At 31.5% G+C, this 57,671-nt stretch carries 47 protein-coding genes, 1 pseudogene and 1 riboswitch (1 of these 49 running past the window's edge); of the genes and pseudogenes, 30 read left to right on the top strand and 18 right to left on the bottom strand.

Annotation, left to right across the window (positions count from 1 at the left end; all coding sequences use genetic code 11):
- The first annotated feature begins 329 nt into the window (after window positions 1-329).
- Genes ACFQ5N_RS00005 through ACFQ5N_RS00015 form a run of 3 tightly spaced genes read left to right on the top strand, consistent with a single transcriptional unit; the run spans window position 330 to window position 4,584 of the window.
- Window positions 330-1,703, top strand: a complete 1,374-nt coding sequence (locus tag ACFQ5N_RS00005; protein WP_386806685.1) for a gliding motility-associated C-terminal domain-containing protein — start codon at window positions 330-332, stop codon at window positions 1,701-1,703.
- A gap of 15 nt (window positions 1,704-1,718) precedes the next feature.
- Window positions 1,719-2,642: a PorP/SprF family type IX secretion system membrane protein gene (locus ACFQ5N_RS00010; protein WP_386806687.1), complete on the top strand. Its 924-nt coding sequence runs from the start codon at window positions 1,719-1,721 to the stop codon at window positions 2,640-2,642.
- 19 nt (window positions 2,643-2,661) lie between these two features.
- Entirely contained in the window at window positions 2,662-4,584 is a 1,923-nt protein-coding gene (locus tag ACFQ5N_RS00015; protein ID WP_386806689.1) for an OmpA family protein, read from the top strand.
- 345 nt (window positions 4,585-4,929) lie between these two features.
- Here ACFQ5N_RS00015 and ACFQ5N_RS00020 read toward each other — a convergent pair whose 3' ends face one another.
- From ACFQ5N_RS00020 to ACFQ5N_RS00040, 5 genes and pseudogenes are all read right to left on the bottom strand, one after another.
- Window positions 4,930-5,085 carry a hypothetical protein gene (locus ACFQ5N_RS00020; protein ID WP_386806691.1) on the bottom strand — a complete coding sequence of 52 codons (156 nt, stop codon included), beginning with the start codon at window positions 5,083-5,085 and terminating at the stop codon, window positions 4,930-4,932.
- Between the two features lie 39 nt (window positions 5,086-5,124).
- Window positions 5,125-5,631, bottom strand: coding sequence for a CAP domain-containing protein (locus tag ACFQ5N_RS00025; protein ID WP_386806693.1), 507 nt, complete (start codon window positions 5,629-5,631; stop codon window positions 5,125-5,127).
- 590 nt (window positions 5,632-6,221) lie between these two features.
- Complete coding sequence (locus ACFQ5N_RS00030) at window positions 6,222-6,374, bottom strand: hypothetical protein (protein ID WP_386806694.1); 153 nt, start codon at window positions 6,372-6,374, stop codon at window positions 6,222-6,224.
- A gap of 36 nt (window positions 6,375-6,410) precedes the next feature.
- Complete coding sequence (locus ACFQ5N_RS00035) at window positions 6,411-6,920, bottom strand: CAP domain-containing protein (protein WP_386806696.1); 510 nt, start codon at window positions 6,918-6,920, stop codon at window positions 6,411-6,413.
- A gap of 335 nt (window positions 6,921-7,255) precedes the next feature.
- A pseudogene (locus ACFQ5N_RS00040) lies at window positions 7,256-9,285 on the bottom strand (M3 family metallopeptidase).
- Between the two features lie 162 nt (window positions 9,286-9,447).
- Here ACFQ5N_RS00040 and ACFQ5N_RS00045 point away from each other — a divergent pair.
- Window positions 9,448-9,582 carry a hypothetical protein gene (locus ACFQ5N_RS00045; RefSeq protein ID WP_386806698.1) on the top strand — a complete coding sequence of 45 codons (135 nt, stop codon included), beginning with the start codon at window positions 9,448-9,450 and terminating at the stop codon, window positions 9,580-9,582.
- On the opposite strand, the gene purE is transcribed toward ACFQ5N_RS00045, so the two are convergent.
- From purE to ACFQ5N_RS00060, 3 genes are read right to left on the bottom strand one after another with little or no spacing between them, the layout of a single operon-like run.
- Window positions 9,577-10,068, bottom strand: a complete 492-nt coding sequence (purE, locus tag ACFQ5N_RS00050; protein WP_386806700.1) for a 5-(carboxyamino)imidazole ribonucleotide mutase — start codon at window positions 10,066-10,068, stop codon at window positions 9,577-9,579. The genes ACFQ5N_RS00045 and purE overlap by 6 nt on opposite strands.
- 7 nt (window positions 10,069-10,075) lie before the next feature.
- Window positions 10,076-11,221: a 5-(carboxyamino)imidazole ribonucleotide synthase gene (locus ACFQ5N_RS00055; RefSeq protein ID WP_386806702.1), complete on the bottom strand. Its 1,146-nt coding sequence runs from the start codon at window positions 11,219-11,221 to the stop codon at window positions 10,076-10,078.
- 50 nt (window positions 11,222-11,271) lie between these two features.
- A complete protein-coding gene (locus ACFQ5N_RS00060) occupies window positions 11,272-11,697 on the bottom strand; it encodes a hypothetical protein (protein WP_386806703.1) in 426 nt (141 codons plus the stop codon).
- Window positions 11,698-11,817: 120 nt separating this feature from the next.
- Here ACFQ5N_RS00060 and greA point away from each other — a divergent pair, with 120 nt between their 5' ends.
- Window positions 11,818-12,294: a transcription elongation factor GreA gene (gene greA, locus ACFQ5N_RS00065; protein ID WP_386806705.1), complete on the top strand. Its 477-nt coding sequence runs from the start codon at window positions 11,818-11,820 to the stop codon at window positions 12,292-12,294.
- A 79-nt stretch (window positions 12,295-12,373) separates the two neighbouring features.
- A complete protein-coding gene (locus ACFQ5N_RS00070) occupies window positions 12,374-12,763 on the top strand; it encodes an HIT family protein (protein WP_386806707.1) in 390 nt (129 codons plus the stop codon).
- A gap of 2 nt (window positions 12,764-12,765) precedes the next feature.
- On the opposite strand, the gene ACFQ5N_RS00075 is transcribed toward ACFQ5N_RS00070, so the two are convergent.
- The gene (locus tag ACFQ5N_RS00075) at window positions 12,766-13,914 is read right to left on the bottom strand and encodes a sensor histidine kinase (protein WP_386806709.1); all 1,149 of its coding nucleotides are present in this window, start codon (window positions 13,912-13,914) and stop codon (window positions 12,766-12,768) included.
- A 230-nt stretch (window positions 13,915-14,144) separates the two neighbouring features.
- Between ACFQ5N_RS00075 and ACFQ5N_RS00080 the strand changes: the two genes are divergently transcribed.
- The 4 genes from ACFQ5N_RS00080 to ACFQ5N_RS00095 all read left to right on the top strand — a co-directional run bounded on the left by ACFQ5N_RS00080 (window position 14,145) and on the right by ACFQ5N_RS00095 (window position 15,856).
- On the top strand, window positions 14,145-14,516 hold the full coding sequence (locus ACFQ5N_RS00080) for a DUF3127 domain-containing protein (RefSeq protein WP_386806710.1): 372 nt from the start codon (window positions 14,145-14,147) through the stop codon (window positions 14,514-14,516).
- 87 nt (window positions 14,517-14,603) lie between these two features.
- Window positions 14,604-15,242, top strand: a complete 639-nt coding sequence (gene aat, locus ACFQ5N_RS00085; RefSeq protein WP_386806711.1) for a leucyl/phenylalanyl-tRNA--protein transferase — start codon at window positions 14,604-14,606, stop codon at window positions 15,240-15,242.
- Window positions 15,243-15,286: 44 nt separating this feature from the next.
- Window positions 15,287-15,613: a nucleotide pyrophosphohydrolase gene (locus ACFQ5N_RS00090; protein ID WP_386806713.1), complete on the top strand. Its 327-nt coding sequence runs from the start codon at window positions 15,287-15,289 to the stop codon at window positions 15,611-15,613.
- Window positions 15,614-15,856 (top strand): hypothetical protein, encoded by a 243-nt coding sequence (locus ACFQ5N_RS00095; RefSeq protein WP_386806715.1) that lies wholly within the window; start codon window positions 15,614-15,616, stop codon window positions 15,854-15,856.
- Window positions 15,857-15,913: 57 nt separating this feature from the next.
- Here ACFQ5N_RS00095 and ACFQ5N_RS00100 read toward each other — a convergent pair whose 3' ends face one another.
- Window positions 15,914-19,021 carry a VPS10 domain-containing protein gene (locus tag ACFQ5N_RS00100; protein WP_386806717.1) on the bottom strand — a complete coding sequence of 1,036 codons (3,108 nt, stop codon included), beginning with the start codon at window positions 19,019-19,021 and terminating at the stop codon, window positions 15,914-15,916.
- Between the two features lie 96 nt (window positions 19,022-19,117).
- Here ACFQ5N_RS00100 and ACFQ5N_RS00105 point away from each other — a divergent pair, with 96 nt between their 5' ends.
- From ACFQ5N_RS00105 to ACFQ5N_RS00120, 4 genes are all read left to right on the top strand, one after another.
- Complete coding sequence (locus ACFQ5N_RS00105; protein WP_386806719.1) at window positions 19,118-20,332, top strand: 3-phosphoshikimate 1-carboxyvinyltransferase; 1,215 nt, start codon at window positions 19,118-19,120, stop codon at window positions 20,330-20,332.
- A gap of 88 nt (window positions 20,333-20,420) precedes the next feature.
- Window positions 20,421-21,470 carry a tRNA preQ1(34) S-adenosylmethionine ribosyltransferase-isomerase QueA gene (gene queA, locus ACFQ5N_RS00110; protein ID WP_386806721.1) on the top strand — a complete coding sequence of 350 codons (1,050 nt, stop codon included), beginning with the start codon at window positions 20,421-20,423 and terminating at the stop codon, window positions 21,468-21,470.
- A gap of 66 nt (window positions 21,471-21,536) precedes the next feature.
- Window positions 21,537-22,574: a 23S rRNA (adenine(2503)-C(2))-methyltransferase RlmN gene (gene rlmN, locus ACFQ5N_RS00115; RefSeq protein ID WP_386806724.1), complete on the top strand. Its 1,038-nt coding sequence runs from the start codon at window positions 21,537-21,539 to the stop codon at window positions 22,572-22,574.
- Window positions 22,575-22,611: 37 nt separating this feature from the next.
- Window positions 22,612-23,589, top strand: a complete 978-nt coding sequence (locus ACFQ5N_RS00120; RefSeq protein ID WP_386806726.1) for a polyprenyl synthetase family protein — start codon at window positions 22,612-22,614, stop codon at window positions 23,587-23,589.
- On the opposite strand, the gene ACFQ5N_RS00125 is transcribed toward ACFQ5N_RS00120, so the two are convergent.
- Entirely contained in the window at window positions 23,586-25,115 is a 1,530-nt protein-coding gene (locus ACFQ5N_RS00125; RefSeq protein ID WP_386806728.1) for a GH3 auxin-responsive promoter family protein, read from the bottom strand. The two genes, ACFQ5N_RS00120 and ACFQ5N_RS00125, sit on opposite strands and share 4 nt — an antisense overlap.
- Window positions 25,116-25,160: 45 nt before the next feature.
- On the opposite strand from ACFQ5N_RS00125, the gene ACFQ5N_RS00130 reads away from it, so the two are divergent.
- Complete coding sequence (locus ACFQ5N_RS00130; RefSeq protein WP_386806730.1) at window positions 25,161-25,958, top strand: DUF2797 domain-containing protein; 798 nt, start codon at window positions 25,161-25,163, stop codon at window positions 25,956-25,958.
- A gap of 32 nt (window positions 25,959-25,990) precedes the next feature.
- Here the strand turns inward: ACFQ5N_RS00130 and ACFQ5N_RS00135 are convergent, their stop codons facing one another.
- A complete protein-coding gene (locus ACFQ5N_RS00135; RefSeq protein ID WP_386806732.1) occupies window positions 25,991-26,680 on the bottom strand; it encodes a queuosine precursor transporter in 690 nt (229 codons plus the stop codon).
- Between the two features lie 76 nt (window positions 26,681-26,756).
- Here ACFQ5N_RS00135 and fabD point away from each other — a divergent pair, with 76 nt between their 5' ends.
- From fabD to ACFQ5N_RS00210, 15 genes are all read left to right on the top strand, one after another.
- Window positions 26,757-27,644: an ACP S-malonyltransferase gene (fabD, locus tag ACFQ5N_RS00140; protein WP_386806733.1), complete on the top strand. Its 888-nt coding sequence runs from the start codon at window positions 26,757-26,759 to the stop codon at window positions 27,642-27,644.
- Window positions 27,645-27,761: 117 nt separating this feature from the next.
- On the top strand, window positions 27,762-28,190 hold the full coding sequence (locus tag ACFQ5N_RS00145) for a DM13 domain-containing protein (protein ID WP_386806734.1): 429 nt from the start codon (window positions 27,762-27,764) through the stop codon (window positions 28,188-28,190).
- A gap of 397 nt (window positions 28,191-28,587) precedes the next feature.
- Window positions 28,588-29,868: an O-acetylhomoserine aminocarboxypropyltransferase/cysteine synthase family protein gene (locus tag ACFQ5N_RS00150; protein ID WP_386806735.1), complete on the top strand. Its 1,281-nt coding sequence runs from the start codon at window positions 28,588-28,590 to the stop codon at window positions 29,866-29,868.
- 81 nt (window positions 29,869-29,949) lie between these two features.
- A riboswitch (SAM riboswitch) is annotated at window positions 29,950-30,052 on the top strand.
- A gap of 93 nt (window positions 30,053-30,145) precedes the next feature.
- Complete coding sequence (thrA, locus tag ACFQ5N_RS00155; protein ID WP_386806736.1) at window positions 30,146-33,538, top strand: bifunctional aspartate kinase/homoserine dehydrogenase I; 3,393 nt, start codon at window positions 30,146-30,148, stop codon at window positions 33,536-33,538.
- A 71-nt stretch (window positions 33,539-33,609) separates the two neighbouring features.
- Window positions 33,610-34,779 (top strand): trans-sulfuration enzyme family protein, encoded by a 1,170-nt coding sequence (locus tag ACFQ5N_RS00160; RefSeq protein WP_386806737.1) that lies wholly within the window; start codon window positions 33,610-33,612, stop codon window positions 34,777-34,779.
- A 127-nt stretch (window positions 34,780-34,906) separates the two neighbouring features.
- Window positions 34,907-35,173 carry a DUF2061 domain-containing protein gene (locus tag ACFQ5N_RS00165; protein WP_386806739.1) on the top strand — a complete coding sequence of 89 codons (267 nt, stop codon included), beginning with the start codon at window positions 34,907-34,909 and terminating at the stop codon, window positions 35,171-35,173.
- Window positions 35,173-35,790, top strand: coding sequence for a phosphoadenosine phosphosulfate reductase domain-containing protein (locus tag ACFQ5N_RS00170; RefSeq protein WP_386806740.1), 618 nt, complete (start codon window positions 35,173-35,175; stop codon window positions 35,788-35,790). The genes ACFQ5N_RS00165 and ACFQ5N_RS00170 overlap by 1 nt, the downstream gene beginning before the upstream one ends.
- A 10-nt stretch (window positions 35,791-35,800) precedes the next feature.
- The gene (gene cysD / locus ACFQ5N_RS00175; RefSeq protein WP_386806742.1) at window positions 35,801-36,700 is read left to right on the top strand and encodes a sulfate adenylyltransferase subunit CysD; all 900 of its coding nucleotides are present in this window, start codon (window positions 35,801-35,803) and stop codon (window positions 36,698-36,700) included.
- 118 nt (window positions 36,701-36,818) lie between these two features.
- Window positions 36,819-38,066 carry a sulfate adenylyltransferase subunit 1 gene (locus ACFQ5N_RS00180; RefSeq protein ID WP_386806744.1) on the top strand — a complete coding sequence of 416 codons (1,248 nt, stop codon included), beginning with the start codon at window positions 36,819-36,821 and terminating at the stop codon, window positions 38,064-38,066.
- A 98-nt stretch (window positions 38,067-38,164) separates the two neighbouring features.
- On the top strand, window positions 38,165-40,255 hold the full coding sequence (locus ACFQ5N_RS00185; protein ID WP_386806745.1) for a HEPN domain-containing protein: 2,091 nt from the start codon (window positions 38,165-38,167) through the stop codon (window positions 40,253-40,255).
- Entirely contained in the window at window positions 40,245-41,021 is a 777-nt protein-coding gene (gene cobA / locus ACFQ5N_RS00190) for a uroporphyrinogen-III C-methyltransferase (protein WP_386806746.1), read from the top strand. Before ACFQ5N_RS00185 ends, cobA begins: the two co-directional genes overlap by 11 nt.
- Before the next feature lie 45 nt (window positions 41,022-41,066).
- The gene (locus ACFQ5N_RS00195; protein WP_386806747.1) at window positions 41,067-41,648 is read left to right on the top strand and encodes a precorrin-2 dehydrogenase/sirohydrochlorin ferrochelatase family protein; all 582 of its coding nucleotides are present in this window, start codon (window positions 41,067-41,069) and stop codon (window positions 41,646-41,648) included.
- 249 nt (window positions 41,649-41,897) lie between these two features.
- Window positions 41,898-45,233, top strand: a complete 3,336-nt coding sequence (locus tag ACFQ5N_RS00200) for a transglutaminase family protein (protein WP_386806748.1) — start codon at window positions 41,898-41,900, stop codon at window positions 45,231-45,233.
- A gap of 8 nt (window positions 45,234-45,241) precedes the next feature.
- Complete coding sequence (locus ACFQ5N_RS00205) at window positions 45,242-47,797, top strand: circularly permuted type 2 ATP-grasp protein (RefSeq protein ID WP_386806749.1); 2,556 nt, start codon at window positions 45,242-45,244, stop codon at window positions 47,795-47,797.
- Window positions 47,797-48,711 carry a transglutaminase family protein gene (locus ACFQ5N_RS00210; protein ID WP_386806750.1) on the top strand — a complete coding sequence of 305 codons (915 nt, stop codon included), beginning with the start codon at window positions 47,797-47,799 and terminating at the stop codon, window positions 48,709-48,711. Before ACFQ5N_RS00205 ends, ACFQ5N_RS00210 begins: the two co-directional genes overlap by 1 nt.
- A 2-nt stretch (window positions 48,712-48,713) precedes the next feature.
- On the opposite strand, the gene ACFQ5N_RS00215 is transcribed toward ACFQ5N_RS00210, so the two are convergent.
- From ACFQ5N_RS00215 to ACFQ5N_RS00240, 6 genes are all read right to left on the bottom strand, one after another.
- Window positions 48,714-49,709: an alpha-E domain-containing protein gene (locus ACFQ5N_RS00215; protein ID WP_386806752.1), complete on the bottom strand. Its 996-nt coding sequence runs from the start codon at window positions 49,707-49,709 to the stop codon at window positions 48,714-48,716.
- A gap of 6 nt (window positions 49,710-49,715) precedes the next feature.
- On the bottom strand, window positions 49,716-51,182 hold the full coding sequence (locus ACFQ5N_RS00220; RefSeq protein WP_386806753.1) for a circularly permuted type 2 ATP-grasp protein: 1,467 nt from the start codon (window positions 51,180-51,182) through the stop codon (window positions 49,716-49,718).
- A 218-nt stretch (window positions 51,183-51,400) separates the two neighbouring features.
- Window positions 51,401-52,831 carry a rubredoxin gene (locus ACFQ5N_RS00225; protein WP_386806755.1) on the bottom strand — a complete coding sequence of 477 codons (1,431 nt, stop codon included), beginning with the start codon at window positions 52,829-52,831 and terminating at the stop codon, window positions 51,401-51,403.
- Window positions 52,832-56,350: a molybdopterin-dependent oxidoreductase gene (locus ACFQ5N_RS00230; protein ID WP_386806757.1), complete on the bottom strand. Its 3,519-nt coding sequence runs from the start codon at window positions 56,348-56,350 to the stop codon at window positions 52,832-52,834.
- A 121-nt stretch (window positions 56,351-56,471) separates the two neighbouring features.
- Window positions 56,472-57,158 carry a response regulator gene (locus ACFQ5N_RS00235; protein WP_386806759.1) on the bottom strand — a complete coding sequence of 229 codons (687 nt, stop codon included), beginning with the start codon at window positions 57,156-57,158 and terminating at the stop codon, window positions 56,472-56,474.
- 156 nt (window positions 57,159-57,314) lie between these two features.
- A protein-coding gene (locus tag ACFQ5N_RS00240; protein ID WP_386806760.1) for an alginate export family protein crosses the window boundary here: on the bottom strand, window positions 57,315-57,671 show its end. It continues 909 nt past the right edge of the window; the window shows 357 of its 1,266 coding nt (coding positions 910-1,266); its start codon lies off the right edge, out of view; the stop codon is at window positions 57,315-57,317.

Genomic DNA, 57,671 nt, shown 5'->3' on the forward strand with positions numbered 1-57,671 from the left:
GCAACAGAAGTTACTAGAACCATCACTGTTGCAGATACGACAGCACCTGTGATTACTTTAACCGGAGCAGCAACAATGACTTTAGAGTCATGTGATACTTACACAGAATTAGGCGCAACGGTTTCAGATTGTGAGACAGGCTTAACAGTGACTATTGGCGGTGATACGGTTGATACGACAACACCAGNTTAACAGTACCAGTTGATGTTACTGTAGAGTGCGGAGAAGATTATAGTTCGGCCGCAACTGGAATTGCAATAGGTATTGATACTTGTGGTGATACTGTGGTTACGGAGGTAGATAATTCAGTGTCAGGTTGTGGAAGTACAATGACTATTACAAGAACTTGGACAGCAACAGATGCTTTCGGAAATAGTGTTTCTGAAGATCAAATAATTACAGTAGTAGATACTATTGCACCTGAATTAAGTGCAATGCCAATTGATATTAGCGTAAGTTGCGTGTCAGAGGTTCCAGGAAGTCAAAATATAATGGCAACTGATTCTTGTGATATTGATGTAACTGTGGTATTTGAGCAGAGTGAATTACCTACTTGTAGCGGAGAAGTTATTAATACTTGGACTGCAACTGATTATTGTGGTAATACAACAAGCTATACCCAAAAGGTAACTATTGATAATGATATAGATCCTGTGTTTTCTGGAGATTTACCAGTTGACTTAACAGTTGAGTGTAATGAAATCCCAGATGCTGCTGAATTAAGGGCTATTGATGCTTGCGGTAATTATTTAGAAGTTGATTATGTAGAAGAAATTATTGGGGAAGAAGATGGTTGTGCTAATAATTATAGAATAAAGAGGGTTTGGTCAACAAAAGACTGTTCCGAAAATATAATGTCATACACGCAAATTATTACAGTTGTTGATACAACAGCTCCCGTAATTGTAGATGCTCCAGAAAGTACTATTACTGTATCATGTTCTGAAATTCCTGAACCAGGAGTTATTACTGCAACTGATAATTGTAGTTCAGAGGTACAAATTAATTTTGAGGAATCAATTACTGGTGTAGAACTTACTGGTTATTACCAAATAATTAGACTTTGGACAATTACTGATGAGTGTAATAATACGAGTATGTATACTCAAACAATTAATGTTGAACCTTTAAATTATAGTGGAGAAGAAGAAACTAATGTTTGTGTTGAAGATGGTATTATTGATTTAGATAGTTTAATCTCAGGAGTGCCTGCAGATGATGATGGAACTTGGTCAGATGATGATAATTCAGGAGCATTAAGTGGTTCAGAATTTGATCCTTCATTTGCAGCTATAGGTTCATACCATTTCACATATACATCAGGATATGATACTTGTGTGACAACATATACCGTATTAATTAATGTAAATGATGATTGTGTGGTAAGACCTTGTGAATCTCCACAAAATATAACAATTTCAAAAATTGTTACAGCGAACAACGATGGTATTAATGATACCTTAGAAATCTCTGATGTGTTTGAGTGTGGTTTTGTTCCAGAAATAAAAATATTTAACCGTTGGGGTAAACAAGTATATGAATCTAATAACTATCAAAATAATTGGGGTGGTTATCATGACAATTCAGGGCCAACAGTGGGAACAGGAAATAAATTACCAACAGGAACATATTACTATATTGTAAATGTAAGAGGGAGTGGTTTCCAACCAATAACAGGTCATATATATTTAGGAACTAACTAATATTAAATTTAAACTATGAAGCGTATAATTATAATCTTAGTAATGTTGATTTTAGGTTATCATAATTCTGAAGCACAACAATTACCACAGTTTACTCAATATATGTATAACACTATTGCTGTTAACCCTGCATATGCGGGAAGTAGAGAAGTGTTAAGTATTGTTGCTTTGGGAAGAAATCAATGGGTTGGTTTTGATGGAGGGCCACAAACACAAACACTATCAATTCATTCTCCTTTAAGAAATGATAGAGTAGGATTAGGTTTGTCCTTAATAAATGATAAGGCTGGTTATGAGAATTTCACATATGTTTATGGAGATTTTTCATATACAATTCCAATTGGAAATGATTTAAAAATGAGCTTTGGTATTGATGCCGGAGCAACATATTATAAATTAGCAGATGAATTATACAACGGTGTTGAAGGGAGTCAAGACCCTTATTTTGATGAAAGATTGGATAGATGGAATCCTAATTTTGGTGCAGGTATTTTAGTTCATTCAGATAGATGGTATGCAGGTATTTCAATGCCAAGATTAATTAACCACGATGTTAATAATCAAACAGATTATGCAGCATTAGAAACAGTGCACTATTATTTAATTGCAGGGTATGTATTTGATGTGTCAAGAGATGTGAAATTTAAGCCTTCTGTATTGTTTAAATACACAAATGGAGCTCCTATTTCAACTGATTTTACAGCCAACTTCTTATTTGTAGAGAAATTTTGGTTAGGTGCTTCTTATAGAGCAAACGGAAAGCAAGGTGCTTTTGGAGCCTTAGTTGATTTTCAAGTATCACCACAATTTAGAATTGGTTATACTTATGAGCTTCCAACGGGAGAAATTAGACCTTATACATCTGGTTCTCAAGAGATTTTATTAATGTACGAATTTAGGTTTACAAAAAATAAGTTAAAATCACCAAGATACTTTTAACCAAATAATGATGAAAACTATGAAACATATAAAACTATCTATTGTTGCTTTTGTTTTGATAAGCACATCTATTATGTTTGGTCAAACTCAAAAGCAAAAGAAAGCTGAAAGACAATTTGATAATTTTTCTTTTGTGAAATCTATTGAAACATATGAGCGTTTGATAGAAAAGGATTTCAACAAAGACTATGCCTTGCGAAAGCTTGGAGATGCTTACATAATGTTACGTGACCCTGAACAAGCTTTACCTATTTACAAGCAAGTTGTTCAGCAAGAAAATGTTCCTTCTGAGTATTATTTGTATTACGCTCAAACTTTAAGAGCTAACGGAGACTATTCAGCATCAAAAGAGTGGATGAAAAAATATAAGGAAGCTGGAAATAAAGAAGATTCTAGGGTGAAATACTTTTTTAAAAATGATGATTTAGCAAGTGCTATTTTTAATAATTATGAAAAAAATACAATTAAAACTTTAAATATTAATTCAAAGTATAATGATTTTGGAGCCGTACAATTTAAAAATCAATTATACTTTACATCATCAAGACATTTGGCTGCTGCAGTAAAACGTGTTTACGGATGGGACAATCAACCGTTGTTAGATATGTATAAAGTAGGAGTAGATGAAGAGCTGCCAGAAGATAATATACAAAGTTTGGAAGGTGATGTTAATACAATTCATCATGACGGTCCAGCGACATTTAATGCTGATGGAACAAAAATGTATTTTTCAAGAAATAATTACAATGATTCAAAAAAAATAAGTGATACTGATGGCGTAATGCATGTTGGAATTTACACCGCAGATTTTGTAGATGAGAAATGGACGAATGTAAAGCCAATAAATTTGAATAATCCAAACTATATTGTTTACCATCCTTCAGTAACAAGCGATGGAAAAACACTGTATTTTGCTTCAGATATGCCAGGTGGTTTTGGAGGTACTGATATTTATAAGAGTACAATTAATACAGACGGAACTTTTGGTACTCCGGTAAACTTAGGGGGTATTGTAAATACAGAAGGAAATGAAGGATTTCCTTTTATGCATAGTGATAATGTATTGTATTTTTCATCAGATGGACATGTTGGTTTAGGTTTGATGGATGTTTTTGCAACCGTTAAAAATGAAAATGAGGAAATAGTAAACGTTATTAATTTAGGAGAGCCAATTAATAGTAAAAAAGATGATTTCGGGTACTTTTTAGATTCTGAAGGGTTTAAAGGTTATGTGTCATCTAATAGAAAAGGAGGAAAAGGAGGAGATGATATTTATGCGTTTACAAGAATTCCACCTTTAACTTTAAAAGGACAAATATTTGATGCTGTTAATAATGAACCTGTTGAAGGTGCTAAAATTGCTTTAACACGTGAAAATGGAGAGGAAATAGCTTATTTTGTTACAGGAGTTGATGGTGCTTATTCACATTTAATTCCAAGAGATGAGAAGTTTTTGTTAAAAGGTTCAAAAGAGAAATATCAAGATGCTTCTCAAGAATTTAGCTCGTTTGGTTTAGAAAAGGAAAAGGAAATTATTGTTGATTTAAATATTGCATTAGCACCAATAGAGAATGTTGTTATTTTGGCAGATCTTGAGACTATTTATTTTGATTTAGATAAGTCAAATATTAGACCAGATGCGGCCTTAGAATTAGATAAAGTGGTGCAGTTAATGAATAAATACCCTGAAATGGTTATTAATTTAGAATCGCATACTGATAGTAGAGCAAATGATGATTATAATATGGCTTTATCAAATAGAAGAGCCAAATCAACATACGATTATATAATTTCTAAAGGAATTGATCCAGTCAGAATACCTAAATATGAAGGTTTTGGTGAGAGTCAATTAGTGAATAAATGTTCAAACAATGTTAAATGTAGCAGAGATGAGCATCAATTAAACAGAAGAACTGAATTTATTATTGTTAAAATGAAATAACAATAAAACCATATTTAATCTAGCAGTCTTTATAATATTTCTTGACTATACTACCGTTGTGGGGACGACAATTTTTTCAAGTTATTATTTTGGCTGCTTTTTTATGTTTTTGTAATAATACTTCTTAGAGTTACTTTCTTATTTAAATAGCGTGAAATGTAAAGAATAGATATTTATAAAGTATTAATTTTTACTTTTAATATGCTAAGTGATTTTTTATTGGGAAAGAATTGATGAGTAATTCCTACTATCAATATATTTTAACTTAACTACCGTTGTGGGGGCGATAATTTTTAAGTTATTGTTTTAACTACTTTTAATTTATTAAAATAAATGGTGATAAATTTAAAGAGTAGTTGTGCTTTTTGGAGCTATAATTTCTCCTTTAGAGTTCTTATATGAAAATCCAGGATATAAGGATTCTATAGCTACTTTTGATGAATTATGTTCAGTTTGAAATGATTTATTTTCTTTTTTGAATTTGGTTTTATTGGAATTCATAATACAATATTTAAAATGCGTACTATATTTTTTGAACAATTATTTATGAATAAAAATTTGAGTAAAATAATTTCTTCCATGCTCATTTGATTCTGTAGATATTCCAAAATGAGTATATGTAGCGTTTTCAATAACGCTTCTATGTCCTTCGCTGTCTAACCAGCCATTTACAACACCTTCTGCAGATCCATATCCGTATGCTACATTTTCACCTACAGTTTTAGCTTGTGTATTTTTCATTAAGATTTCAGACCTTGTTGAGAAGTTGTCATGGCTTACTTCACCAGTTTCAATCATATAGTTTGTATGGCTTTCAGCAACACCAGAAACAATATCTAACGTTTTTAAAGGTGCAATTCCAATACTTTCTCTGTGAGCATTTACTAAGCTTAAAATTTCTAATTCAAGGGCTGAATAGCTGATGTTTTCAACAATTTCTATCTCTGCTGTTCCTTCAAAATATATTCCATCACTATCTTTTGAGCAAGAGAACAGGACAAAACTTAACATAAGAGCAACAAAATATTTAGGGGTAAGTAATTTCATATTGGGGTAATAGGGTATTAGGGTTGATTTTTTTTGGTGATATTTTATTTAACAAACTTTGTGAATGTTAAGCTATTATCGTGTTTAATTTAGGTGTTTAGGGTTGTTTTAATTTTATTAATTAACTCAAAAAGAGTATTAATTTGTGGTAAAATTAAAGGTTTTTATCTTTTTTGCAAGCTTAAGTGTTGAAATAGTGTAGTTTATTTATTAAAACAGGTTAATTGTATGGAATTTCATTCTTTTTGAAAGGAGAGTCATCACTTTTGTAATGAAAATCATTACTATTTGTTAAGTGAAACGTGTATTTTATTGCTTAAATTGAGAATGGTATAAGCTGTTTTTTTTTGAGGGGTTTGGAGCAAGATTATTCTCATAAGCATTGAAAGGTGTTTTTGACTTTGTAGTTTTTTATACGACATAGGTTTTTGTACAATGTAGTTAAAACTTGTATTAAATTATCTTTATGTTTTGAGAATTAAAGTAATAATTAACGACTAAATGAAAACGTGTGTTCGTTGTGGGGACTAACTTTGTTTATTAAGGTGTAAACAGATATTTATTTTAGCCGTTAATTATTGATAATTGTTTTATAGAGAAACCAATTTTTCTGGAACTATTTTCTCTCCTTTAGAATTTTTATATGAAAAACCCGGATATAGTGTTACAATGTTAATTCTTGTTGTACAATTTTTAGATTTTAGAGTTGCACTTTTTTTATTTTGGAGTGTTGTATTTTTCATAATAAATTGTTTTAAAAGATGTTAGCTTCAAGAGGTTTATTTATTAATAAAAATATGTGTGAAAAAGTTTCTTCCTTGAGTATTACATTCTGTAGAAATTCCAAAGTGAGTATAATTTGAATTTTCAATTACTTTTCTATGGCTTTCACTATTTAGCCAACCATTTACAACACCTTCCGCAGAACCAAAACCGTAAGCAACATTTTCTCCAACTGCTTTTGCATTAGCGTTTGACATTAATTGTTCTGATCTTTTAGCAAAATTATCGTGGCTTATTTCACCATTTTCAATCATGTAATTGGTGTGGCCTTCAGCTACGCCAGATACAATGTCTAGTGGTTGTAACGATTTTAACCCTATACTTTGACGGTGCGCATTAACAAGGTCTAAAATTTCTAATTCTAATGATGAGTATGTAATGTTTTCTACAACTATTTCTACTTCTGCCGTATCTTCAAAATATATTCCATCATCGTCATTTGAGCAAGATAATAAAACAAGACTTAATAAAAGAGTAGTTATAAATTTTGGGGCTAGTGTTCTCATAATCGTGGGGACTTTAGGAGTTGACTGTTTATTTTAGTATTTGGGGTGATTTATTTCTATAGGTCGATTTGTTTTTTTGTTTTCTAGGATTATTTTGTTATTCAAATTTAAGGATTATTTCTCTTTCATCAAAAAAATATTCTAAAAAATTTACTATTTATTAAGATAAACATACCATATAGACTATAAAGTATGCTGTTTGTTAGTTGTTTAAGTGTGTTTTACTGTTAATTACTGTGCGTTTTGTTTGGTAAAACGTGTATTTTATTAATAAAAATAAGCGTAAAAAAAGCGAATTCGTGTAGGAATTCGCTCTTTTTAAGTGCTTATTTGGTTTATTTTAAGAGTCCGGCTCTTTTTAATAAGGCATTATTTGTAGGTTTTTTACCTCTAAACTTTTCATATAATTTCATTGGTTTATCGGTACCACCTTTTTCAAGAATATTTGATTTTAATTTGAGAGCTGTTTCTTTATTAAAAATACCATTTTCTATAAAAGCTTCAAAGGCATCGGCATCTAAAACTTCAGCCCATTTGTATGAATAATACCCAGAAGAGTATCCTCCTTGAAAAATATGAGAAAAAGATGTACTCATACAATTTTCATTAACATCAGGGAATAACTGCGTTTGTTTAAATGATGTTGTTTCGTATTCTTTTACGTTTGTTATGTTTGATGGGTTTTTACCGTGCCAATCCATATCTAGCAATCCAAAACTTAGTTGTCTTAGCGTTTGCATTCCTTCTAAAAAGTTTGAAGATTCTTTTATTTTTTCAATAAAATCCATTGGTATAATTTCATTGGTTTGGTAATGTTTGGCAAATAAACTTAAGGCTTCTTTCTCATAACACCAGTTTTCTAAAAGTTGACTTGGTAATTCAACAAAATCCCAAAAAACATTTGTGCCAGATAAGCTAGCATATGTTGTATTTGCAAGCATTCCTTGTAATGCGTGTCCAAATTCGTGAAAAAGTGTTGTAACTTCGTTAAACGTTAATAAAGACGGTTTGGTGTTTGTAGGTTTAGTAAAGTTGCAAACTATTGAAATGTGTGGGCGTGAATTTTCTCCATCTTTTATCCATTGATTTTTAAAAGTGGTCATCCAAGCACCATTTCGTTTTCCTGCTCTTGGAAAAAAATCAGCATATAAAATGGCAATATAATTTCCTGAAGTATCTGAAACTTTATATGTTTTTACATCTTTGTGATATTTGTCTATGGTATTAATTTCTTCAAAAACCAAATCGAATAATTTATTTGAAATTAAGAAAACACCATCAATTACATTGTCTAATTTAAAATAAGGCTTTAATTGTTCTTGATCTAAATTAAATAATTGCTTCTTTAATTTTTCTGAATAATATGCGCTGTCCCATTTTTGAAGTGTTTCAATACCATCTTTTTTCGCAAGTTCTGTAAGTTGTTGAAATTCATTATTAGCGGCTGGTTTTGCTTTAGGAAGTAAATCTTCTAAAAACGAAATTACATTTTCAGGAGTTTCAGCCATACGCTCTTCTAATATAAAATGAGCGTGTGTTTTATAACCTAATAATTGCGCTCTTTTGTATCTTAAGTTTACGATGTCTATAACAATTTGTTGATTGTCATTTTTATTACCTTGAAATGCTTTTGCACCAAAGGCTAATGCCATTTTTTTCGAAGTTCTCTGTTACTAGCGTAAGTTAAAAAAGGAATATAGCTTGGATAGTCTAGCGTAAAAACCCATCCATCTTTATTTTTTTGTTTGGCAACCATTTTAGCAGCCTCAATTTCGCTTTCAGGAAGTCCTTTTAAATTATCTTCATTTGTTAGGTGTAACTCAAAAGCATTGGTTTCAGCCAACACATTTTCACCAAAAACTAATTTTAATTTAGAAAGCTGGGTGTCAATTTTACGTAATTCAATTTTGTCAGCTTCGTTTAAATTAGCTCCGTTGCGCACAAAACTTTTATATTGCTTTGTTATTAAAGTGTCTTGCTCTGTAGTTAAATTTAACTCGTTCTTTTGTTCAAAAATAATTTTTACACGTTCAAATAAAGCTTTGTTTAGTGTAATATCATTTGCCAATTCTGAAAGCATTGGAGAAACTTCTTGCGCTATTTTTTGAATTTCATCATTGGTTTCGGCTGAGTTTAAATTAAAGAAAATACTTGAAATTCTATCAAGTGTTTGTCCGCTAAAATCCAATGCTTCCATTGTGTTTTTAAATGTAGGAGCTTCAGGATTATTTGTTATAGCATCAATTTCAAGTTTAGATTGTTTTATACCTTCTATAAATGCAGGTTTAAAATGTTCGTTTTTAATTGATGAAAATGGAGCAGTTTGAAAAGGTGTATCAAATATTTGTAATAATGGATTACTCATAACTTAAGGTGATTTTTAAAGCAAATATATTATAAATGTGACTTTAATAATGTGAAGGTGTCCTAAATATAGTATACGAAATGTTAATTTTTAAATTTCTTATTATTAAGAAATAATAATTGAGTTTGAATATCGTTTTTAAATTTAAATAGTAAATAATATATGGAAACTATTCTAGAAAAAATACAAGAATCAACTAAAACAATTATTAAAATAAATACAATAATTCCTTATTTTACATATAAAAATAATCAAGGAATTACTGTAGAAGATGTAGATTCTGCGTTGAAATTATAAATTGTTTTTTACGTTTTCAGCAGCTTTATAAACTTTTGATTTTAAGGTTTCTTTAAATGCAATAACTTTATTTAATACTTCAATATTAGAAGCGCCAATAATTTGTGCGGCTAAAATTCCTGCATTTTGAGCGCCATCTAAAGCTACTGTTGCTACAGGAACACCACCTGGCATTTGTAAAATAGAAAGTACAGAATCCCAACCATCAATAGAGTTTCTAGATTTTACGGGTACACCAATTATAGGTAGTGGACTCATAGAAGCTACCATTCCTGGTAAATGAGCTGCGCCACCTGCACCAGCAATAATTACTGAGACTCCTCTTTTATGAGCGTTGTTAGCGTAATCAAATAATTTTTCTGGAGTTCGGTGAGCTGAAACAATATCAACTTCTGTTTCAATATCAAAACTTTTTAAAATATCTATTGCTTGTTGCATAATTGGAAGGTCTGAATCGCTTCCCATTATAATTCCTACTTTACTCATAATTTAATTATTTACTTATTACTCTAATTGTATTTTTTACTATTTCAGCTGTTTTTCTGGCTTCAGCTAAATTATTGTTTACAATAGTTACATGGCCCATTTTTCTAAACGGACGTGTTTCTTTTTTACCGTAAATATGCGGTGTAACGCCGTCCATTTTTAATATGTTTTCCATATTTTCATAAACTACATTTCCTGAAAATCCTTCGTCACCTACTAAATTCACCATTATTCCTGCAACTTTACTTTCAGGGTCACCTAAAGGAAGGTTTAAAATGCTGCGAACATGTTGTTCAAATTGACTTGTGTAAGAAGCTTCAATACTATAATGACCGCTGTTGTGCGTTCTTGGTGCAACTTCATTAACAATAATTTCATCGTTTTCAGTTTGAAATAATTCAACAGCCAATAACCCAATATGTTCAAAAGCTTCTGCAACTTTTAAAGCAACTTCTCTAGCTTTTAAAGCAACGCTTTCAGAAATTCTTGCAGGGCAAATAACATATTCAACTTGGTTTGCTTCTGGATGAAATTCCATTTCAACAACAGGATATGTTTTTATTTCTCCACTTTTATTTCTAGCAACAATTACGGCTAATTCATTTTTAAACGGAATTAAATTTTCAACAATACAATCTGTATCTGCTAATTGATTTAAATCGTTTTCATTTTTAACTATTTTTACACCTGTACCATCGTACCCAAATTGAGCCGATTTCCAAACAAAAGGAAACTGTAAAGTGTTGTTTTTTAACTCTTCAAGTGTTGCAAATCTTTTGTGTGGAGATGTAGGGATGTTATTTTCAACAAAGAAATCTTTTTGTCTTCCTTTGTGTTGAATGGTTTTTAAAACGCTTGGTTGCGGGTAAATTTCAAGACCTTCAGCCTCTAACTTAAGTAAGGATTCAATATTAACATGTTCAATTTCAATGGTTAAAAGGTCTACTTTTTTACCAAAATTGTAAACGGTGTCAAAGTCCATTAAACTACCTTGGTGAAACTCATTGCATATTTGTGCGCAAGGAGCATCAGCGGCACCATCTAAAATAACTGTATAAATGTCGAATTTTTGCGTTTCGGTTAGCAGCATTTTTCCTAACTGCCCGCCACCTAAAACGCCTAATCTAAAATTTGATGAGAAATAATTTTTCACTTTTATTGCTTTTGCACAAAAATAGTAATCTGTTTTTAATTAGCTACGTATTAATTGCTAATGTTTAAAGTAGATTGATTTATAAGCGTAACATTGTATTCTCTTGCAAATTGAGAATTTCCTGCAGTTTGTGGAGAGCCATCAAGCACGCTGTATTCACTTTCATCACATGAACATTTAAATTTTAAGCTTCCGTCAAAAGTCATAGGTTCATCACAATCATTATTTGGGCAAGCTCTTTCAAAGGCTTTGTAGGGCGGAGAACCAATACCGGTGTTTTGAATAAATACACCTTGAATACCATCATTTGCACCAGAAGTGTATACCCAACCAGAAGGAGTTTGTAGTTCAATATATTGAGGTAAATCTAAATTAATAGTAAAATTAACAGAACCTTCAGGTAATAAATCAATTGTGTCATTTTTTTCACAAGAAAATAATGATAAAATTAAACAGAAAAGTAAAAGCTTTCGCATAAGTAAATTATCAAGTTTATATAGTAAACGAGCGCAATTTACAAATATTTTGTACATTTGTAATGAATCTCATACTGCAAAACAGTTTTGAGATTTTTTGTCTTTATTAAAACGAAAATTATGAGTGAGGTATCTTATTATTCTGAGGAAGGAATGAAAAAATTGAAGGATGAGTTGAACCATTTAGAGCAGGTTGAACGTCCAAGAGTGAGTAATGATATTGCGGAGGCTAGAGATAAAGGTGATTTAAGTGAAAATGCTGAATATCACGCGGCTAAAGAAGAGCAATCATTATTAGAATTAAAAATTGCAAAATTGAAACAAGTAGTTTCAAATGCAAGAATTATTGATGAATCTTTGTTAGATACATCTAAAATATTAATCCATTCAATAGTTAAATTGAAAAATTTGGCAAATAATATGGAGTTTACTTACACATTGGTTGCAGACTCTGAAACCAATATTAAAGAAGGTAAGCTAGCTGTAAATTCACCAATAGGTAAAGGTTTACTTGGTAAAAAAGTAGGAGATGTGGCTGAAATTCAGGTGCCAAGCGGTATTATAAATTTTGAAATTTTAGACATTTCAAGAGCCTAAATAATTGATTAAAACATTTGCAAACCCTTTTCAGTTTTTTAATTGAAAAGGGTTTCTTATTTTTGAATAAAAATAGAAAATGAGTACAATATTTACTAAAATAATCAATGGTGAAATTCCATCGTATAAAGTTGCAGAAAATGATGATTTTTTTGCTTTTTTAGATATCAACCCAAACGCTAAGGGACACACATTGGTGGTGCCAAAAAAAGAAGTAAATAGATTGTTTGATTTGGATGAAGAACTATACAATAAGTTAATGAGTTTTTCACGTGAAATTGCATTGGCAATGAAAAAAGCTATTTCTTGTGACCGTATAGGAATGTCTGTTATTGGATTAGAAGTGCCACACGTTCACGTGCATTTAATTCCGTTAAATAAAATGGAAGATATTCAATTTATGAAAAAAGTGACATTACAACCAGCAGAATTTGAAGCTGTTGCAAAAGCAATTTCAAGTAATTTATAGTATTATTTTTTAAGTAGAATTGCAAACGTGGTTCCTTTTCCTATTTCAGATTTGTAAACATAAATTTTTCCATTGTGGTAATCTTCAATAATACGTTTGGCTAAAGACAAACCTAAACCCCAACCACGTTTTTTTGTAGTGTAACCTGGTGAAAATATTTTTTGATGTAAGTTTTTTGAGATTCCTTTTCCTGTGTCTGAAATAGTTATTTTTACTTGGTTAGAAGTTTCTGAAATGGTTAATTGAATTTTACCTTTTCCTTCCATTGCATCTATCGCATTTTTTACTAAATTTTCTATAACCCAGCTAAATAATTGTAAATTAATATTACATTTTATAAGTGTTCTTTCGCTGTTGAAGTTGAAAAGAACTTGTTTAGAACTTCTAGATTTTAAATAATTGAATGATGATTGTGTAGCTTCAACAATATTTTCTGACTTTAAAACGGGCACTGAGCCAATTTTTGAAAAACGTTCGGCAATAATATTTAATCTTGCTACGTCTTTTTCAATTTCTTGAACAGTACTCTCATCAGTGTCTTCTAATCGTAAAATTTCAATCCAACCTAATAACGAAGATAAAGGAGTTCCAATTTGGTGTGCTGTTTCCTTTGCCATTCCTGTCCATAATTTATTCTGGTCTGCTATTTTATTAGATTTAAAGAATAAGTAAATAACACTGGCAAAAAGAATTAAAATTAAAACCAATGCAATAGGGTAGTATTTTAGTTTGGTAAGTAAATCAGAATCACGGTAATAAATTAACTGATTTATATTTGCCTTTTTATAGCTAATAAGAATAGGTTGGTTTTGGCTTTTCATAATAGCCAATTGGCTTTTCAAATATCCTTGTTTTTTGGTTTTAAGTGAATCTAAATTAGACCAATCTGAAATGCTGTCTTGGTTGTTAGTAATAATCATAGGAATGTTGTGATTGTTCCCTATAATTTTATCTTCTAAAGAAATGTCAGCATTCAAATCGGCGCTGCTTAAACGCTCGTAGGCCTTTGCCAAAACTTCCATTTTAGCTCGTTCTTCGGTTTTAAATTTTATGAAAAAATCATATGTATTCCATAAAATAAGGGCTACTATAACAAAAGAAGTTGTTATTACAATCCAACGAATTATTTGTGTATTCTTGTGTGAAGCCATTATTCAAATATAAAATATATGTGCTATAACTAATAAATTAAACCTATATTATTTTTAATAAGAACTATTTACCGGTTTTAACAGCTTTTGATGTTGATAAGTTTGCAAAATATCCTGTTGAATATTTTGGGAATGATGCGTTAAAAAAATTACATTTGCGAAAGTATTTTTAGAGAAAAGTAGAAATAATAGACACGGTAAAAGTGTTTTTTAATGAAATAAAGTGAAACATGGAAGTTACAGGGAAAATTAAAAAAATTGACGAAACTAAAACGTACGGTGCAAGTGGTTTTAGAAAAAGAGAAATGGTAGTTACAACTAATGAGCAATATCCTCAAATGTTGATGATTGAATTTGTGCAAGACAAATGTGATTTATTAAATAGCTATCAAGTTGGACAAGATGTAAAAATTTCAATTAATTTAAGAGGTAGAGAGTGGATTAACCCTCAAGGAGAAGCTGTTTATTTTAACTCTATTCAAGGATGGAGAATTGAAGCAGCAGCTGCTGAAGGAGCTGGAGCACCAGCAACACCACCAGTTGATACTTTTGAGAAAACTGCAGATGTTAGCGACAGCGAACCAGATGACTTACCATTTTAAATAAGTTATTTAGCCATATTTTAAAAAGAGAAAAACAATTGTTTTTCTCTTTTTTTGTTTAATTATATTTGTACAAATTTCTGCCCAATGTATATACTTTCTAAAGAATTATATTTTCCTCCTGTAAGCTATGCCAATGAAGATGGTTTGTTGGCTGTTGGTGGAGATTTATCTGTTGAAAGATTACAATTGGCTTATGAAAGTGGTATATTTCCGTGGTTTAACCAAGGTGAACCTGTAATTTGGTATAGTCCAAATCCTAGAATGGTTTTGTTTCCTAAAGATTTGAAAATTTCAAAGAGTATGAAACAAATTATTAAAAAAGGGGAATTTGAAATTACGTACAATCAAAACTTTGACGCTGTAATTTCAAATTGTAAAAATGTGTTTAGACCCGATCAAGGTGGCACTTGGATAACTAATGAAATGGAACAAGCTTATATTGCATTGCATACAAAAGGAATTGCAAAATCTGTAGAAGTTTGGAAAAATAAAGAGCTAGTTGGTGGTTTATATGGAATAGATTTAGGAACTATTTTTTGTGGTGAAAGTATGTTTAGCACCGTAAGTAATGCTTCAAAATTGGCGTTTATTTATTTAGTTCAAAAATTAGAAAAAGAAAATTATCCGTTAATTGATTGCCAAGTGTACAACAATCATTTGGCTAGCTTAGGTGCTAATGAAATTCCAAGAGAAGAGTTTTTGAAGTACTTAAAAAATAAGTGAATAATAAGTTCAGTATATTTGAACTTCTATAAAAAAAGAATACAATGGATTTAAAAAATGGTCAATTAGTAGTTGATAACTGGATAAAAGAACACGGTGTTCGTTATTTTAATGAATTAACCAATATGGCGCAATTAACTGAAGAAGTTGGTGAAGTAGCTCGTATTATTGCAAGACGTTATGGTGAACAAAGTGAGAAAGAAAGTGATAAAAATAAAGATTTAGGTGAGGAGTTAGCAGATGTTGTTTTTGTAGTTTTATGTTTGGCAAACCAAACAGGAATAGATTTACAAGCTGCTTTTGATGCGAAAATGGATGTGAAAACAAAACGTGATCACAATCGTCATCATAACAATCAAAAATTAAAATAAATGAATCAATACAAAAATCAATCGTTTATAAAATTAACGCTTCGTTTTGGCGCTATTTTTTTAGTTATTGTTTCTATTATAAAAATTGTGATTTCAATTTTTAAAAATGGTGGTATTTCAGGAATGATAGCTGAATATTTTTCGCCAGAGACCTTTCAACAATTTATAACTATTCAACTGGTAATGGCCTTAATGTACGGTTTGTTTATGGCCGGTTATTATAAGTTTATTAAAAAAGATTAAAAATAAAACACCTAATTCATTTTTTAAAGAATTAGGTGTTTTAAGGAATAGTAATTATTAATTTAAGTTAATTAATTCTATATCACTTTCCTTAACTTTTTTATTTAGCAGTTTTACATCTTCATCAAAAACAGAATAAATTTTTGCCAATTCAGCATCAATTAAAACGGTGATTTCATTTTTAAATTGAACAGATTGATCTGTTGGTTTAAAGTCCCCAATTGAACTTAACGAATTTAAATGCGCTAATTTATTGTTTAAGCGAATAGGGAAATTTAATGGATCTTGATTGCTCTTACTTTTTGTTTGGTATAAAACGTTCTCATATGTAGTTAAATCTTTTACAATTTTATCGGCCAAATCAATAATTTCTTTATTTTTTTCTTTGTCTGAAATAGCTGCTTTTAACTGTTTTATTTGTGTTTTAACTTTAGTAATGTTTTTTAAGGTTTTATGAATTTCAGTTATTTTCTCTTGAATTTCAAGAATAAAATTAAACTGAGCAACTAAATCTTCTTGTGTTGCTGTACTTCTAGGGTCTTTTAAAATGTTAAATAACTGCTCTGAAGCTAATTCGCCATTCTTGCTCAACGTTACTTTGTAAGTGCCAGGTAAAGCTTTTGGCCCGCTTAATGAAGCCCACCATAAAATCATACCTTTTACTTTTTCAGCATCAGGATATTGCATGTTCCAATGGAATAAGTTAGCACCTTTTTCAACGGTAAGTTTTTCTTCTTTTTGTTCAGAATCTGGTTTGGTTGAAAAGGTTTTAATGTGTGTTCCATTATTATCGTAAATAGCTAAACTAATAGTGTCCTTTTTATTGATATCTTTTACAAAATAATGCAATTGAACGCCACCAGCATGATTTTGACCTGCTGTTTTAGAAATGCGTTTACTTCCGCCTAAGCGATAGCTGTCTGTTGGTTTGTATATAAATAAATCTTGAGAAATTAATTCATTATTTAGTTGGTGTAACGGTGTTAAATCATCAATTAACCAAAAAGATCTACCTTGTGTAGCTGCAATTAAATTGTTGTTTTTTATAGTTAAATCTGTAATTGGAACAAGTGGTAAATTTAACTGAAATGGTTCCCAGTTTTCTCCATTGTTAAAACTAATGTACAAGCCGTTTTCTGTACCAGCATACAATAAGCCTTTTCTATTTGGATCTGCACGTACAACTCTTGTAAAATGTTCTGAAGGGATTCCTGTTGTAATTAATTTCCAAGTTTTACCGTAATCTTCTGTCTTATAAATGTATGGTGTGTAATCTCCTAATTTATATCGAGTTCCAACAACATAAGCGCCACCAGCAGTAAACGGATCTACTTCAATACAATTAATTAGCATCCATTCAGGCATTTTTTTTGGAGTTACATTTGTCCAATTTTCACCACCATCTTTTGTAATATGAACCAATCCATCATCTGATCCTGTCCAAATTAAGTTTTCTTCAAAAGGAGATTCTACCGCAGCAAAAATTGTCCCGTAATATTCAACACCTGTGTTGTCTTTTGTAATTGGACCACCTGAAACGCCAAGAGTTTTTGGGTCGTTTCTTGTTAAATCAGGGCTAATTACCTCAAAGGATTGCCCTTCATTATAAGTAACATGAACGTGGTTTGAAGTGGTGTATAATTTCTTTTTGTTATGAGGCGAAAAAAAGATTGGGTAATTCCATTGAAAACGATATTTCATGTCCTCAGCACCGTGTCCCATAGGATCATCTGGCCACACATTTATTGCTCTTTTTTCACCAGTTTTATGATTCATTCTTGTTAGCAATCCGCCATAGCTTCCACCGTACACAATATCATTGTCTAAAGGATCTACAGCAATGTGAGCGCTTTCACCACCGGCGGTACTTTCCCAATCACTTTCTCCTATGGTTCTTCCATTTGTTCTATGCGAAATTCTTACAGTTGAATTATCTTGTTGTGCACCGTAAATTCTATAAGGAAAATGGTCATCAGTAACCACTCTGTAAAATTGTGCTGTAGGCTGATTCATATATGTACTCCAGTTTTCACCGGCATCAAAACTAATTTGAGCGCCACCATCATCTGCAATAATCATACGTTGATTGTTTTCAGGAGCAATCCATAAATCGTGATGATCTCCGTGAGGCGCGTTAAAAGTTTTAAACGTTTTTCCTCCATCTTTTGATTGGTGGTATTGTACATTTAAAACATACAATAAATTTTCATCTTGCGTATCTGCATACAAGCGAGTGTAATACCAAGCGCGTTGGCGTAATTTTCGTTTGCTGTTAATTAATTTCCAAGTATTTCCAGCATCGGTAGATTTGTACAATCCACCATCTTTATTTTCAACTAAAGCCCAAACAATATCTGAATTTACAGGTGAAACGGTAACACCGCTAATTCCCCAAATTCCTTTAGGTAAACCTTTATTGGTTGAAATATTGGTCCAAGTTTCGCCTTCATCAATACTTTTCCATAAAGCAGATCCTTCACCACCGCTTGATAAACTGTAAGGTGTTCTTCTAACATTCCAAGTTGAAGCATATAAAATTCTTGGGTTATTTGGGTCTATTAATAAATCTACAGCGCCTGCATCAGCATTTGCAAACAAAACTTTTTTCCAGTTTTTTCCTCCATCTGTTGATTTATATACGCCTCTTTCTTCAGAAGATTTGTATAAATCACCTAAAACAGCAGTAAATACAATATCTGAGTTTTTAGGGTGAATTCGAACTCTTGGAATGTGTCTTGAGTTTTTTAAACCAATGTGTTCCCAATTTTTTCCAGCATCAACACTTTTCCACATTCCATCACCTGAAGATACATTTCCACGAACAGTTACCTCTCCATTTCCAACATATATTACATTGTTATCACTTTCACTAACAGCTACAGCGCCTACTGAACCTCCAAAAAAGCCATCTGAAATATTTTGCCAAGAGTTACCAGCATCGGTTGTTTTCCATACGCCACCACCTGTTGCGCCCATATAATAGAGGTTTGCTTTATTTTGTACGCCAGCTACAGCAGCACTTCTTCCGCCTCTAAACGGACCAATATTACGCCATTGAACAGATTTGTAAAATTCTTCACTAAATTTGGATACTGTTTTTTGTGCGTTAACTTTGTGCGCTGAAAATAAAAATAGGCAACTAATTAGTAAAAAGTATTTTTTCATAATTGAGGTTTGAAAAGGTTTGAAAAGGATTGAAAAGTTTTAAAAGAGTAAATCTATTAAAAATAAATTTAACTTGTGCCACTAAATAAGCAGTATATGGAGTTATTAAAGGTGAATAAAATTAAGAGTAAAGTAAGCGGAAATGTTGATATTACAGGTTCAAAAAGTGAAACAAATAGATTGTTGATTTTACAACAATTATACCCGAATTTGCAAATTGAAAACGTTTCTAACTCAGACGATTCTGTGTTAATGAAAAAAGCATTGACCAGCACTTCTTCTGAAATAAATATTGGACATGCCGGTACTGCTATGCGTTTTTTAACTTCTTATTTTGCTGTAAAAGAAAATTCTGAAATTGTATTGACAGGTTCACACAGAATGAAAAATAGGCCAATTAAAATTTTAGTTGATGCTTTAATTTCTTTGGGTGCAGATATTCAATACCTTGAAAAAGAAGGATTTCCACCGTTAAAAATTACCGGAAAAAAGTTAACTAAAGATTTTGTTGAAATTGATGGAAACGTAAGTTCTCAATACATTTCATCTTTGTTGTTAATGGCACCAACATTGCAAAACGGGTTGCAATTAAAGTTTAAAGGTGAAATTACTTCGGTACCTTATATTAAAATGACTTTAAGTTTGTTGGCAAGTTTAGGAATAGAACTTTCTTGGGATGATGATAGTATTTCCATTAAACCAAAACCAATAATTGAACATAAAAAAGTTGTTGTAGAGTCTGACTGGAGTTCGGCTTCATATTACTATAGTTTGGTTGCTTTAAGTCCAAATTCTGAAGTAAAAATATCTTCATACAAGCAAAATAGTTTGCAAGGAGATTCTGTACTAGCAACTATTTATGAAAATTTAGGTGTTGAAACTACTTTTAATGAGCATACGGTTACTTTAAAAAATACGGGTAATTTAAATCCTTCAAAATTGATAGATTTAAATTTAATTGGCGCTCCAGACATTGCTCAAACAATTGTAGTTACTTGTTTTGGTTTGGGAATATCGTGTTTTTTAACGGGGCTTCATACCTTAAAAATTAAAGAAACAGATAGGTTGGTAGCTTTAAAAAATGAAATTGAAAAATTAGGTGGTGAAGTTGAAATTACCAATGAAACTTTAGCTTTAAAACCTTCAACCCAAATAAATGAAAATGTAAGTATTGCAACTTATGATGATCATAGAATGGCTATGGCTTTTGCGCCTTTGGCAACAAAGGTTTCTATTGTTATTGAAGAACCTAACGTAGTGTCAAAATCGTATCCAACATTTTGGGAAGACTTTCATAAAGTAACATTGTAAAATACTCTTTAACAAACTTTTATTGCAAATCACTTGACAACGCCTATGCCGATGTTGTATATTTGCGCTCATTCAATAAAAATATTACATGAAATTATCACATTTTAAATTTGAATTACCAGAAGATTTATATGCAGAATACCCTGCAGAACATAGAGATGAATCTCGTTTAATGGTATTAAATAGAAAAGAAAAAACAATTGAACATAAGCAATTCAAAGATTTAATAAATTATTTTGATGAAGGTGATTTAATGGTTTTAAATAACACCAAAGTTTTTCCTGCAAGAATGTATGGTGAAAAAGAAAAAACTGGCGCAAGAATTGAAGTGTTTTTATTGAGAGAATTAAATGCTGAAAGTAGGTTGTGGGATGTTTTAGTTGATCCTGCAAGAAAAATAAGAATTGGAAATAAATTATTTTTTGGAGATGATGAAAGTTTAGTTGCTGAAGTAATTGACAATACCACTTCAAGAGGAAGAACTTTACGTTTTTTATATGATGGTTCTTATGAAGAATTTAGAAAAAAATTAGAAGAATTAGGTGAAACACCACTTCCAAAATATATTAAAAGAGCTGTAGAACCTTCAGATGAAGAGCGTTACCAAACAATTTACGCAAAAGAAGAAGGTGCTGTTGCTGCTCCAACCGCAGGTTTACACTTTTCTAAACATTTAATGAAACGTTTAGAGATTAAAGGTGTTGATTTTGCTGAAGTTACATTACACGTTGGGTTAGGAACATTTAGTGCTGTTGAAGTTGAAGACTTATCAAAGCATAAAATGGACTCTGAGCAATGTGTTATTTCAAATGATACTGCAAGCGTTGTAAATGCTGCTCTTGATAATAAAAAACGTGTTTGTGCTGTAGGTACTACAGTAATGCGTGCTGTTGAAAGTTCAGTTTCATCAAACCAAAGGTTAAATCCTTACAATGCTTGGACAAATAAATTTATTTTTCCACCATACGACTTTAGTATTGCAAATTGTATGATTACAAATTTCCATACTCCAAAATCTACGTTAATGATGATGGCTGCTGCTTTTGCAGGGTACGATTTTTTAATGGAAGCTTATGATGAAGCAGTAAAAGAAGGATATAAGTTTTACTCGTACGGTGATGCGATGTTAATTTTATAAATTAAACTATATTTTAATAAATTTGATTCCCGCTTTGGCGGGAATCTTTTTATAAACGTGTTTGGAATGGATAAAAAGAAAGACATACGATCATTAACAAAAGATGAATTAAGAAGTTTTTTTGTTTCTGAAAATGATAAAGCATTTAGAGGAAATCAAGTTTATGAATGGCTTTGGGCAAAAGGAGCACATTCTTTTGACGATATGACCAATATTTCAAAGAAAACACGTGAAATGTTGGAAAACAACTTTGTAATTAATCATATTGAAGTAGATAATTTGCAACGCAGTGCAGATGGTACGGTGAAAAATGCTGTACGCTTACATGATGGTTTAATTGTTGAGTCTGTTTTAATTCCAACAGGAACAAGAACAACAGCTTGTGTTTCAAGTCAAGTAGGATGCAGTTTAGATTGTAGTTTTTGTGCAACAGCGCGTTTAAAGAAAATGCGAAACTTAAATCCTGATGAAATATACGATCAGGTGGCGGCTATAAATAAAGAAAGTTTATTGTACTACAATCGCAAGCTTTCAAACATTGTTTATATGGGAATGGGAGAGCCGTTAATGAATTATAACAACGTACTAAAATCTATCGAGAAAATTACGTCTCCAGAAGGTTTAGGAATGTCTCCAAAAAGAATTACAGTTTCTACCTCTGGACTGCCAAAAATGATTAAAAAATTGGCTGATGATGAGGTGAAGTTTAATTTAGCAGTTTCTTTACATTCTGCAATTGATGAGGTTCGCTCTAAAATTATGCCGTTTAGTAAAACGTTTCCGTTGGCACAATTAAGAGAAGCATTGGAGTATTGGTATAAAAAAACCGAGAGTAGAGTAACTTATGAATACGTAGTTTGGGATGGTATTAATGATACCAAAGAAGCCATACAAGCGTTGGTTAAATTTTGTAAATATGTGCCTTGCAAGGTAAACTTAATTGAATACAACCCAATTGATGATGGAGAATTTCAACAAGCAAAACCTGAGGTAATTAACAATTATATTTCTAATTTAGAAATGAATGACATTATTGTAAATGTTAGAAGAAGTAGAGGTAAAGATATTGATGCGGCTTGTGGTCAATTAGCTAATAAAAGTTAAATTTCGCCTTACTTTTTTTCTTATTTTTGATTTCTTAATGAAGCCAGTAGAACAAATAAAGCAACCAATTTTAAAAGAAATGGAACTCTTTGAATCTAAATTCAAAGATTCTATGGAAACTAAGGTTCCACTGCTGAACAGAATTACCCATTATATAGTTAGAAGAAAAGGAAAACAAATGCGACCAATGTTTGTTTTTTTGGTAGCTAAAATGGTTTCTAATGGGAAATTTGAAGAACGTACTTATCGTGGTGCTTCAATAATAGAGCTAATTCATACAGGATCTTTAGTGCATGATGATGTAGTAGATGATAGTAATAGAAGAAGAGGCTTTTTCTCTATAAATGCTTTGTGGAAAAATAAAATTGCGGTTTTAGTAGGTGACTTCTTGTTTTCAAAAAGTCTATTATTATCTTTAGATAATGATGATTTTGATTTATTGCGAATTGTTTCAAATTCATTAAAAGACATGTCTGAAGGTGAATTACTTCAAATTGAAAAAGCAAGGAAATTAGATATTACTGAAGAGGTTTATTTTGAAATCATTCGTCAAAAAACAGCTACTTTAATTGCTGCTTGTTGTGGGATTGGAGCAGCTTCTGTTGGAAGTGAAAAAGATGAAATTGAAAAAATGAGAACATTTGGAGAGTTAATAGGTATTGCTTTTCAAATTAAAGATGACTTGTTTGATTATACTGATGCGAAAATAGGAAAACCAACAGGAATTGATATTAAAGAGCAAAAGATGACACTTCCTTTAATTTATGCTCTAAATAATGCATCTAAAAAAGAACGTAAATGGTTGTTGAATTCGGTAAAGAAATACAACAAAAATAAAAAACGTGTTAAAGAAGTAATTGCTTTTGTAAAAGAAAAAGGAGGTATTGAATATACAACTTCAAAAATGAAAGAATACCAAGGCAAAGCTTTAGAAATTTTAAATACCTACCCAGATTCAGAATACAAAGATTCTTTATTAACTATGGTGAATTACGTTATTGAACGTAAAATTTAAGAGTACACTGGCGGTTTTTCTAACTCTAATAATTCTTCTAAATGTTTTCTTGAATTAGACAATCTAGGAACCTTGTGTTGTCCTCCTAATTTTCCTTTTTGTTTTAACCAGTTGTGAAATAATCCTTTTGAAGCAATATTTATTTTTGGCATGGCCAAAGTTAAATTGTTGTAACGTTTTGCTTCATAATCTGAGTTTATGTTTTTTAAAGAAGTGTCTAATATTTCTGTAAAATAGTTTAGGTTTTCTGGTTGTATTTTAAATTCTATTAACCATTCATGACCACCGCTTTTTTTATCTTTCATAAATATTGGAGCGGCTGTAAATTCAGAAATTTCGGCACCAGTTTTTAAACAAGCCAACTTTAAAGCTTCAGCAGCATTTTCTACAATTAACTCTTCACCAAAAACATTGATAAAATGTTTTGTTCTACCTGTAATTTTAATTCTGTACGGATTTAGCGATGTAAATTTAACGGTGTCTCCAATTAAATAACGCCATAAACCACTGTTTGTAGTAATTACAATTGCGTAGTTTGTGTGTAATTGTACATCTTCTAGAGCAATAGTTTCAGAGTTTTCGCCATCAAATTTATCCATTGGGATAAATTCATAAAAAATACCATAATCAAGCATTAGTAACATGTCAAAAGCATAATTTACATCTTGTATGGCAAAAAAACCTTCAGAAGCATTGTATGTTTCGTAGTATTTAAAATCTTCTTTCGGAATTAATTTTTTAAACTGTTCTCTATATGGGTTAAAGTTTACTCCACCGTGAAAATAAACCTCTAAATTAGGCCAAACTTCTAAAATGTTATTTTTTCCTGTTCTTTCTAAAACTCTATTTAATAAAACCAACATCCAAGAAGGAACACCAACTAAGCTTGTAATATCTTCGTTAATGGTTTCTTCAACCATTGCTGTCATTTTAGTTTCCCATTCTTCCATTAAGGCTATTTCTTGACTTGGAGTACTACTAAAATCTGCCCAAAATGGCATATTTTCAATAATTATAGCCGATAAATCACCAAAATAAGTGTGATTGTCTTCGTAAACACCGCTGCTTCCGCCAAGACGTAAACCTTTACCTGTAAATAGCTGTGCTTCTTCATTGTTATTGCAATACAAGCATAACATATCTTTCCCAGCTTTAAAATGGCAATCTTCCAAAGCTTCATCACTCACCGGAATAAATTTACTTTTTGCATTGGTGGTTCCGCTAGATTTTGCAAACCACTTTATATGCGTTGGCCAAAAAACATTTTGCTCTCCTTTGCGGGTGCGTTCAATTAAAGGTTCAATAGATTCGTATTGCTGAATAGGAACGTTTTGTTTGAATTCTTCATAAGATTTTATGGCGTAAAATTCATATTTTTTGCCTAGCTCAGTATCTTTTGCTTTTCTAATTAATTTATAAAGTAATTCCTTTTGTACTTCAATAGGGTATTTTAAAAAAAGCTCAACTTGGTGTTTTCGCTTTTTTAAAAACCAAGAAATTATTGAATTAACTATTGTAAATGGCATAATTTATTAAGTATCTTTATCCTGTTAAAAATAAGAAAAACTTTTATGCAATATCAAACTGTTTTAAAAAAAATGAAAACTGAGTTAAACGAGGAAGTTTCCTACTATTTAGATGTGGAAAACGACTTTTTAAATTTGAATCAGTTATTAGATCGTGAAATTGAAATTAGTTTTGAAGGATATGAATGTTTGTGTTGTGGAGAGGAAAAGAAAATTTTTAGACAAGGTAATTGTTATGAATGCTTTTATAAAAGTGCTGCAGTTGGAGATTGGATTATGAGACCAGAACTAAGCAAAGCTCATTTAGGAATTGAAGATAGAGACTTGGCTTATGAAAAAGAAGTTCAATTAAAACCACACATTGTATATTTAGCACTGTCAAGCAATGTAAAAGTTGGTGTTACTAGAAAAACGCAAGTGCCTACACGTTGGATAGATCAAGGAGCAACAAAAGCAATTGAAATTGTTGAAGTGCCAAATAGGTATTTGGCTGGTATTACCGAAGTTGCTTTAAAAGAATATGTTGCAGATAAAACTGTTTGGCAAAAAATGCTTAAAAATGAAGTTTTAGAAGCTGATTTAATTGCAGAACGTGAGAAAATTAAAGCGTATATTCCTGAAGAAGCTAAAGAATATTTTTTAGAAAATAATGGAAAGGTTACTGAAATTAACTATCCAGTGCTTCAATATCCTTTAAAAATTAAAACCTTAAATTTAGAAAAAACACCTTCGTATGCAGGGAAGTTAAAAGGTGTAAAAGGACAATATTTATTGTTTGAAGATAACACTGTTTTCAACGTTAGAAATAATGAAGGTTACAGAGTTGTTATAACGGTTAAATAAATAATTGAACTAGTTGTTGTCATAAAAAAGTTTTAAAATAATTTAATTTCTTCACCAGTTTTTAATTGAAATCTATTTCTAAAAAGGAATACTATCAGGTATAGTATTGGGGTGTCTAAAAGTGCAATAAGTACTTTAAATAAAAAGCCACTTAGTAATAAGGTTTTAAACAAACTCCAAGGTAATACACCAAAACTACATAGCAAAGTTATCACCGTTAACGTGTCTATAAACTGAGAAGAAAACGTTGAGAAATTATTTCGAAGCCATAAATGTTTTCCATTTGTTTTTCGTTTCCAAAAATGAAATATTCTAATATCTACAAACTGTGCAAATAGGTAAGCCAACATAGAGGCTAAAACGGCAATAGGAGAAAGCCCAAAAACTTTTGTGAATAAGACATTGTTAACAGGAGAGCTATCAATTGCAGGAGTGTAATTTGCTAATAATACAATTCCCATAGAAAAAAATGAAGCAAATATACCCGAAATTACAACTTGGTTAGCTTTCTTTTTACCATAAATTTCAGAAATGATGTCGGTAATTAAAAAGGTTATAGGGTAAGGTAAAATACCAACAGATAATTCAAAACGAAACCAACCAAACGGGTTCCAGTAAAAGAATTTTTGAAAAATTAAATTTGAAGCAACCAAAGCAGCAATAAACATGGAGGCTAAAATTAAATAAATAGTAAATGCTTCTGATTTTAGTTTTGAATTCATTTGTAGTATATTAACACGAATATAGTAAATTATTACTATTTTTGCCTTTTCAAATTTTAACAGAAACAAATACAATATGAAGGCATATATTTTTCCAGGTCAAGGAGCTCAATTCTCAGGAATGGGCTTAGATTTATATAATAATTCGCCGTTAGCGCAAGAATTGTTTGACAAGGCAAATAAAATTTTAGGGTTCAATATTACAGATATTATGTTTGAAGGAACTGCTGATGAGTTGAAACAAACAAAAGTAACACAGCCAGCAATTTTTTTACATTCAGTAATTTTAGCAAAAGTTTTAGGTGATGATTTTAAACCAGAAATGGTTGCAGGTCATTCTTTAGGTGAACTTTCTGCATTGGTGGCAAATGATGTTTTAACTTTTGAAGATGGCTTGAAATTAGTATCTAAAAGAGCTTTAGCTATGCAAAAGGCTTGTGAAGTTCAAGAATCTACTATGGCAGCTGTTTTAGGTTTAGAAGACGCTGTTGTTGAAGAAATTTGTGCAAGTGTTGATGGTGTTGTGGTTGCTGCAAACTACAATTGTCCTGGGCAATTAGTAATTTCTGGAGAGATTTCAGCAATTGATAAAGCTTGTGAATTATTAACAGAAAAAGGAGCAAGACGCGCTTTAAAATTACCTGTAGGTGGGGCGTTTCACTCTCCATTAATGGAACCTGCACGTGAAGAATTAGCTGCTGCAATTGAAGCAACAATTTTTAGTGAGCCTACTTGCCCAGTTTATCAAAATGTTGTGGCAAAAGCAGTAACAAGTCCTGCAGAAATTAAAGAAAATTTAATTTCTCAATTAACAGCACCAGTACGTTGGACACAATGTGTACAAGCGATGATTGCTGATGGTGGTACAGAGTTTGTTGAAGTTGGTCCAGGTAAAGTATTACAAGGGTTAATGCGTAAAATAGATAGATCTGTTGCTGCAAGCGGAGCATCTTTTTCTGCATAAAAAAAACTTATAAAAATTTATAGCCTCTGACTTGTCAGAGGCTTTTTTTTTGAAATTAATTGGTGTGTTTTGTAAGTAATGAGCGTTAGCGTAGACTAAAAAGTGAAAATAGATACAATGAGAAAAATAGTTACATTACTTTTTTTAGGTTTTTTATTAGTGAGTTGCACTACTAATGATGATGATTTAAGTTTAGATGCGAACGCTGAAATACTGATAGAAGAAGCAGAGAATTCAACTACTGTTTTATTTTCAGGTGATTTTGTTTCTGCAGCACATCCAACTTCAGGAATGGCAACAGTGAGTAGTGACGGTTCTACGTTAAATTTCACCAATTTTAAAACAGACGATGGTCCTAAATTATTGGTATATTTATCTACAGATCCGAACGCTTCGGAATTTGTTGATTTGGGTGATTTAAAAGGGATTGAAGGTGATTATTCTTATGCAATTCCAGAAGGAACAGATATTGTAAAGTATAAATTTGTGAATATTTGGTGTGTAGATTTTTCAGTAGGTTTTGGTCATGCTGAATTAAAAAATTAAGTAACAATTGTTGCGTATTAAAAAAAAGTAGTTACATTTGTAGCAGTAAAAAACGAAAAAATGACAATTAAGTTTAATAAAATGCGTAGAATGATGTGTAAAATTTACACTGAGGCTGCTATTGTTTAAAACTTAATAACATAAACATATAGGAACCTCTGAGAAATCAGAGGTTTTTTTTTACAAATATAATTAAAAAATGAAGTTTACTTTCCAAAAATCAATGACAAACCAAGGTATAATGTGTATGCGAATGATGCGTAACACAATGATATGGTATTGCCAAAAATAAATGGAAATTAAAATCTAAATAGATAAAAGTCCCTTTGGTAATACCTAAAACCAAAGGGACTTTTTTATTTAAATTTTAAAAAAACATAGACAAAAAAATACAATTATGAGTACTCAAAATATTTCAACACAAGCATTACACGCAGGACACGACACAAACGACACATTAGGAACAAGAGCAGTTCCAATTTACCAATCATCATCATACGTGTTTGATGATACAGAACACGCGGCTAATTTATTTTCATTAAAAGAATTAGGGTTTATTTATACACGATTAAATAACCCAACAAATGATATTTTACAAAAACGTTTAGCCGCAATTGAAGGCGGTATTGGAGCCGTTGTATTTGCATCTGGAACGTCAGCTATTTCTACAGGATTATTAACCTTATTAAAAGCAGGAGATCATATTGTTGCTTCAAGTAGTTTATACGGTGGAACATACACATTGTTAAGTGTAACATTGCCAAGATTGGGAATTACAACTACGTTTGTTGATGCTTCTAATCCTGAAAATTTTAAAAATGCAGTACAAGACAATACAAGAGCATTTTTTGTAGAATCTTTAGGGAATCCAAAATTAGATGTGCTAGATATTGAAGCTATTGCAGCACATTCAAAAGCAGCTGGCGTACCTTTTATTGTTGATAATACAGTAGCAAGTCCGGCGTTATTAAATCCAATTAAGCATGGTGCTAATTTAGTAATTCATTCATTAACAAAATATATTGGCGGACAAGGAAATTCTTTAGGAGGAGCCATTATTGATGCTGGTACTTTTGATTGGACCAATGGAAAATTTCCTGAGTTTACTGAGCCATCGGCAGGATACCACGGTTTGGTTTATAGTGAAGCTTTAGGAGCAGCAGCATTTACGTTTAAATTAATTTTAGAAGGATTGCGTGATTTTGGAGGAGCTTTAAGCCCGTTCAATGCGTTTCAAATAATTCAAGGATTAGAAACCTTACCAGTACGTATCAAACAGCACAGTGCAAATGCATTAGAATTGGCGCAATGGTTAGAAAGTAGAGAAGAAGTTGCTTGGGTAAATTATCCTGGTTTAGAAAGTAGTAAGTACAATGCTTTAGCTAAAAAATATTTACCTAAGGGGCAAAGCGGATTGGTAACTTTTGGTTTAAAAGGTGGTTTTGAAGCTGCTAAAAAAGTAACTGATGCAACTAAAATATTTTCGTTATTAGCAAATATTGGTGATACCAAATCATTAATAATTCATCCGGCAAGCACAACACATCAACAATTAACTGAAGAGCAGCAAGTATCTTCAGGTGTTACACAAGATTTAATTAGATTATCAGTTGGTTTAGAAGATGTTGAAGATTTAAAAAACGATTTAAAAGAAGCGTTTGTAAAAGCAAGTGAATAAGAAGGTTAATTTATTAAAAAACTATTGTACGAGAAATTTTTATTGCGTTAATTTGCAATCAGTTCATAAACTTATTGACTATTGTTATCAAGAAAGGCAGAGGGAATAGACCCGTTGAAGCCTTAGCAACCCTTTGTTTTTATAAAGAAGGTGCTAAATTCTACCCATTACGGATAGATAACTTAACGAAATTACTTCAAGTGATTTTCTGCATTTCTCATAACAATAATTTTTTAAGTACAAACAAGCCTGAAAAGGAAGTTATTTTAAATAATTATTGATGAATCAATTAAAACACATAACCCTCACTAATTTTATTTCTGAAAAAGGAATAAAAAATGAACGTATTCAACTTTCCTACGAAGTGTTTGGAAAGGAGTTGCATTCTGCGCCTATAATTTTGGTAAATCATGCATTAACTGGTAACAGTAATGTGGCTGGTGAAAATGGTTGGTGGATTGATGTTGTTGGTGAAAACAGAGTAATTGATACCAATTTTTATACAATAATTTCATTCAATATTCCTGGGAATGGATACGATGGTTTTGTAATTGAAAATTACAAAGATTTTGAAGCACGTGATATGGCAAACATCTTTTTATTAGGGTTAAAAGCTTTAAAAATTGATGGATTGTATGCCTTAATTGGTGGTTCTTTAGGTGGTGGAATTGCCTGGGAAATGGCAGTGATAAACCCTAATATTACAAAACATTTAGTGTTAGTGGCAACCGATTGGAAATCTACAGATTGGTTAATTGCAAACTGTCAAATTCAAGAGCAATTTTTAACAAATTCAAGCAATCCTGTGCATGATGCACGTATGCACGCTATGTTGTGTTACAGAACTCCTGAGTCATTTAAAGAACGTTTTCATCGTTCAAAAAATAATGATTTAGAGATTTTTAATGTAGAAAGTTGGTTGTTACATCACGGGAAAAAATTGCAGGAGCGTTTTCAGTTGTCAGCATATAAATTAATGAACCAACTGTTAAGATCTATTGATGTTACAAAAGGTAGAGATGCACACGTGTTAGATAGTATTAAAGCTAATATTCATATTGTAGGTGTTGATTCAGATTTGTTTTTTACGGCTGAAGAAAATAAAGAAACACACAAAAAATTGGCTTTAACGCATCCAAATGTTACGTACAATGAAATTAATTCGGTACACGGACACGATGCATTTTTAATAGAATACAAGCAATTAGGAAAAATTATAGAACCTATTTTTAATAAAAGTTCTAAAAATAAAAATATGAAAGTAGTAAAGTTTGGAGGGAAATCGTTAGCAAACGGTAAAGGTTTAAATAGTGTTTTAGATATTATTGAAACTAAAATTAAAAATAACGAAAAAATAGCTGTTGTTGTTTCAGCAAGAGGTAAAACTACCGATCATTTAGAGTCTATTTTAGAAAAAGCAAAAAGTAGTTTGCCTTATATAGAAGAATTTGAATTGGTGAAAAATTACCAATTAGATGCAGCTGCTGATGTTGATTTATCTGCAGAGTTTCAACTGTTAGATGAAATATTTAGAGGGGTAAATTTATTAGGTGATTATAGCCAAAAAGTAAAAGATCAAGTACTTTCGCAAGGAGAACTAATGGCGGCAAAAACAATTGCATTTTTGTTAAATAAGCAAGGAGTAAATGCTACGGTTGCAGATACAAGACAATTGATTAGAACAAACAATCAGTTTGGAAACGCTCAGCCTTTTGAAACAACTTCTGAAGAAAATGTAGTTGAATATTTTAGAACCCAGCCTGAAAATACTACGCAAATTATTACCGGTTTTATTGGTTCAAGTTTGCAAGGTGAAACAACTACTTTAGGAAGAAATGGAAGTAATTATACAGCTTCATTAATTGCCAACTTTTTAAATGCTGCTGAATTTCAAAATTACACGCACGTCGATGGAGTTTACACGGCAAACCCTGATTTGGTGGAGAATGCTCAAAAAATTGAAAAGTTAAGTTATCAAGAAGCCAATGAAATGGCCAACTTTGGAGCAAATATTTTACATGCAAAAACAATTATTCCATTAATTGAAAAAAATATTCCGTTAAGAATATTAAATACGTTTAATAATGATAATACAGGAACGCTTATAGGCTCTGAAACAGAACGTGGAGGAATTAAATCTTTGTCTGTTGATCAAGATGTGGCTTTGGTAAATTTAATTGGTAGAGGTTTATTAGGTAAAGTTGGTGTAGACGGTCGAATTTTTGGTGCTTTAGGAAAAGAGAAAATTAGCGTGAGTATTATTTCGCAAGGTTCTTCAGAAAGAGGAATTGGGTTTATTGTTGATGCGAAAGACGGATATAAAGCTAAAAAAGTTTTAGAAGAAGAGTTTAAAAATGAGTTTCAAAATAAAGATGTAAGTCAAATATATGTAACTGAAAATGTGTCGGTTATTTCAATTGTTGGGCAAAGTTTACATTCTTTCAATCAACCATACAGCGCATTAATTAAAAACCATATTACACCAATATTAATTAATAATACGGTTACTGGAGAAAATGTATGTTTGGTTGTAAAACAAACCGATTTAAACAAAGCGGTAAATGTGGTACACGGTGAAATTTTTGGAGTTTCAAAAAATATAAACATAGCTGTTTTTGGAAAAGGATTGGTTGGCGGAACGTTAATTAACCAAATTTTAAAGAGTAAAGAAACTATTATAAAAAGAAAGAACATTAACTTAAATATTTTTGCAGTTGCTAACTCGTCAAAAGTATTATTGAATAAAAATGGTGTTTCAGAAAGTTGGGAAAATGATTTGAAAGAGGCTACCGTTGAAAACAATGTTCAAACAATTATTAATTACGCAGAGGAAAATCATTTAGAAAATTTAATTGCTGTTGACAATACAGCAAATAGTGCTTTTGTTCAAAATTATATTGATTTGGTTGAAAACGGATTCGATTTAATTTCGTCAAATAAAATTGCAAATACTTTAGACTATGAGTTTTATAAAGAGTTGCGTAAAAAATTAAAAGAGAATAAAAAAGCATATTTATACGAAACCAATGTTGGCGCAGGTTTGCCATTAATTGATACCATAAAATTATTGCATGATTCAGGTGAAAATATCACACAAATTAGAGGTGTATTCTCTGGTTCATTAAGTTATTTATTTAACAATTTTTCAGTGCAAGACAGGCCTTTTAGTGAAGTGTTAAAAGAAGCAATTGAAAATGGGTATACAGAACCTGATCCGCGTGAAGATTTATGTGGAAACGATGTTGGACGTAAATTATTAATTTTAGCACGTGAACTTGACTTGCAAAATGAGTTTGAAGATGTAAAAATTGAAAATTTAATTCCTGAAGATTTAAGAGAAGGTTCTTCGGAAGAATTTTTAGGGAAATTAGCAGAAATGAATGCGCCTTATAAGGCAATAAAAGATGCACAAAAAGAAGGTCACGTATTAAGATATATTGGTGATTTGTCAGGAGATTTACAGCAAGATAAAGGTGTGTTAGAAGTAAAATTAATTTCAGTTCCTGCAAATAGTGCTTTGGGTCAAATTCAAGGTGCCGATGCAATTTTTGAAGTATTTACAGAATCATACGGAGAAAAACCAATTGTTATTCAAGGTGCCGGAGCCGGAGCAGCAGTTACCGCAAGAGGTGTATTTGGAGATATTTTACGATTGGCAGAAAAAAATTAAACATAAAAACAATAAACCTCACAGGTTTTAAAACTTGTAAGGTTTAAAATTAACTAACAACTACTTACTAAATGGATCATAAAAATTTTGAAACAGAAGCAATACGTACGCAAATTGAACGATCTCAATTTCAAGAACATACAACACCAATGTATGTAACTTCAAGCTTTGTATTTGATGATGCTGAAGATATGAGAGCTTCATTTACTGAAGAAAAAATTAAAAATATTTATTCGCGTTATAGCAATCCTAATACATCTGAATTTGTTGAAAAAGTGATGAAGATGGAAGGTGCAGAAGACGGGTATGCGTTTGCTTCAGGTATGGCGGCTATTTATTCAACCTTTGCTGCGTTGTTAAGTAGTGGTGATCATATTGTATCTGCTCGTTCAATTTTTGGTTCAACACATACATTGTTTACAAAGTATTTTCCGAAATGGAATATTTCAACGTCTTATTTTGATATTAATAATCCTGCTGAGATTGAAGCATTAATTACGCCTTCAACAAAAATATTATATGCAGAATCTCCAACAAATCCTGGAGTTGATATTATAGATTTAGAGTTGTTAGGTGCCATTGCAAAAAAGCATAATTTATTATTAATTATTGATAACTGTTTTGCAACACCTTACATTCAGCAGCCTATAAAATATGGTGCTGATTTAGTAGTGCATTCGGCTACAAAATTAATGGATGGACAAGGAAGAGTTTTAGGAGGAGTTGCAGTTGGAAAGGCAGAATTAATTCGTGAAATTTATTTGTTTGCCAGAAATACAGGGCCGTCTTTATCGCCATTTAACGCTTGGACATTGAGTAAAAGTTTGGAAACATTGGCAGTTCGTGTAGAAAAACATTGTGAAAACGCATTAAAAATTGCTGAGGTTTTAGAGAAGAGTGAATTTATTTCAAAAGTAAAATACCCATTTTTAAAATCGCATCCACAATATGAAATTGCTAAAAAGCAAATGAAATTAGGAGGAAACATTATTGCTGTTGAAGTAAAAGGTGGTATTGAAGCTGGTCGAAAGTTTTTAAATAGTATTAAAATGTGTTCATTATCAGCAAATTTAGGTGATACAAGAACTATTGTTACACATCCGGCATCAACTACACATAGTAAATTAAGTGAAGAAGAACGATTGGAAGTTGGTATTACACCAGGTTTGGTTCGTATTTCTGTAGGTTTAGAAAATGCAGATGACATAATTGAAGACATTGTTCAGGCATTAAAATCGTAATATTTTAAGGATTATTTTGTAATTAAATTAAAAGTTACGCGACTATTAATCTAAAAGTCTATCGATTTGGTAGGGTAAAGAAATAAATGTATGTTTGTACCCGAAAAAAAAGAATAATTAAAGCGTAATGATATTAGATCAATTTTTTGTTTCAGGTAAAACGAAGAAAGAAGATACTTTTGAAAAGGCAAAATCTTCAGAAAAACCGAAACGCAGTATTGTGAAGGCAATTAGTTGGAGGGTTTTAGGAACCGTAGATACTATGATAATTGCTTGGTTTATTACAGGAGAATTTACAATGGCATTATCAATAGGATCAATAGAAGTAGTTACAAAAATGGTTTTGTACTTTTTTCATGAAAGAATTTGGAATGTTATAAAATGGGGGAAATAATGAAAGATTTAAATTTAGAACAAATTAATAAAGATTTAAAAGATAAGTCGCCAGAGCAAATAATTGCTTGGGCTTTAAGTATTGCTAAAAATGCTTTAGTAACTACAAATTTTAGACCTTATGAAGTGGCTATTTTAAATGCTTGTACACAAGTAGATCCAAACATGAAAGTGATTTGGTGTGATACAGGTTATAATACGCCTCAAACGTATAAACACGCAAATGAGTTGATAAATTCATTAGAACTAAATGTTCATTTGTATGTTCCAAAGCAAACATCAGCTTACAGGGACGCTGTAATGGGAATTCCTCAAATTGAAGACCCAAATCACGCTATTTTTACTGAGCAAGTAAAACTAGAGCCTTTTAATAGAGCAATGGCTGAACATACACCAGATGTTTGGTTTACAAATTTAAGAGCAGGGCAAACTGCTTTTAGAAATAGTATTGATATTGTTTCTATGAGTAAAGATGGTTTGTTAAAAGTAAGCCCTTTTTATCACTGGTCAGATGAAAAGTTAGATGCTTATTTAGAAGAACGCAATTTACCAAATGAGTTCAAGTATTTTGACCCAACAAAAGTATTATCAAATAGAGAATGTGGATTGCATTCATAAAATAAGAGAGATGACAGAAAAGATTCAAATAAACGCACTTGAAAACGAAGCAATTTATATTTTTAGAGAAGTTGCTGCTCAATTCAAAAAACCAGTATTATTATTTTCTGGAGGAAAAGATTCTATTGTGTTGGTACGATTAGCGCAAAAAGCATTTTACCCTGCTAAAATTCCGTTTCCTTTAATGCATATTGATACAGGGCATAACTTTCCTGAAACAATTGCTTTTAGAGATAAATTGGTTGAAGAATTAGGTGTTGAATTAATTGTACGTAACGTACAAGATTCTATTGATCAAGGAAAAGTAAAGGAAGAGTCTGGAAAATATTCAAGTAGAAATATGTTGCAAACTACTACTTTATTAGATGCAATTGAAGAATTCAAATTTGATGCTTGTATAGGTGGTGCGCGTCGTGATGAAGAGAAAGCAAGAGCAAAGGAGCGTATTTTTTCAGTACGTGATGATTTTGGACAATGGGATGAAAAAAATCAACGCCCAGAATTATTTGATATGTTAAACGGTGAAATTGATTTTGGACAAAATGTACGTGTTTTTCCAATTTCTAACTGGACAGAATTAGATGTTTGGACATATATTGAGCGTGAAAATTTAGAAATTCCTTCAATTTATTTCGCTCATAAACGTCAAGTATTTTTAAGAGATGGCTTAATTTGGACAGCATCAGAGCACGTATACAGAGAAGATGATGAACTTGTAGAAGAACGTATGGTGCGTTTTAGAACTGTAGGAGATATGAGTTGTACCGCAGCGGTAGATTCTTATGCAACTACAATTAGTAAAGTAGTTGAAGAGATTAGAGATTCAAGTATATCGGAACGTGGAGCAAGAATTGATGATAAAAGATCTGAAGCTGCAATGGAAGAACGTAAGCAACAAGGGTACTTTTAAAATTTTCATTAGAAAATTTTGCTTTTAGCTTTTGGAATTTGGCCAAAAGCACATTTAAAAAATAATTATAAAATTAAGCCAGTAGCAAATTGCAAATGGCACATAGCTAAACATAAAAATGGAAGTTTTAAAAATAGCAACAGCAGGAAGTGTAGATGACGGAAAAAGTACTTTAATTGGTCGTTTGTTATACGATACAAAGTCATTAACAAGTGATAAATTAGAAGCAATTGAGCGTAGCTCAAAACAAAAAGGATACGATTATTTAGATTTTTCTTTAGCAACTGATGGTTTGGTTGCTGAGCGTGAGCAAGGAATTACAATTGATGTAGCACATATTTATTTTTCTACAGCTACAAAAAGTTACATTATTGCTGATACTCCTGGTCACATAGAATATACTAGAAATATGGTTACAGGAGCGTCAACTTCTCAAGTAGCTATTATTTTAATTGATGCACGTCACGGAGTAATAGAGCAAACATATCGTCACTTTTTTATCAATAATTTATTGAGAATTAAAGACGTAATTGTTGCAGTTAATAAAATGGATTTGGTTGATTTTTCAGAAGAAAGATACAATGAAATTAAAGCTGATTTTCAAAAAGTAGTTGAGAAAAGTGATTACGAAGATCAACAAATTACATTTATTCCAGTAAGTGCTTTAAAAGGAGACAATGTGGTTGAAGAGTCTACTAATATGGATTGGTATAAAGGGCAAACTTTACTGGAGCATTTAGAAAAAATTGACACAAAAGATGTGTACAATAGTGGTATAACACGTTTTCCTGTTCAATATGTAATTAGACCAAAAACTGAAGAATATCACGATTATAGAGGATACGCTGGAAAAGTATATGGTGGAGATATTTCAGTAGGTGATGAAATTGTAGTATTGCCTTCTGAAACAAAATCTAAAGTAAAAGAAATTTATTTTTACGATAAAAAATACGATACAGCAGCACGTAGATCTTCAATTACAATTACATTAGAAGATGATGTGAATGTAAGTAGAGGAGATATGATTGTGAAAGCAAATGAGTTGCCAAAGGTTGATAAGAAATTTACAGCAACCATTTCTTGGATGGATGGAAAATCATTACAACCAGGTTCAAAATATATTTTGCAGCACGGCGTAAATAAAGTGCTTTCAAAAGTAAGTGCTATACACAATAAAATAAATCCTGATTATTCTGGAATTGAAGAAGGAATTTCAAGTTTAGGAATGAATGATATCGCATCAGTTTCATTTCAATTAAATAAGCCAATTTTCTTTGATTCATTTAAAGAACATAGAACAAACGGAGCGTTTATTTTAATTGACCCACAAAGCAATAATACCGTTGGGGTAGGTTTTATTGATTAGGTTAATTATTTAAAAATCAAACATATAAATTTTATTTTGGCTCATTTTTAAACGTGGGCTTGGGATACAACAACTACTAACTAAAAAAATTACATACAATGCAAAGCTTTAGAAGCGAGATCGAAAATCCGATCGTCGAAAAAGACATTATTGACTTAGAGAAAAAAATTCAATTATTTTACAAAGGTGAAATAGATGAAGAACGTTTTAGAAGTTTACGTTTGGCTCGTGGTGTTTACGGGCAACGTCAGTTTGGTGTTCAAATGATTCGTATTAAGTTGCCTTATGGTAAATTAACCAGCGAACAACTACATAGAATTGCCAATGTTTCTGATGAATATTCTAGAGGTAGATTGCATATTACTACACGTCAAGATATTCAAATTCACCACGTAAGTTTAGATAGAACTCCTGAGCTTTGGGCTGAATTAGAAAAAGATGATATTACCTTGCGTGAAGCTTGTGGTAATGCAGTTAGAAACGTAACAGCAAGTGAAACTGCAGGTATTGATAAGGACGAACCTTTTGATGTCTCTCCGTATGCACACGCTACTTTTGAGTTCTTTTTACGTAACCCAATTTGTCAAGAATTAGGTCGAAAATTTAAAATTTCATTTTCTGGAACTGATAAAGATACCGCATTAAGTTTTATGCACGATTTAGGTTTTATAGCCAAAATTAAAGACGGTGTTGTTGGTTTTAAAGTGATGATTGGTGGTGGTTTAGGTTCTCAAGCTAGATTGGCTGATACTTTATTTGAATTTATTGAAGCTGATAAAATTATCCCTGTAACTGAAGCTGTTTTACGTGTGTTTGACAGATATGGTGAACGTTCTAAAAGAGCAAAAGCTCGTTTAAAATTCTTAATAAAAGATATTGGATTTGATGCGTTTGTAAAATTAGTTGAAGACGAGCAAAAAGCATTGTCGGTAACTTCATTTCCAATTGATACATCTAATTTTGATGCTGCTATTACTATTCCATCTGTTGAAATTCCTTCAGTAGAATTAGAAGATCAAAAAGCTTTTGAATCTTGGAAAAAAGCCAATGTAATTGAGCAAAAACAAGAAGGTTTTAGCGCTATTGGTATCAAAGTGCATTTAGGTGATTTTTACACAGATAAAGCAAGAATTTTAGCTGATTTGGTTAAGAATTATGCAGGAAATGAAATTCGTTTGTCATTGCGTCAAAATATCTTAATTCGTCACGTAAAAAATGAGTTGTTGCCATTTTTTTATGTGGAATTGCAAAAATTAGGTTTTGTTGAAGTAGGTTATGAAAGTACAATTGATATTACTTCTTGCCCAGGAACCGATACGTGTAATTTAGGTATTGCAAGTAGTACAGGTGCTTCTGCAGAGTTAGAGCGTGTACTAAAAACCGAGTTTCCTGAGTATGCAAACAATAAAGAAATTACCATTAAAATAAGTGGTTGTATGAACTCTTGTGGGCAACATACAATGGCGCATATTGGTTTTCAAGGAATGTCTATTAAATCTGGAAATTATGTTGCTCCTGCTTTGCAAGTGTTGTTGGGTGGAAGTGTTTTAGGGAATGGTGAAGGAAGAATTGCAGATAAGGTGTTGAAAATTCCAAGTAAACGTGGACCGCAAGCACTTCGCAGTATTTTAAATGATTATCAAGATAATGTTGAGGTTGATGAGTCGTTTATAAATTATTACGATCGTAAAGGAGAAATGTACTTTTATGATTTATTAAAACCATTGGCTGATACTTCAAATTTAGAACAATCAGATTTTATTGATTGGGGAAGTGAGCAAGCATATGAAAAAGCGGTTGGTGTTGGTGAGTGTGCAGGTGTAGTAATAGATTTAATTGCAACACTGTTGTTAGAAAGTGAAGAAAAATTAGATAATTCATCAGAAGCATTAAACTTAAAACAATACTCAGATAGTATTTATTACGCATATTCTAGCATTGTAAATTCAGCGAAAGCATTGCTAATTTCAGAAGGTAAAAAAACAAATACCCACGCAAAAATTATTACTGATTTTGAAGAAACATTTGCTTCAAAAATAGCGTTAAACGTACCTTTTTCAGACTTTATTTATCAAATTAAAAATAACGAACCAACTGAAGCGTTTGCACAAAATTATTTGATAGATGCGCAATTGTTTTACAAAAAAGTAGATGCTTATAGAGCACAAGTGATATCTGATGAAAACTAAAATTACACCAAAAGTAACCTTAATTGGTGCAGGACCAGGAGATCCAGATTTAATAACTGTAAAAGGAGTAAAGGCATTATCAAAAGCAAAAGTTGTTTTATATGATGCTTTAATTAATCGTGAATTGTTAGCATATGCTCCAAATGCAGAAAAGATTTTTGTGGGAAAAAGAAAAGATTTTCACAGGTATTCACAAGATGAAATAAATGAGTTAATTGTAAAAAGTGCTTTTGAATACGGTGATGCGGTTCGTTTAAAAGGTGGTGATCCTTTTGTGTTTGGAAGAGGTTCAGAAGAAGTCGATTATATTGAATCGTTTGGAATAGAAACTACGGTAATTTCAGGAATTTCATCATCAATGGCAGTACCTGCAAGTCAGGGAATTTCCTTAACAAAACGTGGCGTTTCAGAAAGTTTTTGGGTAATTACAGGAACAACTTCAGAAAGAAAATTATCAAATGATGTTTTTTTAGCGGCACAATCAACAGCTACGGTTGTTATATTAATGGGAATGAGTAAGCTGAGCGAGATAGTTACCATCTTTAAAAAATATAATAAATCTGAAGTGTCAACTGCAATCATTCAAAACGGAACAACCAAAAGTGAAAAGTTGGGATTGGGAACTATTGATACTATTGAAGAGGTAGTTGCTCATAAAAAATTATCATCACCAGCTATTATTGTAATTGGTGAAGTGGTGAAAGAAAGTACCAAATTTCGTTCGTTTTATGAAAATATTCGTTCAGAGGTTTTAAATTCAAAATAAATTAATAATCATTACTATATTTGTTTCTTGCTGAACTAATTTATTATGAATCAAAACGAGTTATACCCAATTTTTTTAAAAGTTGCCCAATTAAATGTATTAATAGTAGGTGGAGGAAATGTAGGTTTAGAGAAATTAACCTTCTTGTTAAAATCTAGTCCTAGTGCAAACGTAACTGTGGTAGCTCCTGAGTTTCATTCAGAATTGGTTGAACTAGCTAAAAATCATTCGGTTGAATTGATTCACGATGTTTATAATAGCTCTTATTTACAAGAAAAACATATGGTAATTGCTACAACTGATGTTGTAGCAGTTAATATTGAAGTTTATAAAGACTGTAAAGAGCGTTGTATTTTGGTGAATGTTGCAGACAATCCACCTTATTGTGATTTTTATATGGGAGGAATTGTAACTAAAGGAAATATAAAAATTGCCATTTCTACCAATGGAAAATCGCCAACTTTGGCAAAACGTTTGCGTCAGTTTTTTGAAGAAGTAATTCCAGAAAATATTGATGATTTGGCTCAAAATTTGAATGCCTTCAGAAAAACAATAAAAGGAGATTTTCAAGATAAAGTAGACACTTTAAATACACTTACCAAAGGAATTATTAACAAGAATCAATAGTTTTTTAGGTGTTTTAAAAATAAAAACGGAACTATTTTTATTATTACTTCAATATTCAAGTTTTTTAATTTGGATATTGAAGTTTTTTACTTAAAAAAGTAATCATATTTAATGATTTATTTAAAAATGGAATATTATAATCAGTAGAAAGAGATTATTATTGAAATATTCTTAATTTTAAGAAATCTATATTTTAGCTGTTTTTTAAATAAAAATAGCCTTAATAAATAATGTTTTTAAATATATCTTATGGCTTTAAAAATTGTAATTTCTCATAAAACAAAGTATAAATACGACAGACCAGTTTCATTATCTCCTCATATTTTTAGATTAAGGCCAGCACCTCATAGTAGAACGCCTATAGAATCGTATTCATTAAAAATAAAACCTGAAGATCATTTTTTCAATTGGCAACAAGATCCTTTTGGAAATTATCAGGCTCGCGTTGTTTTCCCAGAAAAAACAACTGAAATGTCTATTGATGTAGAGATAATAGCAGATTTAAAAACTATAAATCCATTTGACTTTTTTGTAGAGGAAAGTGCTGAAGAATACCCTTTTGAATATTCAGATGATTTAAAAAAAGAATTACATCCTTATTTAGAAATAAATGATAGCAGTGATTTGATCAATGATTTTGTAAAGTCTGTTGATTACACACCAAGAAAAACAATTTATTTTTTAATAGATTTAAATCAAAAAGTATACAACTATTTAAGTTATAACATAAGAATGGAGCCAGGTGTGCAAACACCAGAAGAAACATTGCAATGTAAAACAGGTTCTTGTAGAGACTATGCTTGGTTGTTGGTAGAAGCTGCACGTCATTTAGGTTTTGGTGCTAGGTTTGTTTCAGGTTATATTGTGCAATTAAAAGCTGATGAAGAATCTTTAGATGGACCTTCTGGTCCTTCAGAAGATTTTACTGATTTGCACGCGTGGGCAGAAATATATTTGCCAGGCGCAGGTTGGATTGGTTTTGATGCCACTTCTGGTTTGTTAGCAGGTGAAGGACATATTCCTTTGTCGTGTACACCACATTACGATAGTGCTGCTGCAGTTACAGGATTGTCTGATAAATGTGAAACTGAATTTGAATTTGAAAATTCAGTAACAAGAATATTAGAATCTCCACGCGTAACAAAACCTTATACACAAGAGCAATGGAAAGCCATTGAAAAATTAGGTCATAAAGTAGAGAAGCATTTAGAAAAAGAAGATGTGCGTTTAACTATGGGTGGAGAGCCTACATTTGTATCTATAGACGATATGGAATCTCCAGAATGGAATACGGATGCTGATGGACCACATAAAAGAAAACTAGCAGATGATTTAACAAAACGTCTTTTGGAAAAAGTTGCCAAAGGAGGAATGTTACATCATGCACAAGGGAAATGGTATCCAGGAGAGCCATTGCCAAGGTGGGAAATTCAGCTGTATTGGAGAAAAGACGGTAAAAAAATATGGCATAATGAAAAGTTACTTTCTTGCTTAGCTGTAAATTCACATGTTGAAGAAGGAAGTGATAAATTGTTTTTAGATACGTTAACCAAGTATTTAAATGTTACAAATGAGCATGTGATTCCTACGTACGAAGATGCATTTTATATGCTGTGGGAAGAAGGAAATATACCTGTAGATATAGATATAACAAAAGAGAATAGTGAAGATTTAGTAAGAGAACGATTGGCTCAAATTCTAGAGCAAGGAACAAATAAAGCAGTTGGTTATGTGTTGCCATTAAATAAATCAGGAGATCAATGGTTTACTAGTGAGTGGGTGTTTAGAAGAAAACATATGTTTTTAACTCCGGGAACTTCTCCAATAGGGTTGAGGTTGCCTTTAAGTTCATTAGAAGCTAAACCAGAGTATGGTGTTTTTCCGGTATACGAACCAGATTTATTTAAAGCTAGAAAAAGATTGCCGAGCTTTAAAAGATTGGTAAGTATTAGGTATAAAGATTTTTGCGCAAATGGATTAGATGTAAATAAACCTAAGTTTTTTGTGCGTACAGCAATTTCTGCTGAAATTAGAGATAATAAACTGTATTTATTTTTACCACCTTTAGATTCTATAGATGCATTTTTAGATTTAATAGCTTCTATTGAAGCTACGTCAAAAGAGTTGAATATTCCTGTAATATTAGAAGGGTACAATCCGCCACATGACAATAGAGTAGAGTCTATGAAAATTACGCCAGATCCTGGTGTAATTGAAGTAAATGTTCACCCAATGAAAAGTTGGGGAGAATTGGTAGAAAACACCATGAATTTATATGATGAAGCTAAAAAATGTAGGCTAGGTACAGAAAAGTTTATGTTAGATGGTAAGCATACAGGTACCGGTGGAGGAAATCACGTGACTTTAGGAGGTACTACTCCTGCCGATAGTCCGTTGTTACGTAAGCCAAGTTTACTACGAAGTTTATTAACTTTTTGGCAACATCATCCAGGTTTAACCTATTTGTTTTCAGGTTCGTTTGTTGGTGCTACTAGTCAGGCACCAAGAATTGATGAAGCTAGAATGGAAAACTTATATGAGTTAGAAATTGCATTTAGTCAAATTCCAAAAGATGGCGAAGTTCCATTTTGGTTAACAGATCGTTTGTTTAGACATTTATTGACAGATTTAACTGGAAACACGCATAGAGCTGAGTTTTGCATAGATAAATTATATTCACCAGATTCTTCTACCGGACGTTTAGGGATTTTAGAATTGAGAGGTTTTGATATGCCTCCGCATCCACAAATGAGTTTGGTGCAAATGTTATTGGTGAGAGCATTGGTTGCTTGGTTCTGGAAAAGACCATATGAACATGATTTAGTGCGTTGGGGAACAGAATTACATGATAAATTCTTAATAGAGCATTTTGTACGTGAAGATATTAAAGATATTGTACAGCAATTAAATAAAGCAGGTTATAAGTTTCAGGAAGATTGGTTTGATCCATTTTTCGAATTTAGATTTCCGCTACATGGTATGGTGGATATTAATGATATTCATATGGAGTTGAGAGCCGGTATAGAACCTTGGAATGTATTAGGAGAAGAAATGACAGGTGGTGGAACGGCAAGATACGTAGATTCTTCATTAGAACGTTTACAAGTAAAAGTGTCTAACTTTGTAAGTGAAAGGTATGTGCTTACTTGTAATGGTGTAAAAGTGCAATTGCAACCAACTAGAACTAAAGGAGAGTTTGTAGCTGCTGTTCGTTATAAAGCTTGGGATCCGCATTCTGCATTACATCCAACAATAGGAGTAGATACGCCGCTAGCATTTGATATTGTAGATACATGGAATAGAAAATCTATTGGAGGTTGTAAATATTTTGTAGCTCATCCAGGCGGAAGATCATACGAAACGTTCCCAGTAAATAGTTTTGAAGCAGAGTCTAGAAGAATAAATAGATTTTGGGATATTGGAGAAACACAAACAGATGTAGATGTTATTGAAGAAATAACAGCAAGTGAAGTTGCTGCACCTACTAGAACTGTTGAGGAACAGGGAAGTAAAAAGAAATTTAGATTTAAAACGATTCCTGTTGACTCAGAATTTCCAAATACCTTAGATTTGCGTAAAAAATAAGAATACGAATGCCAGCGAGTACAAACACGTTATTTAAAAATTATTTTAAAGATTTTAAAGGGTATGATGAGGTGTTTTCATCAGACTTAGGTATTGATAAAAATTGGGATAAACTATTAGATAACCTTTCAGTAATTGGAGAAAAAAAGCTGAAAGAGAAAGAGGGTGAGATAGATTGGTTGTTAGCTGAAAATGGAGTTACCTATAATGTTTATAATGATCCTAAAGGATTAAATAGACCTTGGAAATTAAATATTGTTCCTTTTATCATTCAAAAAAAAGAATGGAAAACAATTGAAAAAGGAATTCAACAACGCTCTGAAGTGTTGAATTTGCTGTTAAAAGATATTTATGGGAAGCGCGAATTGATAAAAAAAGGAATTATTCCTTTTGAAGTTGTGTTTTCGCATAGAGGTTTTTTGCGTGATTGTGATCAAATTCAATATAAAACAGCAAAGCAGTTATTAATTCATTCAGCCGATTTAGCTAGAGGTCCTGATGGACGAATGTGGGTAGTGAATGATAGGGCTCAAGCGCCTTCAGGAATGGGGTATGCTTTAGAAAATAGACTTTCAATAAATAAAGTTGTACCTGAAGTTTTTGGAGATATTAATGTAGAGCAAACATCTTCTTTTTTTAAAGATTTTAATCAATTATTATTAAAATCAGCTCCTACCAATAAAGAAAATCCTACGGTTGTAATTTTAACACCTGGACCACATAATGAAACTTATTTTGAGCATTCGTATTTGTCATCTTTTCTTGGTTATCCTTTGGTGAAAGGAAGTGATTTAGTGGTGAGAGATGGTAAGCTATGGATGAAATCTTTAAAAGGATTGAAACAAATTGATGTAATTTATAGAAGGGTTGATGATGTTTTTATGGATCCTCTTGAGTTAAGAGAAGATTCCTATTTAGGTGTTGCAGGTTTGTTAGAAGTTGTTAGACTTCAAAATGTTGCAATTGTAAATCCAGTTGGAAGTGGAATTTTGGAAAATCCGGGATTAATTCCTTTTTTAAATAGTGTTTGTAAATATTTTTTAAATGAAGATTTAATTTTACCTCAAATTGCTTCGTGGTGGTGCGGACAAGAAAAAGAGCTGAAATATGTATTAAACCATCTTTCTTCATTAGTGGTTAAAAGAATAGATAGAACTCACAGAGAGCATATTTATTTTGGGGAATTTTTAACCAAAAAAGAATTACAAAATCTAAAAAATCAAATTTTAAAAGCACCTTATCAATTTGTGGCGCAAGAGAATATTAATTTTTCAACTGCTCCTAACTTTGTTGATAACCACTTAGAGCCGCGTAAAATAGTTTGCCGTACGTTTTCAGTGGCTAAAAATGACAGTTATAGCGTTATGCCTGGTGGTTTAGTGCGTGTTGCTGCTGAGCGTGAAGAGTTGCTGGTTTCTAATCAAAGAGGAGGAACTAGTAAAGATTTTTGGGTTGTAAGTGATAAAAAACAGCATAATATTCAACGTTATTCTTGGCATAAAACAACTAGTAATTTATCGTCTGGAATTAATGATGTATCAAGTAATACAGCAGAAAATTTATTTTGGTCTGGTAGGTATTTAGGAAGAACTATTGTAACGGCTCGTTATATTCGAATGGTGTTAAACCAAATGGCAAATGTGCAGTTTAATGACCGTAAATCTGAATCAGAAAGTTTAAGAATTTTATTTCAATCTATCACAAATATAACATCTACTTTCCCTGGTTTTACAGGAGAAAATGAAGAAGCTGCAATGCAAAATCCGTTGAAGGAAATTGTATCTGTAATTTTAGATGAAACAAAGGTTGGAAGTTTTGCTCAAACCATTTCAAGTTTTACATATTCATATTATTCACTTAGAAATTTGTGGTCTAGAGATATGTGGCGGGTTTTTGATAGTATTCAAAAATTATTAAAAAACTTAAAAGAAGAAGAAACATATACCATACCTGTTTTAGTTAAATTTTTTGATAGAATTATAACTAGGTTAATTGCTTTTATGTCTTTAACTGAAGAAAGTATATTGGTAAAGCAAGGTTTGTTGCTTTATTTTATTGGTCTTCAAATGGAAGAAGCTACAATGACCATTGCAAAGTTTAGGTCTTTAGTTATTGTACAGCACCATGAAGATTTGGAGTATGAGGTTTTAGAGTCGCTGTTAAGTAGTCATGAAAGTTTAAATATTTACAGACATAGTTACAGGTCTTATTTAAGTTTAGAAAATGTAATTAGCTTAATTTTATTAGATAAGGAGTATGCAAAATCGCTTGCTTTTCAAATTAAGAGATTAAAAAAAGATATTGATCAATTACCAAACAACGGAAACAGCGAGTTTATAGAATGTCAAGAAAATATAAACTTGGCGTATAAGAAAATTCAGAGTTTAAGTGTTGAAGATTTAATTTGTGTGAATTCAGATTCAAATATGCGCGTTTTTCTTGATGGTTTTTTAGAGGAATTAAGTGATGTGCTTCATGAAACTTCATTGTCTATTTCAAACACCTATTTTAATCACATGTATCAGCAAAGTCAATTGATACGTAAAAAAAATGAAGCTAAATAATGATTTTTGATATTATACATACCACACGTTATAAATATGAAAATGGAGCTTCCTTTTGTCATAATTTAGCAACTTTAAAACCTAAAAGTTTTTTAGGGCAATCTTTACTTGAATATGATTTAAAAATTGATCCTGTTCCTACTGATTTTTCAGAAAGGATTGATTTTTTTGGAAATACAATTGCTAGATTTTCAATTCAGCAATATCATGAAGAGTTAGATGTAACGGCACGCAGTAAAGTTTTTAGAGATTATAGTAAGCAAAATTCTATTGAAGATTTTAATGCTTCAAATAAAGTTTCTTTAAAAGAAGCGTTAAAGATGCTAAAAGGTATTCAGCCAGAAGTTTTAGAGGTGAAACAGTTTATGTTAGATTCTCCATTGATTGCTGATATTTCTAAAGAGATTAAAAAATATGCGCAGGTTTCATTTAAACCAAATAGAGATATTTTTGAGGCTTCGTATGAGCTAACACAGCGTATATTTTCTGATTTTGATTTTGATCCTAGTTTTTCAACTATTGCTACTCCGCTTAATGATGTAATGGCTGAAAAGAAAGGTGTTTGTCAAGATTTTGCTCAAATTGCAATTGCTTGTTTAAGATCTGTTGGTTTGGCTTCAAGATATGTTAGTGGTTATATTGAAACTTTGCCGCCAGTAGGTAAAGAAAAATTGGTTGGAACTGATGCTTCTCACGCTTGGTTTTCAGTGTATATTCCTACTTTTGGTTGGGTTGATTTTGACCCTACAAATAATCAAATTCCAAAAAATCAACATATTATTGTTGCGCATGGTAGAGATTATTTAGATGTGCCGCCTTTAAAAGGTGTTACCTATAGTTCAGGTGAAAATAATATGGAAGTTTCAGTTGATATAAGACCAAGTTTATTACAAAATCAAACACAAAGTCAATAAATTTATTGACTTTGTGCTGAAGATGTATTTCTTTTTACAATTGGATAATTGGTGATTTTAAAATAATTTTCATCTAGTTTTTCACCAATATCTACTAGGTTGTTAATTAAATCGTTCAAGAATTCTTCAATGTTTTCTTCAATGTCATCAATCAATTTATATTTAAAATTGGCTTTTAATTTTCGAATTAAAAAAGCAGCTGAGTTGCTTTCAATTTTATGATGTTTTACAAGAATATTTACATACGTTTCTATTTGGTTTAAACAACTTTTAATAGATCTTGGGCAGTCTTCATTTAAAACCAAAAACTCTAGCGTGGTACGTTTTGTAGGTGTTTTTTTATAAAAACGCCTCATCATATCGTATGATGAAACACATTTTAGTAACGTGGCCCATTGGTGGCTATTTCCTTTAATATCTTCATGCTCCATATTTTCTACAGAAGCATCACTACACTTAGCGTTTATAATTCGTGTAACTTGAATGGCTCTTTCCAAGTAAATTCCTAACATTATTACTGCGTACAGTTCATCGTGTAAAAGGGTTCCTTGAATTTTACTTCGTAATTCTGGTGTTGATTGGGTAACCATTGAAGTAAAATCATATAAACCGTTTTTTACAAAGGTTTTGGCGCAATAATTTTTAATCTTGTGATTTACGGTGTTTAATGATTCAAAAAGCTCAGTTGAAATTAAATCTCTTGAGCTTCTTGCGTTTTCGTGTGCAAATTTGAATGAAGAAATTATTGAATATGGTTGTTTATTGTTAAGGCCAATATTAAACAAAACATCTTCTTCTTTTAATATAACATCTGCTTTTGGAATTTCATTACTAGCCATAAATAGAATAGATCTTAATACAAATTGTCTGGATTGCGACAACTCGCTTGGAGCATCTAATGATGAAAAGTAATTTACATTTAAATATCTTGCTATATGTTCTGAGCGTTCTATATAACGCCCCATCCAAAATAGGTTATTTGCTACTCTTGCTAACATATTACATTATTTTTTTAATACCCAAGTGTCTTTTGAACCACCACCTTGAGATGAGTTTACAACTAAGTTACCTTTACTAAGCGCGACTCTAGACAGGCCGCCTTTTAATACAAATTCTTTTTCTTTTCCTAATAATGTAAAAGTTCTTAAATCAACATGTCGAGGTTCAAAAGACTCACTTTCTTCAATATAAGTTGGGTGAGTTGAGAGGGACATTATGGGTTGAGCAATATATTTTCTTGGATTTGCTTTAATAGTTTCTTTTACTTTTTGAATTTCTTTTTTAGATAATTTGTTTCCAATTGAAATTCCGTATCCACCAGACTCATCTACAGGCTTAATTACCAATTTATCTATGTTTTCTAAAACATAACTTAATTCCTTTTTTCGGCTGCAATGGTACGTGTGTACGTTGTTTAAAATAGGGTCTTCGTCTAAATAATATTTAATAATTTCAGGCATATACGTGTACACTGCTTTATCATCAGCAACTCCAGTTCCGGGAGCATTTAATAAAGATACATTCCCTTTTTTATAAACCTCAAACAATCCTGGTACACCTAAAACAGAGTCTTCTCTAAATTCTAGCGGGTCAATAAATAAATCATCAATTCTTCTGTAAATAACATCTACTTTAACGGGGCCGTAAATAGTTTGTTTGTATAAAAAATCATTTTCAACAAATAAATCTCTTCCTTCAACTAAATCAATTCCCATTTGTTTTGCCAAAAAAGAATGTTCGTAGTAAGCAGAGTTGTACACACCAGGTGTAATAACAACACTTACAGGATTGTCTATTCCTTTTGGTTTTACAGATTCCATGATGTCTAATAAATTAGCACCATAATCTACAACGGTGTGTGCATTGTACTTGTTAAATACACCAAATAATGCGTGTTTTACTGCTGATCTATTTCCTACAACGTAACTTACACCCGATGGACAGCGTATATTGTCTTCAAGTACATAGTAATTTCCATCAGAATGTTTTATTAAATCAGTTCCAGAAATATGATTGTAAATTCCTTCAGGCGGATCTAAATTTACCATTTGTGGTAAAAAATTTTCTGAAGAACTTATCAATTCTAAAGGTACAATTCCTTGTTTTATTATTTTTTGCTCGTGATAAACATCCCATAAAAAAAGATTTAGTGCTTTACTTCGTTGTAAAACTCCTTTTTCTATATGTTGCCATTCTTTGTTATTAATAATTCTTGGAAATAAATCAAAAGGAAATATTTTTTCAGAAACTTGATCAGAATTATAAACTTGAAAGGTAATTCCGTGCTTAAAGAATGAATCTTTTGCTCGGTTGTTTAAAGCGTTAAATTCTGTTACAGAATATTCACTGAAAAGCTTAAAGAGTTTTTTATAAATATCTCTTGTCTCTTGATTTTCTTTAAAAAGTTCATCATAAAATTTTGAATCAAATTCATATGACGAGAATAATGGAAATTGAGTTGTTTTTTTCAAACTTTAATTTTTTATAAATATATAAATTATGCATTATAAAACCTTATTGACTGAATAAAAAACACTAAAATTAATGCATTGCAATAAAAATCACATTAAAATTAAACAAATGATAATAATGTGATAATATTAAAACAAAAGATTGTTAAGACTGTATATTTAAAGGACTAAATAGACTTTATTTAAGTAGAAAATTGGGTGTAAAATTAAGTTATAGTTTAAATTTTTGCCAAAGTATAGCTTTCCTTTGGAGAATCACATACGGAACATTTATAATTTTCAGGAAGGTCGATAAATAAAACTCCAGGAGCAATTTGGGCATTTACATCACCATAATCACTGTCGTAAACCGTTAAACATTCTGAGCATTGATAAACATCTTTTTCAATTTTAGAGTCTTCAATCTTCTTCTTTTCCGTATCGTCTACTTCACCTAATTTTTCAAAATACAGTTTACTTAACTCCATTAATAAACCGGGTAATTCCATTTTATCTACGTCTTGAGCGTACATTAAATATTCTTTGGTGTTGGGGTTAAAGTTTTTACAGTACAACACATTAAACGTAGGTCTAACCGAGTATTTTTTTATAATAGTTGGAACTTGGTTTTTTTCTATTACAGCTGAAGTAAAGTAAATTTCATTTTTAGCTCTATTTGTAATACTAAAATTTAAGCCGTACGTGCTAATATCATTTTGATCAAAATTTCTTACAATAGATTTTTTTAATTCTAGCGCTTCCAAATTGTCAACTGGTAAATGCCAATTTAATTCTAAGGAAGAGTGGCGAACATTAATTCCTTTTTTTCCTAAGAATTTTTCTAAGCTTAACTTGTATTTTCTGTTGATACCTTTAATAATGAAAGATTTCCAAGGTGTAATACAAATTTTTCCAATGCTGCTTTCTAAACAAAAATCACAAAAATCTTTTAAAAATGCGATGTCATATTCGTTGTTTCTCCAGTACAAACCTAGCCAATACTCGTTGTCTCCCATTTTGTTCATACCTTCATAATAAGGAAAAGGATGAAATGGAATTTCTAGTGGTTGTTTTATAGTTCTACTGTTGGTGTCAATTTTTTCATTAATTAAATCGAATAGTAAAGAAATATCTGTGGTTTCTTCATAAAACTCTTCAATAGCTTCTGCAATTTTTGGAATGTCCCAACTGTAAACTAAAACAGGAAACTCAATATCATTTTCCCAGCCAGGAAGGTTTAAGTATAGGTACCAGTAATCTTCATTTTCTGAAGCAATAAAATTCAATTGTCCGTTAAATAAAGGAACTAATTGTTGTTTAGGGTCTGTAATATTTATTTTTAGTGTTGGTTTAAATCTAAACTGTTCTAAAATGTATAAGTATGTAGAGCCTTTTAGCCAGTCTGTTGAAGGGAAAATATCTGACGAAACATACGAGCAAACAATATTTTGAAAGTGGTGATTTAAGTTACTGTCAATATTAATTGTAGGGTATAATTCTGTAATTTCTTTGTTTGTTTCTTTAAATGGAATTAAGATATCTTGTCTTGATCCAAATTTAATAGTAGACAATCCAAGTTCTTCGGTTATTCTAAGAATTTGTTTTAATTCTCCTGGAGATAAAACACCACCTTTTATAAAAATACGTTGTAATTGTTGTGTTGTTTCCATTTATTTAGCCTTTTTTAAAAGTTCACTTATTTCTGGTTTGCAACTTCCACAGCCTAAACCAGCTCCAGTTTGAGCGCACAAGTCATTAAAATCTGTACAACCATTATTAATGGTTTCTAAAAGATTGCCTTCTCCAACTTGACTGCAAGAGCAAATTAGTTTTCCTAGTACTGGTTTTGTTTCGTGTTTACCTCTAAGTAATTCTGTTCTTTTTTCTGAAAGCTCTATTTTCTCTTCAATAAAACGTTTAAATTCGGCAAACTCATTTTTGTCACCCATTAAAATTGCTCCAACTAAAAGATCATTTTTAATAATACATTTTTTGTAAAAATGTTGGTTTATGTCTTTTAAAACCACTTCTTCGTATGAAGGATCGTTTTTAGGGATAGAAACCATTCCAATACTGCATAAATCTAAATCTTCAAACTTTAGAATATTCATTAACACAGAGCCTTTGTAAACACTGTTTAAATCGCCTAACATAAATTTGGCAGCAATATCTGCTTGTTGTTCTGCGGCTGAGGTAATTCCAAATAGTGAGTTTTCAAATTCTGCAATTTCACCAAGTGCAAATATTTTAGGGTCACTTGTTTGTAAATATTGATTTACAATTACACCTCTTCTGTATTTAATATTTGTGCCTTTTAGCAATTCAATATTTGGAAGTGTTCCAATGGCGTAAACAATGGCGTTGGCGTTTATTATTTTACCTGTTTTTAATGTGATAGACAGTTTGTTTGGAATGTCCTCATCTTCAAAAACCGTACTTACTTCATTGTTGAAATATGTTTGAATTCCACGTTCCTGAACATTTTCAGCCAATAATTCACTAGCAATTCTATCTAGTTGGCGTTCCATTAAACGTGGGGCTCTTTGAATAATAGTAATGTTTATGTTTTTCTTTTTTAGTGAAGCGGCTAATTCTAATCCTAATAAACCTCCACCAACTATGACAACGTGCTGCTCATTTGTTGGTAAGCCGGTGTTGTTTAAGTAGTTTCTAAGGCTATCAGCATCACTTTTATTTCGCATAGTAAACCTACCAGGTAAATGCAATGGCACATCGTTTGGTACAAAAGCCCGGCTTCCGGTTGCCATTATTAATGTGTCAAAATTATGTTGGTTGTTGTTACTATCTATAATGTATTTTTCTTTAGTATTAACTTTTATAATATGTACTCCTGTGTGTAAATCAAGTTTTAGTTTTTCAACTTCACCTTTTTTTAACTTTTGAAGTTGTTGCCAAGTTAAATCTTCACTAACATATTCTGGCAGTAATACTCTATTGTAAAAAGGGTTTTCTTCTTTTGAAAAAATAGAAATTTCATCTTCTAAATTAAAAGATCTGTATGTTTGGACAAAGCGATAAGCAGCAGCTCCAGCACCAATTACACATATTTTCTCTTTTTCTTTTTTGTGTTTTGAAACCTGTACAGCCGAAAATTTAAAGTCAGGTTCTTTTGAAGTTGGGTCAATTAGGTTATTGGTTAAGTTATTAGCTCTTCCAAAATCGTTTCCTTGAATTTTTCCCCAATGCATTGGTAAAAATACAACGCCTTCTTTAATGTCGAAATTCAGTTTTACTTTTACTTTAACCGTACCTCTTTTGTTGTAAATATCAACAATATCACCATCGTTAATATTTCTTTCCATCGCATCAATTTTATTCATTTCTAAATAAGGAGATGGAATGTGTGTGGTAAGTCTGTTTACTTTTCCGGTTTTTGTTCTGGTGTGCCATTGGTCTCTTACTCTTCCTGTGGTAAGAATTAATGGTAATTCTTCAGTGGTTTTTTCTGAAAGATTTAAAATATTTTGAGGTGTAATTATGTGCGCTTTTTTATCGGAAGTTTCGTAAATATGATCTTCAAAAAGGCGAGGAGTACCTGGGTGCGTTTCGTTTGGAACAGGCCACTGAAAGCTACCTTCTTCAATCAATCTTTTATGTGATAATCCAGCGATATCCATATTGGTTCCTTTTGTTAAAGCACAATGTTCATCATAAACATCACTAATGCTTTCGTAGTCAAAACCTTGAAAATCCATTTTTTGAGCAAATTTCCATAATATTTCCGCGTCGTGTAATGCTTCGCCGGGAGCATCAATAACTTTAGGTAAATAACTAATTCTTCTTTCAGAATTGGTCATGGTTCCTTCTTTTTCAATCCATCCTGCTGCGGGTAGTAATAAATCTGCGTATTTGGTAGTTTCAGAATTGTGTGAAATATCTTGAACTACTACAAATTTAGCTTTTTCTAAAGCTCTTTCTACTTTTTTGGCGTTAGGCAAACTAACTACCGGATTTGTACAAATTACCCAAATAGCTTTTAGTTTACCGCTATCTAACGCATCAAACATTTCGGTTGCTGTTAATCCTGGTTTAGGTGAAATTGGTTCGCTTCCCCAAAAATTGGCTACATCAATTCTATCTTGTTCGTTTAATAAATTTCTGTGTGCGGCTAATAAATTAGCCATTCCACCAACTTCTCGGCCACCCATAGCATTTGGTTGCCCTGTTAATGAAAATGGTCCGGCACCTGGTTTTCCTATTTGCCCAGTAATTAATGAAAGGTTTATTAACGATACATTTTTATCAACTCCAATTACGCTTTGGTTCAATCCCATGGTCCACATATTTATAAAACCAGTTGCTTTACCAATGTATTGGGCAGCTTTTTTAATATCGCTTATTTCAACTCCACAAATTTTTGCAGCATCTTTGTAAGATGTTTGATACACTAATTCTTTTAGTTGTTGTATACCTGTTGTGTGTTTTTCAATGTAATTTTTATTGATTCTTTTTTTCTCAAATAGCCGTCTGGCAATGGCGTTGTATAAAACTACATCGGTACCAGGATTTATTTGTAAATGTAAATCAGCTAAAGATGTTGTTTGTGTTTTTCTAGGGTCAACAACAATAATTTTTACATTCAGGTTGTTTTGTTTGTGATTTTCTAATCTTCTAAAAAGAATTGGGTGGCACCACGCCGGATTTGCGCCTGCAATTAAAAAGGTGTCGGCTAGTTCAATATCTGAATAAGAAATTGGCACGTTGTCATCTCCAATTGTTTTTTTGTAGCCAACAACGGCTGAGCTCATGCAAAGTCTAGAGTTGGTGTCAATATTATTGGTTCCTAAAAAACCTTTAGTTAATTTATTTACTAAATAATACTCTTCGGTTAAGCATTGTCCTGATACGTAAAACGCAACGCTATCAGGTCCATGTTTTTTAATAATGCTTTTAAAAACAGCCGCAGCTCTATCTAAACCTTCGTCCCAAGATACTTTTTGCATTGGGTGATTTTTGCTCCAACGCATTTCAGGATATAAAATTCTGTCTGAAGTTTCTTGGGCTACATAATTCAAATTCATCCCTTTTGAACAAAGCATTCCTTTGTTTACAGGATAGTCTGGATCGCCTTCTACAGTTATTTTTCCGTTTGAATCTTGGTTAACTAAAATTCCACAACCTACTCCGCAATAAGAGCAAATAGTTTTGTGTGGTTTTGATTTTGACATGAGAATAGCGTTTTAAGTTCAAAGTTGAACATTACAAAGATAATAAAATACGTATAAATACGTAGTGAAATACGTATTTTTTTAATAAATTATAATTGCCGCTAAGTAAGTGATGATTTTTTTAGATAAAACCTTGCTCTTTTGCTTTGCTTGAGAGTTCAATTAAATTTTTAACCTCCATTTTTTTCATAAGGTTAAAACGGTGTGTTTCAATGGTTCTTTTGCTTTTGTTTAGTTCTTCTGAAATTTCTTTATTTGTTTTTCCTAAAAGTACTAATTGAAGAATTTCTATTTCCTTTTTTGTTAGGTTGTATGTGTTTACTGAATTTTCTTCGGAAGGTATTGAGGCAGGTTTTGTTGTTGGTGTTTGAGGAGATGATTTTTTAAGTAAGTTATTTACAATAATATTACTAATATCTCCGCTAAAATATTTTTCACCTTGGTAAACAGTGTGTATTGCTTTTAAAACTTCAGCTTTACTTGCGTCTTTTAAAAGGTATCCCATTGCTTTGGCGTCAATTGCTTCTAAAATATACTCTTCAGAATCATGCATTGATAATACAATAGATTTTGTTTGAATAGTTTTATTGTTTATTATTTTTAACGCTTCAATACCACTCATTTCAGGCATTCTTACATCAATAATTAATAAATCGGGTTGCAGTTTATTAACCAGTTCAATGGCTTCAATACCATTTGAGCCTTCGCCAATAATGGTTAATTTTTCATCTTCTTCTAATAAATACTTTATTCCGTCACGTACAATAGCGTGATCATCAACTAAAACAATGCTAATTTGATCTTTCAATGGGTTGGTTTTTTGTAAGTACGAAGATACAGTTTAAATACGTAATTTTAAAATATACGTAGAAGAATATAAGTAGTGTGTAAAACCAAAAAAAGCAGTTTAAAAGTGTGCTTATTACACTTTTAAACTGCTTTTTAAAATAATTTATTTTTGTTTTTATAGGAATTTTGGTTTGAAAACAAGCATTGCCCAAGCCCAGTTTTGTGTGTTTGCAGCTAAGCTTTTATCAAGTCCTTTTAACTCGTACATTCCATCGCTTTCAAACATTTGAGAGTATCCTGCTTTAAATGTAAAACCGTTTAATTTTAAAGCATATACAATATCAAGTTCTGTACCTAATGATTTTTCTCCGCTAGGTAGTTTTTGTTCTCCTGAAAAGTTTAAAACTTTTACCAATAAGCTTGATTTTTTGTTTAAGTTAATGTTTGCACTTGCATGAATGTCAATCAAACCAATTGAGTTTGCATGGTTTCCTACGTAGAAATAATCCATAAAACCGTTGAATTTATGATT

This window comes from Lutibacter holmesii, from assembly GCF_042679665.1.
Taxonomy (GTDB): Bacteria; Bacteroidota; Bacteroidia; order Flavobacteriales; family Flavobacteriaceae; genus Lutibacter; species Lutibacter holmesii.

Excerpts from the sequence above, each read along its gene's own strand:
- ACFQ5N_RS00095 (WP_386806715.1), top strand. The coding sequence starts at position 15,614 with ATGAATCAATACAAAAATCAATCGTTTATAAAATTAACGCTTCGTTTT.
- ACFQ5N_RS00185 (WP_386806745.1), top strand. The coding sequence starts at position 38,165 with ATGCAAAGCTTTAGAAGCGAGATCGAAAATCCGATCGTCGAAAAAGAC.
- ACFQ5N_RS00105 (WP_386806719.1), top strand. The coding sequence starts at position 19,118 with ATGGAGTTATTAAAGGTGAATAAAATTAAGAGTAAAGTAAGCGGAAAT.
- ACFQ5N_RS00020 (WP_386806691.1), bottom strand. The coding sequence starts at position 5,085 with ATGAATTCCAATAAAACCAAATTCAAAAAAGAAAATAAATCATTTCAA.
- ACFQ5N_RS00090 (WP_386806713.1), top strand. The coding sequence starts at position 15,287 with ATGGATTTAAAAAATGGTCAATTAGTAGTTGATAACTGGATAAAAGAA.
- ACFQ5N_RS00225 (WP_386806755.1), bottom strand. The coding sequence starts at position 52,831 with ATGGAAACAACACAACAATTACAACGTATTTTTATAAAAGGTGGTGTT.
- ACFQ5N_RS00195 (WP_386806747.1), top strand. The coding sequence starts at position 41,067 with ATGAATCAAAACGAGTTATACCCAATTTTTTTAAAAGTTGCCCAATTA.
- cobA (WP_386806746.1), top strand. The coding sequence starts at position 40,245 with ATGAAAACTAAAATTACACCAAAAGTAACCTTAATTGGTGCAGGACCA.
- ACFQ5N_RS00135 (WP_386806732.1), bottom strand. The coding sequence starts at position 26,680 with ATGAATTCAAAACTAAAATCAGAAGCATTTACTATTTATTTAATTTTA.
- ACFQ5N_RS00205 (WP_386806749.1), top strand. The coding sequence starts at position 45,242 with ATGCCAGCGAGTACAAACACGTTATTTAAAAATTATTTTAAAGATTTT.
- queA (WP_386806721.1), top strand. The coding sequence starts at position 20,421 with ATGAAATTATCACATTTTAAATTTGAATTACCAGAAGATTTATATGCA.
- ACFQ5N_RS00130 (WP_386806730.1), top strand. The coding sequence starts at position 25,161 with ATGCAATATCAAACTGTTTTAAAAAAAATGAAAACTGAGTTAAACGAG.
- ACFQ5N_RS00075 (WP_386806709.1), bottom strand. The coding sequence starts at position 13,914 with ATGGCTTCACACAAGAATACACAAATAATTCGTTGGATTGTAATAACA.
- ACFQ5N_RS00010 (WP_386806687.1), top strand. The coding sequence starts at position 1,719 with ATGAAGCGTATAATTATAATCTTAGTAATGTTGATTTTAGGTTATCAT.
- ACFQ5N_RS00045 (WP_386806698.1), top strand. The coding sequence starts at position 9,448 with ATGGAAACTATTCTAGAAAAAATACAAGAATCAACTAAAACAATTATT.
- ACFQ5N_RS00170 (WP_386806740.1), top strand. The coding sequence starts at position 35,173 with ATGAAAGATTTAAATTTAGAACAAATTAATAAAGATTTAAAAGATAAG.
- ACFQ5N_RS00120 (WP_386806726.1), top strand. The coding sequence starts at position 22,612 with ATGAAGCCAGTAGAACAAATAAAGCAACCAATTTTAAAAGAAATGGAA.
- ACFQ5N_RS00015 (WP_386806689.1), top strand. The coding sequence starts at position 2,662 with ATGAAACATATAAAACTATCTATTGTTGCTTTTGTTTTGATAAGCACA.
- ACFQ5N_RS00165 (WP_386806739.1), top strand. The coding sequence starts at position 34,907 with ATGATATTAGATCAATTTTTTGTTTCAGGTAAAACGAAGAAAGAAGAT.
- ACFQ5N_RS00210 (WP_386806750.1), top strand. The coding sequence starts at position 47,797 with ATGATTTTTGATATTATACATACCACACGTTATAAATATGAAAATGGA.
- ACFQ5N_RS00035 (WP_386806696.1), bottom strand. The coding sequence starts at position 6,920 with ATGAGAACACTAGCCCCAAAATTTATAACTACTCTTTTATTAAGTCTT.
- ACFQ5N_RS00005 (WP_386806685.1), top strand. The coding sequence starts at position 330 with ATGACTATTACAAGAACTTGGACAGCAACAGATGCTTTCGGAAATAGT.
- ACFQ5N_RS00080 (WP_386806710.1), top strand. The coding sequence starts at position 14,145 with ATGGAAGTTACAGGGAAAATTAAAAAAATTGACGAAACTAAAACGTAC.
- ACFQ5N_RS00160 (WP_386806737.1), top strand. The coding sequence starts at position 33,610 with ATGGATCATAAAAATTTTGAAACAGAAGCAATACGTACGCAAATTGAA.
- ACFQ5N_RS00060 (WP_386806703.1), bottom strand. The coding sequence starts at position 11,697 with ATGCGAAAGCTTTTACTTTTCTGTTTAATTTTATCATTATTTTCTTGT.
- ACFQ5N_RS00030 (WP_386806694.1), bottom strand. The coding sequence starts at position 6,374 with ATGAAAAATACAACACTCCAAAATAAAAAAAGTGCAACTCTAAAATCT.
- rlmN (WP_386806724.1), top strand. The coding sequence starts at position 21,537 with ATGGATAAAAAGAAAGACATACGATCATTAACAAAAGATGAATTAAGA.
- cysD (WP_386806742.1), top strand. The coding sequence starts at position 35,801 with ATGACAGAAAAGATTCAAATAAACGCACTTGAAAACGAAGCAATTTAT.
- ACFQ5N_RS00230 (WP_386806757.1), bottom strand. The coding sequence starts at position 56,350 with ATGTCAAAATCAAAACCACACAAAACTATTTGCTCTTATTGCGGAGTA.
- ACFQ5N_RS00145 (WP_386806734.1), top strand. The coding sequence starts at position 27,762 with ATGAGAAAAATAGTTACATTACTTTTTTTAGGTTTTTTATTAGTGAGT.
- ACFQ5N_RS00025 (WP_386806693.1), bottom strand. The coding sequence starts at position 5,631 with ATGAAATTACTTACCCCTAAATATTTTGTTGCTCTTATGTTAAGTTTT.
- ACFQ5N_RS00070 (WP_386806707.1), top strand. The coding sequence starts at position 12,374 with ATGAGTACAATATTTACTAAAATAATCAATGGTGAAATTCCATCGTAT.
- ACFQ5N_RS00100 (WP_386806717.1), bottom strand. The coding sequence starts at position 19,021 with ATGAAAAAATACTTTTTACTAATTAGTTGCCTATTTTTATTTTCAGCG.
- ACFQ5N_RS00125 (WP_386806728.1), bottom strand. The coding sequence starts at position 25,115 with ATGCCATTTACAATAGTTAATTCAATAATTTCTTGGTTTTTAAAAAAG.
- ACFQ5N_RS00180 (WP_386806744.1), top strand. The coding sequence starts at position 36,819 with ATGGAAGTTTTAAAAATAGCAACAGCAGGAAGTGTAGATGACGGAAAA.
- ACFQ5N_RS00150 (WP_386806735.1), top strand. The coding sequence starts at position 28,588 with ATGAGTACTCAAAATATTTCAACACAAGCATTACACGCAGGACACGAC.
- ACFQ5N_RS00215 (WP_386806752.1), bottom strand. The coding sequence starts at position 49,709 with ATGTTAGCAAGAGTAGCAAATAACCTATTTTGGATGGGGCGTTATATA.
- fabD (WP_386806733.1), top strand. The coding sequence starts at position 26,757 with ATGAAGGCATATATTTTTCCAGGTCAAGGAGCTCAATTCTCAGGAATG.
- aat (WP_386806711.1), top strand. The coding sequence starts at position 14,604 with ATGTATATACTTTCTAAAGAATTATATTTTCCTCCTGTAAGCTATGCC.
- ACFQ5N_RS00200 (WP_386806748.1), top strand. The coding sequence starts at position 41,898 with ATGGCTTTAAAAATTGTAATTTCTCATAAAACAAAGTATAAATACGAC.
- greA (WP_386806705.1), top strand. The coding sequence starts at position 11,818 with ATGAGTGAGGTATCTTATTATTCTGAGGAAGGAATGAAAAAATTGAAG.
- purE (WP_386806700.1), bottom strand. The coding sequence starts at position 10,068 with ATGAGTAAAGTAGGAATTATAATGGGAAGCGATTCAGACCTTCCAATT.